Genomic DNA, 57,671 nt, shown 5'->3' on the forward strand with positions numbered 1-57,671 from the left:
TGCGCACGAACTTGTTGCGAAACAGGAACAGCCGCTCGCCATGCACCGTGTTGATGCGCCGTTCGATCTCGTACGGTTCGCCGCGATTGAAGAAGTTCGCGCTGACCTCGTTCGAGACCCCGCCGTTGTCGGACGACATGAACAGCGTCCAGACGCTGCGGCCGATGATGTCTTCTTCCCTGAGCCCGGTCAGCTCTTCGGCCAGGTGGTTGAAGCGCTGTATCCGGCCGTGCCGGTCGACGATCACGACGACCGAGTTCACTTCGGAGACCACCTGTTCGGCAAACGACAGACCGTGCAGCAACGCGCGCGCGACGGATTCGGTATCGGCATCGGCCGAGGCGGTGCCGCCCCAGCGATGACAATCGAGTTTCCTGCCGATCAGATGCAGGCGCAGCGGCGCGCCGTCCAGATGCACGTCGACGACCACGTGCGAGGTCACGCCGCTCAGAGCGCGGACCCGCGAGGCTTGAGAAGGCGTGAGGGGAATGGCGACGCCGCCGGGCGCGTGGCCGTGCGTGGGCGCGAGTTGCAGCGTGTCGCTGGCGGCCGCCAGGCGCCAGCAAGGGCTGCGCGTGCCGAACCGCGCGTGAAGCACCTGGTCGTGTAACTCGTCGCTCATGAAATCCCCGGAGTATGGCGGCGGTCCCTATCAAGGCGGGCGGCGGCCGGCAGTCTTCCTCATACTAAATCGAAACTGTCTCATTGTATCTAAGCGTGACAATTCCAGCGAAGAATCATTAACGTTTTGCTAACAATGTGCGCGGGATCATTTCACAGTAAAACGACGCTACGGTGACGCCGCTAGAAGCGGCGCGCCAGCAACGCGCGGGCGCGTTCGCGCTCGGGCGGATCGGCGTCGAGAGCCGCGTCGAACCAGAACTTCCCGGCCACCAGCGTGGCCGCCACCACGCCGTCGCGGTAGAGCACGCGATTTCCGGCGACGGCCGGCACCTTGTCGCCGACCAGCAGCGTGCCGGCGAGATTCAGCGGGTCCGTGCCTGCGACGCAAATAAGCGCACCGTCGTTCGGCTGCCGCCGCACTTCGCGCAGCAGTGGAATCGCCTCGGGCAGCGCGAACTGCTCGCCGGCGAGCCCGTTGACGAAACGCCCGCCGCGGATCACACCGCGCGCTTCCAGCCGCTGCAGCACGCGCAGCAGATCGCGCCACGGCGGCAGCCATTCGGCCTCACGTTCGAGCACGCGCCAGAACACGACGCCGTAGCGGCGCAGCAACGTCATCGCGACGTGTTCGAGCACCTCGGGCGGGAACTGGCGGCGCCGCTCGGGCGGATTTTCCGGCGTGGCGGCGGACGGGCGGCTCACGAGCGCCCACCGCCCCGCGTCGTCCATGCCGCCGATCAGCGCGCTCGCTCGCGCCCGCCGGCTGCCGGAAAACGCGTTGCGTTTGGCGACCGGCTTCAGCAACGCGCGCAAGCCCGCGAAGCTGTCGGAGTTCGCGAGGCCGGCCGCGACCAGCTCGCCGAGCGCGTTTTCCAGCTCGATGCGCAGCACACGCACCTCGGCCAGCAGTTCATCGAAGAACATTGCGCCGTGTTGTGCGAGCGTGTCGTGCACGCTTTGCGCGAGCGCCGACAACTCGAGCTGGCGCGCCGGATCGAGCAGCGCACGCCACGCGCGCAACTGGGCGCGCGGCAGCAGCACGATCGGCGTGCCGCGCACCGGACCGGCAGCGCCGCGCGCCCGCTCGGTCAGGCGGGTCCAGACGATCTTGCCGGCGCGGCATAGTTCATCGAGCGAACTGTTGGCGTAGGCGCGCACGCGCGCGGGCAGGATGTCTTCCTCCCACGCGCCCGCCGCGGCCTGGAAGCCTTCGAGCTGATCGAGCGCGGCGGCGAGCGCGTCGCGGCCTTCGGCGCGCGACGTCGGCGTCAGATGCTGCCATTCGAACAGGAAGCGCATGAAGTCGTGCCGCTCGACCGGCTCGATCTCGCGCCGCAGCCGCTTCACCGTATAGCGGTGGATGCGTGCGAGCAGGTGCCGCTCGCACCATTCCTCGTCGCTCGTGTGCGGCGTGAAGCGGCCGCGCAGCAGATAGCCTTCGATTTCCAGCCGGATCAGCGCCGGTTCGACCCGGTCGGCCGGCAAGCCTAGCGGGCGCGCGATCGCGTCGAGCGTCAGTGGACCGAAACCGGTCAGACGCGCGCGCAGCACGTCGACGAGCGCGTCGTCGGCGCTCCAGGTTTCGGTATAGCCCTTCGGCGCGTTTAACGGCGGAGCGTAGCGATCGCGCGGGATGCCGGGGTAGAGCGCTTCAAAGCAGGTGAGGCGTTCGACGGGCAGCCACAGTGCGCTGTCGTCGTGATGGCTGGCGGTGCCCGGGCTCGCTTTCGCGGCCAACGGCAAGCGCGTCGCCCGGCCAGCTTTCGCCAACGCGTCGAGCAGCGCCGGCCAGGCCTCGTGCGCTAGCGCTTCGGCTGCGGTGATGCACGCTAGGCCCGTCAGCGCTTCGTGCATTTCGTCGGCGGTGCGTGCCTGGGGCCAGGCTTCGTCGCGCACGCTGTCGAGCGCGGCGGTGTCGAGCGCGCCGAGATCGTCGGCGCTTTCAGGGTCCGTCCAGCGACGGTTCAGCACCGCCTGGGTGCGGCGCTCCTCGATCGGCGCGTCGTCCAGATACGCGTAGGGCTTAGCGGTCAGAATTTCGGCGGCGAGCGGCGACGGCGCCGGCAGATCGCGCGCGACGAGCCGCAGTTCGCCGTGCTCGATGCGGCGTAGCAGCGCGAGCCAGCGTTCGCTGTCCATCGCGTCGTGCAGGCAGTCGTCGATGGTTTGATTGACCAAAGGATGGCGCGGCACCTCGCGTTCGCCGACGACGTTCTCCAGACACGCGGCCTGCTCAGGAAACACGCTGGCGAGCAGATCCTCGCTGCGCATGCGCTGCAGTTGCGGCGCGGTTTTGCGGCCGCCCGTGTAGCGCGGCAGGCCGAGCGCGGTCGTCGCGTTCCAGCGCCAGCGCACGCCGAATAACGGCGCATCGAGCAGCGCCTGGATCAGCAGATGCTCGGCGCTGTTCGAATGCAGATAGCGCCAGACCTCGTCGAGCACGAACGAGTGGCTGCCGGTCAGCGACAGCACGATCGCGTCCTCGGTGGCCGCGGCTTGCAGCTCGAAGTTGAAGCTGCGGCAGAAGCGCTTGCGCAGCGCGAGCCCCCACGCGCGATTCACGCGGCTACCGAACGGCGAGTGGATTACGAGCTGGGTGCCGCCCGATTCGTCGAAAAAGCGCTCCATCACGAGCGTGCTCTGCGTCGGCAGCACGCTGAGCGCCGCGCGGGCGCGCGCCAGGTACTCGACGATCTGGCGCGCGGCGGGTTCGTCGAGCGCGAGGTTGTCGATTAGCCATGCGATGGCGTGGTCGAGAGGCGCGGCGGGGGAGCCGGGCTCGTCTGCGAGTTCCGTCGCGGCGATTCGCGCCGAGGCGAGCGCGCATGCCGCGGGCTCACGCTCCGTGAGCAAGCCCTCGACCTGCTCGCGCAGTCGCGCGACCGCGAACGACAGCTCATCGCTGCGCCCCGGCGCCTCGCCGAGCCAGAACGGAATGTTCGGCGGTTGCCCTTGTGCGTCCTCGACGCGGACCCGGCCGCTCTCGATGCGCAGAATCCGGTACGACGCGTTGCCGAGCTGGAACACATCGCCGGCGAGGCTTTCGACTGCGAAGTCCTCGTTGACGGTGCCGATGTTGATCGCCTGCGGTTCGAGCACGACCGCGTAATCGGCGTTCTCGGGGATCGTCCCGCCCGACGTTACGGCGACCAGCTTGCCGCCGCGCCGGCCGCGCAGCGTGCCGCTGACGGCGTCTCGATGCACATACGCGGCGCGCGGACCGTGGCGGCTCGTGTAGCCCTCGGCGAGCATGCGCAGCACCGCGTCGTACTGTTCGCGCGGCAGATCCGCGTACGGCGCGGCGCGCCGCAGCATGTCGAACAGCGCATCCTCGTTCCACTCGGCGCTCGACACTTCCGCGACGATCTGTTGCGCGAGCACGTCGAGCGGCGCACGGGGGATGCGCAGCGCGTCGAGCTCGCCACGCCGCACGCAATCGAGCAGCGCCGCGCATTCGAGCAGATCGTCGCGCGAGGCCGGAAACAGCCGCCCCTTCGGCATGCCGCCCACGTGGTGCCCCGAGCGGCCGACGCGTTGCAGGAACGGCGCGATCGCGCGCGGCGAACCCATCTGGCAGACCAGGTCGACGTCGCCGATATCGATGCCGAGTTCGAGCGACGCGGTCGCGATCAGCACGCGCAGCTCACCGCGTTTCAAGCGCTGTTCGGCGTCGAACCGATGCTCCTTCGCGAGACTGCCGTGATGCGCGGCGACCGCGTCCTTGCCGAGCCGCTCGGTCAGATGGCGCGCGGCGCGCTCGGCCATGCGGCGCGTGTTGACGAAGATCAGCGTCGTGCGATGTTGCGCGACCAGCTCGGCCAGCCGGTCGTAGACGCGCTCCCACACCTCGTTGGGCAGCACCGCTTCGAGCGGCACCGGCGGGATCTCGAGCGCGAGGTCGCGCGCGCGGACGTGGCCGACGTCGATCACCGCGCACTCGGCCGGCGCGTCGCTGTCGAGGCTTGCGCCGCCGACCAGAAACCGCGCGACCGCGCTGACCGGCTTTTGCGTCGCCGACAGCCCGATGCGCGGCAGCCGTTGCCCGCACAGCGCGTCGAGCCGTTCGAGGCTCAGCGCGAGATGACTGCCGCGCTTGCTGCCCGCGAGCGCATGGATTTCATCGACGATCACGGTGCGCACCGTCGCCAGCATGCGGCGTCCCGAGTCCGAGCCGAGCAGCACGTACAGCGATTCGGGCGTCGTCACGAGAATGTGCGGCGCGCGTTTTTTCAGCGCGTTGCGCTCCTGCTGTGTGGTATCGCCGGTGCGCACCGCCGTGCGGATCTCGAGCGGCGGCTGGCCGAGCGCAGCCAGGTCGGCGGCAATGCCTTGCAGCGGCAACTGCAAATTGACGCGGATGTCGTTGGAAAGCGCCTTCAGCGGCGACACGTAGACGACCAGCGTTTCGTCGGGCAGCGTGCCGCCGTTCGCCAGGCCTCGCGACACCAGGTCGTTCAGCGCGGACAGGAACGCGGTCAGCGTTTTGCCGGAGCCGGTTGGCGCGGCGACCAGCGTCGAGCGGCCGCTACGGATTTGCGGCCATGCGGCGGTCTGCGCGTCGGTTGGGGCGGCGAACGTTTTCAGGAACCAGCCGGCGACGGCTGGGTGAAAACCGTCGAGTGCCTGCTGTACCGGTGGCAGGGCCGGGGCGGCGGGCCGCGCCGCGTTCGCGGTGGCGCGGGCCTTGCAGGAAGCGGGCGCCGTGTCGAGTGCGGCGGTTGATCTGGCCGAAGTCATGCTCGTGTAAATGAGGGCGGCGCGGGGGTTATCCAAGAGTGGGTGGCAGCGGCGTTGCGGGCCAGTACGACCGGCACGGGCCGATGCGCATCACGCTCAGTCTCGCAGGTTTTTGCGGCTTGCGCGCGCTGGCAATTTTCTTCCGCGCGCGGTGTCTGGCGCCGCCAGGAAATGGATTGTGTCAGTGCGCCAATGCAGAAGAAATTCTATGTCTTATAGCGCAGCGGTTCGCCATTCGCGACGCTGCGCACGCAGCTCGGAGCCGGTCCGCTCGAATTGTTGAAGTTGCGCGGATTCCAGATGCCTGAGCGGATCTTTGTGGTGGGCAACGCGGGCGCCGCGCCGATGTTGCCGCCGTTGCCGCCAGATTTGCAGCCGTGAGGCCGTCTCACGCGTTTCCTACCAACCTCCACCAATTGCAGTACGCTTGACGATTCTCCCTGCACCCCACGATGGAGCGTCGACGATGCGATATAACCAGTTGGGCCGTACCGGTGTGTTTATTTCGGAGTTGTGTTTGGGCACGATGACCTTCGGCGGTGGCGAAGGCATCTGGCGGCAGATCGGCGATCTGCAGCAGAACGACGCGGAGCGGCTGGTCGGCCGGGCGCTCGACGCGGGCATCAATTTCATCGATACGGCCGACGTCTACGCGGGCGGCCTGTCCGAGCAGATCACCGGCCAGGCGCTGAAGAACCTCAAAGTGCCGCGCGACAAGGTCGTGATCGCGACCAAGGTGTTCGGCCAGACCGGCGAGTTCGCGAACGCGCGCGGCGCGTCGCGCTATCACATCCTCGACGGCATCAAGGCGAGCCTGAAGCGTCTGCAGCTCGATCACGTCGACCTCTATCAGATCCACGGTTTCGATCCGGCCACGCCGATCGAGGAAACCGTGCGCGCACTCGATACGCTCGTGCAGCACGGTCACGTGCGCTACGTCGGCGTGTCGAACTGGGCCGCCTGGCAGATCGTGAAGGCGCTCGGCATCGCGGAGCGGCTCGGCACCGCGCGCTTTGAATCGCTGCAAGCGTATTACACGCTCGCGGGCCGCGATCTCGAACGCGAGCTCGTGCCGATGCTGCAAAGCGAAGGTCTCGGCCTGATGGTATGGAGTCCGCTCGCGGGCGGTTTGTTGAGCGGCAAATACGGACGCGAGCAGCAGGCCGAGGCGGGCAGCCGTCGCACGAGCTTCGATTTTCCGCCGGTCGATCGCGAGCGCGCGTATGACTGCATCGACGTGATGCGCGAGATCGCCGCGACGAGGAACGTATCGGTCGCGCAGATCGCGCTGGCGTGGCTGCTGCATCAGCGTGTCGTCAGTACGGTGATCGTCGGCGCGAAGAAAATCGAGCAACTCGACGACAACATCGCCGCGACCAACGTCGCGCTGTCCACCGACGAGCTCGCGAAGCTCGCCGAGGTCAGCACGCTGCCAGCCGAGTATCCGGGCTGGATGCTGGAGCGGCAGGGCGAGCCGCGCCGGCAGCAGCTTGCCGAGGTTCGGCACGTCGCACAGCGATAGCGCGGCCGTGCATTGGCGAACGCCGTGGAGCCGCGAACCGCTTCGTTCTTGATCCGCGCGGCTAATCAGCGATGCTGTTCACCCCTGGATATGCGCGGCAACTGCGTCCAGCGTGCGCGCCGAGTACACCAGCGTCGCGCCGGCGTTGATCGCCATCGCGACGCCGAGCGCTTCGGCGATTTCTTCACGCGTCGCGCCGTGCTTCAGCGCCTCGGCCGTATGGACCGTGATACAGCCGTCACAGCGCAGGCTGACCGCGACCGCGAGCGCGATCAGCTCGCGCGTTTTCGCGCCGAGCAGGTCGCTCTTCTGACCGGCGTTCGACATTGCCTGATAGGCCTTCACGCTGTCCGGCGCGAGCTTCGACATTTCGCCGATTCGGCCAAACAGTTCCTTGCGGTAATCGATCCAGTTCAACATGGCAGGCTCCTCGGTCCGTTGCGCGTCGGCGGCTGCCGGCGTCGTGGGAAGCAGTATTGCGCCGCGTCGCAATATCCTGAATACTCATTCGACTCAACTTTTAGCGCGCTCGTCTCATGGACACGCTCAGTCGCCTGATCGACCTTGCCCGGCCGCAAGCGAGTCTCGATCTTCGCTGCCTGCTGTCAGGCGCATTCGATATCGATCACGCGCCGCTCGAAGCGGGCGTCGCGCCGTTTCATCTGGTGCTCGACGGCGCCTGCGTGATCGAGACCGCCGCCGGCGAGTCGCTCGACATGCAGGCCGGCGATTTCATGCTGTTTCCGCGTGGCGCCGCGCATCGCGTGCGCGACGTGACGCGCTCGGCGGGCGGCCTGCCGGTGACGCTCGGGCACGACGGCATGCTGCCCGTGCGGCGCAACGATGGCCACGAAACCACCGACACGTCCGCGCCCGCGCCCACCGGCACGGCGATACATGACGGCGTCGATCTGCTGTGCGGCCGCTTCGTCTATGTGCCCGGTTCATCGGCGCTGCTGCTCAACGCGCTGCCCGATCCGCTGCACGTGTCGCTTGGCGACCCCCAAACGCTCGATGCGTTGCAAACGGTGATCGCGCTGATGCGCGGCGAAGCGGAGCGGCGTCAGCCCGGCGCGCTCGCTATCGTGACCGCGTTGAGCCACGCGCTGTTCGCGATGGCACTGCGCGTACACGGCGAGCGCAACGCGAACAACGCCGGCATGCTCGCGTTGCTGACGGACGCACGCCTCGGCGCATCGATGCAGGCCATGCTCGACGCGCCCGAACGGGCATGGACGATCGCTGAACTCGGCGAGCGCGCGGCGATGTCGCGCGCGACATACGCGCGCCACTTCAACGAGCGCGCGGGCGTGACCGTGATGGATTTTTTGACGCAGATCCGCGTGGCGATCGCCAGCGATCTGCTATTGCGTACCCAGCGCAGCGCGGCGGACATCGGCGAGGCGGTCGGCTATCAGTCGGAAGCGGCGTTCGGCAAGGCGTTTGCGCAAAGCGTCGGCGTGACGCCGGGACGCTACCGGCGTCGCAAGCAAGCGGACGATGCTCTGGATGACTGACTCGAGACTCGACGCGTACGTGCGATTCTATTTGCGCGGCTTTCTCTTGCTGAACGCACGTCTTTCGAGCGACGCCATCAACCGTGCGACCAGCAGCGCGCAGACCGTGCCGAGCGTCACTTCGGCAAGCCGCAGCAAGGCCTTGTCCCATGCGGGGCCGACGCCCGGCGCCAGCAGCATGATCGTCGCGGTGATGCCGCCGAGGCGCGCCGCGCTGCCGACGTTGACCACCCAGCAGATCATGATCGCGGCCGCTACGGTCGCCGCGTAGGCGGCGAAATGGCCGCCGCCCGCGAGCGTGCCGATCAGGCCGCAGATGCCGCCGACCATCGCGCCGATGAACTGGTCGCGCGACAGCTTGCGGGTGTCGATATAGCTGTGCTGGCTCACCGCAATCGCGGTGATCGCGGCCCAGAACGCCTGCTCGGTATGCAGCGCGCGGCCGATGCCGAACGCGAGACTCGCGCCCGCAACCGCCTGCACGGCCATGAAGCCGCCCTCGATCAACCTGTCGCCGAGCGGCAGCGTCTTCAGGAAAGCGAACAGCGCATCGGCGGCGTGCGTGCGCGAGGTATGGCTTGAATCGTCGGACGGAGTCATCGGATAAAGGCGGCTCGGCGGAGCATGACGGTGCCGTATTCTAGCCGCTCCGCTCGACCGCTCCATCGCTATGGCTAGATCGTGCCGAACAGCGCGCGCGGCCGGTCGCGCAGCGTGTGCGCCAGAATCTGCAGGCCGCGCGTCAACTGCTCGCGCGACTCGGCGCAAGCGAGATTGATGCGCACGCCGTGCTCGACCGTCGAGCGATCGACCGCAAACGCGGATGCTGGCATCGTGTTGACGCCGCGCGCGAGCGCGTTCGCCGCGAAGTCGTCCGAGCGCCACGGCGACGGTATGCGCAACCACACGAACATGCATGCGGGGTCGCTCTTCAGATGCTCGGCAGGCAACAGTTCGCGCGCGATCTGCTGGCGCGCGCGCAGCTCGGTGCGCTGCGCGTCGAGGATCGTCCGCGCGGTGCCGTCCTCGATCCAGCGCGTGGCGATCAGCGTCGACAGCGGCGCGGGCATCCATGCGGTCGTGCGGACCGCTTCCGCGGCGAGGGCCGAGCCGTGCGGCGGCGTGCGCAGATAGCCAATACGCAAACCCGGCGCGAGGACCTTCGACGTCGACGTGATGTGGAAGGTCAGCTCCGGACACAGACTCGCAATCGTCGGCAGACGCGCTGGCAGCAGCGGGCCGTACACGTCGTCCTCGATGATCACGATGTGATGCCGACGCGCGATGTCGGCGAGCGCCGCGCGACGCGCGAGACTCATCGTCACGACGGTCGGGTTCTGCAGATTCGGCACCGTGAAAATCGCCTTCACACGCCTGTGGCGGCATACATCTTCGAGACGATCGGGCAGCAGCCCTTCGTCGTCGCTCGGAATGCCGACCAGTTCGAACTGGAACACCGGCGCGAGGGCTTTCAGGCCGTAATAGGTCAGCTGGTCCGACAGGATCACGCCTTCGTGACCCATCAGGCTGCTGAGCACCGCGTACAGGCCATGCTGCGCGCCGCTCGTGACGACCACGCTATCGGCACCGGGCGCGAAGCCAGGCGCGGCGATCCACTGCGCGCCCGCCGCGCGCGCCCACTCGGGGCCTTGCGGCGGCTGATATTCCTGGGTCTCCGGGTAGCGGGGATCGTGCGCGATCTGCGCCATCGTCCGCGCGAGCTGGGTAAGGAATTCGCCGGTGGCCGGCCGGTTCACGGTCAGGTCGATGACGGCGTTCGCGTTGGCGCTGCCGCTTGCCGATGCGTTGTCGCTTCGGGCATGCACGGCGGGCATGGCGCCGCCGGTGACGATCGAGCCGCGCCGCTTGCTTGCGACGATCAGTCCACGCGCCTGCAACTCCTTGTACGCACGCGACACGGTGGAGACATTCAGACCCAGATCCGCCGCAAGCTCGCGCTGTGGTGGCAGGCGGCTACCTGGCGGGTAAAGCCCGCTGCGGACTTTTTCCTCGAGGCTGCGCGTCACTTCGAGATAAGTCGGCTGACGTCCCTTTGTCTGGAGGATGTTTTCTTCTTTTGTGTGGTCAATTGCGCTCTTCATCCAGGTCCTATCTCCATCCAAAAAAATCGGTCGACCGCCGGCAGGTCAATACTAAACCCGTTTGCTGTCCGGCTGCCTGCTTCGAACCTGCTTCTGATGCACGATCTCGGCCTGCATGTGCTCGGGAAAGTACCTAAGTCCATACAAAGCCAAATTAATTGCACACAAAAAAACTTTGTGTGACTATTAAAGCATGGTTTGTGTGGCGTTGCATCAAAACGCGACGTGCAACAGTAGTACAGGAGGGACGGTCGTGACAGAGCAACAGAACACGCTCCTGCCGGACGATGCAAGCGGCGCAAGTTCGGGTCGGGCGGCCGCTTCGGCCGGCCGGCAAGTGCGATGAGCGACGTCGCCGTGGTGGGCGCGGGCTTCATCGGCCTGTCGAGCGCCTACTGGCTGATGCGCGACGGTCACCACGTCACGCTGTTCGACGCGCTCGGTCCGGGCGAGGCCACGTCGTACGGCAATGCAGGCACGTTCGCCAACTACGGGTGCATTCCGGTGAACAACCCGCAGGTGTTCCGCAATCTGCCGCGTTTCCTGTTTTCACCGACGAGTCCGCTGCGGATCCGCTGGCGCTATCTGCCGCAACTCGCGCCGTGGCTCGCGCGCTTTCTGCTCGCATCGATGCCGCGGCGCTACCTGCACAGCGCGCAGGCGCTTGCGAGCCTGCTGTCGCGCGCCTCCGACGGCTACGGTGAAATGCTCGCCAGCGACGACCTGGCTCGCTTCGTGCGGCCGCGCGAATGCCTGTATCTGTACTCGAGCGCGGCATCGTTCGAGGCGGCACAGCCGTCGCTCGCGTTGCGCCGCTCGCTTGGCGTGCGCTTCGAAAACGTCGACCGTGCCGGCATCGCCGCACTCGAGCCGAATCTCGCGCCGATTTTCGTGCACGGCACCTTGTTCAACGGCAGCTGGTTCCTCAGCGACCCGCGCGGCTTTTTGCAGGCGCTGCACACAGCGCTGCTCGCGCGCGGTCTGCGGCATGAGCGCATCGCGGTTCGCACACTCGCGCCGGGCCGCAACAGCGTGCGTATTGTCGACGACGCGGGTCGCGCCTATGACGCCGCGCAGGTGGTCGTCTGCGCGGGGGCGTTTTCGCGGCGCTTCGCGCGCCAATGCGGCGACCGCGTACCGCTCGATACGGAGCGCGGCTATCACGTGCGTTTCCCCGGCACGTCGTCGCTGATTTCACGGCCGTGCGGCTGGGCTGAGCGCGGCTTCTACATGGTGCCGATGGACGGCGGCATTCGCGCGGCGGGCACCGTCGAGCTCGGCGGCTATGGACCACAGCGCAATGCCGCGCTGCTCGATCTGATCACGCGCTCCGCGCGGCACGCGCTGCCGCAATTGCCGCAACCGGATAGCGACTGGCTCGGCTTCCGGCCGAGCCTGCCCGACGGACTGCCGGTCGTCGGGCCGTCGAGCGCGTCACCACGCGTCGTCTACGCGTTCGGTCATCAGCATCTGGGCGTCACGCTGGGCGGCGTGACGGGCAGCGTCGTCGCCGATCTGGTGGCGGGGCGCGTGCCGCCCGTCGATCTCACGCCTTTTAGCCCGCGTCGTTTTTAACCACCGCAACTGTTGCACGGAAGAGGACGGACATCATGAAACGCAGAAACCTGGTTGTCGCACTCGCCCTTGGGATGTTGTGCGCGCACGCGCCGTCGTACGGCGCCGAGCCGCAAATCGTCAAGATCGGCTTCGTCGGACCGCTGACCGGACCGGTCGCGCGGGTCGGCAAGGACCTGCAGAATGGCGCGCAGCTCGCGGTGGACGAAGCGAACGCGAAGCGTCCCACGATCGGCGGCAAACCCGTCAAATATGTGCTCGACGTGCAGGACGATCAGGCCGATCCGCGCATCGCGATCCAGGTCGCCCAGAAACTCGTCGACGACGGCGTGGTCGGCGTGATCGGCCATTACAACTCGGGCTGCAGCATTCCGGCCTCGGCCGTCTATCACACGGCGAACGTCGCGATGATCACGCCGGGCTCGACGAACCCGGCTCTGACCGCGCAGGGTTTCGCGAACGTGTTTCGCACGATGGGGCACGACGGCGTCGGCGGCGTGATCGCGGGCGAGTTCGCGGTGCAGCAACTGAAGGCGAAGCGCATCGGCATCATCGACGATCGCACCGCGTTCGGCCAGGGCCTCGCCGATGCGTTCGAAAAGGGTGCGAAGCAGGCGAACGGCAATATCGTCGATCGCGAGTTCACGAACGACAAGGCGGTCGATCTGCGCGCGATCCTGACTTCGTTGAAGCAGAAAAACGTCGATCTGGTTTTCTTCGGCGGTCTCGACGAGCAGGGGGCGATGCTGGTCAAGCAGATGCGCTCGCTCGGCATGCCCGCGCAACTGTTTGGCGCGGGTGCGCTGAAGAGCAACGCGTTCCTGCAGATTGCGGGCAACGCGGGCGAGGGGACGCGCGATCTCGAACCCGGCCCGGCACTCGACAAGCTGCCGGCGGCGCAGGAGTTCGGCAAGCGCTACAAGGCGCGCTTCAATCAGGACGTCGAACTCTATGCGCCGTTCGCCTACGACGCCGCGCTCGCGATGATTCAGGCGATTCAGGACGCGGACTCGCTCGATCGCGCGAAGATCGTCGCGGCTTTCCCTAAGGTCAACGTGACGGGCGTGACGGGGAAAATCGCGTTTGATCCGCACGGGGATTTGATCAAGCCGCCGTATACGCTGTTCGAGGTGCAGCAAGGGCAGTGGAAGAGTCAGCGGACCGTGGGCGGGAATGGCGTTTGAGATTGATTCACGCGGGCGCAGCTGTCGCGACGACGCTTCGCTTCGCAAGTCGGTGTCCACGATCGGCTCGGACAGCTACATGAACTCCACGACAGTTCGACCGTAGTCGGGGAACCCGACGGTCTGTCCTCGACGACCGCGATATTTTTGCCGCCGCCGACGCGCGGCCGGATGCTCTCCCCCAGATCGAATCACCGATATGGGGGGGGCTGACCAGGCGATATGCCCCCCCTTCGAAAGCGCCATCCCCACTCCCCACAGGGGGGGATTTGAAAAGCCACTGGCTCTATCTTTCTTCTCGAAATTCACAAGGCATATGGGGCCGACGCCGCTGGCCGCTCACGCCGACCCAAAGCCGTATGCGATTTTCATGTTGGCTTTTTCGTGCTGTTTGAACTGGGTGCTCGTATGAGTGGAATTCCAGATGCAAATGTCTTTCGCCGCATTTGTCGGGGGGGCCGGTTTTCCACTCGGGCGAAAGAAAAAGGTGATCAATGAATATCCTGTTGGTGGAAAACGATCCTGCGCAAGCTGATTCGGTTGAAAGGGAAATCAGGCTATCCGGGCATCGAATCAGCAAAGTGGAGCGGGGCAAGGACGCAATCAGCTTTCTTCAGGCTAACGAGGTCGATCTCGTGGTGCTCGATTGGGAATTGCCGGGCATGAGCGGCTTCGAGGTGCTGTACTGGATACGCCGCCATCTGGGCCGCGAACCCGCGGTGCTGTTCGTGACCAGCCGACTTCTGGAAGTCGACATCGTGCAGGCGCTAGACGCCGGTGCGGATGACTACGTCATCAAGCCGTTCCGAAACAAGGAGCTGGTGGCGAGAGTCGGCGCGCTGTTGCGTCGCGCACGGCGCAGCATAAAAGTCGAAAGCGCAATCGCCCTTGGACCGTATATCTTCGACGTCACGCAGCGCGGTGTTTTTCTGCACGGCGAATCAATCTTGCTGACCGAAAAGGAATTCGACGTCGCGGCGTATTTCTTCGCGAACGTGGGACGGGTCGTTTCCAAAAGGCTTCTGGCGAAACTTGCCTGGGGCCGCGAGCTGGACAGTACGTCGCGCACGATCGACACGCATATCTATCGGCTTAGACGCAAGCTGGCCCTGCGCCCGGACAACGGCGTGCGACTGACGACCGTCTATACGCACGGCTACCGGCTCGACGAGGTCGATGCCGGCAGTGTCGACGCGCAAGCGCCGGAGGAATCCGAGCGGGAAGATGCTGTCGCGGAGAACGACATGCCCGAGCAGGGCACGCAAAGCAATCTGCGTTAGCGATTCGACATGAAGCCATGCGCGACCTGAACCGGATTCCGGTCGTCGCGCCTCCTGCGCAGCGCTGCATTGAGTCGTCACGCGGTTCGGCGTATCTTGAAACCAAATTCACCAAGACCCTCCATGCCTGTCACGGATAGGTGTGAGAGGACCACTCATGAATACATCCACAGATAGTTTCGAGCGTGAATGGATCGTGTCGCTGATCCAGACCAAGATGATGCCGCCGCGCCTTCCCGCGGGTTGCGTGCAACGGCCTCTATTGATGCGGCGACTCGATGAACGACGCCCGCGTCACATCACAGTCGTCACCGCGCCCGCGGGTTTCGGCAAAACGACCTTGCTTGCCGCGTGGAGCGAAGCGCAAACCAGAAAGAAGCGTCCCATTGCGTGGCTCAGTCTCGATGGAGAAGACGACGATCCCCAGCAACTCGGCGCCTATCTGGTAGCGGCGCTTGCTCGCGCCTCGAAGGAGATCGCGTGGCAGGCGCAGCAACTGCTCGATAACGATGCACACACGCCGGTCAGAACAGTCATTTCAGTGCTGCTCAATGGCATCGCCGCATACGGCCGGGATGTTTTCCTCGTGCTCGACGACGTCGACCGTCTGAGCGCGAGACCCGTTCTCGCGATCGTGTCACGCCTGCTGCGCTACGCGCCCGACAATCTGCAAGTCCTGCTCGGCGCGCGCGGCGAACCGGCGCTGTCGCTGGGCGCGCTGCGCTCGCCCGACAAACTTTCGCGTGTGAATGTCGACGATCTTCGTTTTTCGCTCGACGATGCTCAGGCGTTTTTCGACCAAACGGGTAACGCGCTGCTCAACCGCAACAGCGTGGAGTTGTTGAACAGCGCGACCGAAGGATGGGTGGCCGGTTTGCAACTGGCTTCCCTCGGACTGAAACGGGTCGACGACGTGGCCGCGCTCGCCGGTCATCTAGCCGATACCCGATTCGGAATCGATCGCTACCTGAACGATACGGTTTTTGTGCATCTGCCACCGCATATGCTGACATTTCTGCTGTACACGTCGATTCTCGAACGGCTTACCGGGGCGCTGTGCGATGAAGTCATGGGCGGTGAAGGCGAGAGCGGAGAGAAACTGGACTGGCTCGAGCGGCATAACGTGTTCATCCGGCCGCTCGATGAAACGCAAAGCTGGTACCGCTATCACGCATTGTTGAGCGATGCGCTTCGCCGCCGTCTCGTGCGTCGGACGCCACGACAGGTCCCGTTGCTGCATCGCCGCGCAAGCCTCTGGTTCGCGCGGGCTCGCCTGTGGCCCGAAGCCGTGCGACATGCGCTGGCCGCGGGCGATCTCGCGCAGGCGGCGCAGTGGGCCGAAAACTGTGCGATGGAGATGCTCCAACGCGGGGACCCGTTCATGCTGCCGGGCTGGATTCGCAAACTTCCGCCGGATGTGATCGCGGGTCGACTGCGCTTGCGTCTGGCGAAAGCCTGGGCTCTCGCAATGTCGCTTGAAACCGCGCGTGCGTCGAAGGAGATCGGCGACATTGCCGACGAGTTCGAGCGGACGGCCGGTGATGACCGGTCGGTAGCCGACGAGGTCGCATCGGCGGAGATCAACGCGATCCGCGCGGTGATCGCTTGTGTGAACGACGACAGCGAGCATGCGCTCGAACTCGGGCGTGCTGTTGAGGCATCGACGGTGCCTGCGGACCCTTGGGTACGCCATTACGGGCAAAGCGCGGAAATTTTCGGTTTGATGTATCGAGGGCAGTTCGCCTATATATCCCGCGTCTGGAGAGCGCGAGTCGATCAGGTCGGACTCAGCCGGAAGCCGAACAGCGCGGATATGCTGCGCGACGCCGTGTATGGCATTGCCGCGCTGATACACGGCGAGCTTCCCGATGCGAGGCGCGTGATGGAGGTGGCGATACGGTACTCCGAAGATAAGCTAGGGGAGTGGTCGGCGGCCGCGGCGGCGGTAGCCGGTTGCCTTGCGTCGATTTACTACGAGGGTAACGAGCTGTCCAAGGCGCGGAAATTGATCGAGGGTCGCATGACCATCGCTCTCGAGACCGCGCCACTCGCTGCGTTGATGCGCTATCTGCTGACCGCGTCGCGCCTGCTGTGGCGCGATGGCAAGAAGGGGCCCGCGCTGGCCGTTCTCGAGGACGGTCGACAGGTCGCGATAAGCCGTCGATGGTTGCGTCTGAAGCTCGCGTGCGATGCGGAAACCGTCAGACAGCTCGTTGCGGACGGTAGGGTGGTCGAGGCGCGACAGCTCGCCGATGAACTGAGCGCGAGCGTACCGATGATGTGCGAAGGACGGCGGGGCTCGGCGATGGAAACGTGGGCAAGCTACTGTGTGCTGCAAGCCCGCGTCCTGCTCGCTGAAAATGCCGCCGAGGACGCCGTTGGTTTTCTTTCGCGCTCGCTCGAGAATCTGGTTGCACTGGGTTGGCGCTATGCCGAGGCCGTTGTTTCGTTGCTGCTTTCTGTCGCGCATGACCAGAATGGCGCTTCGGAACAGGCGTTCGCCGCGCTCGGAAATGCGCTGCGGATCGGCTGCGCGATGGGGCTGATCAATAGCTTCGTAGACGAGGGGCCGCCGATGCGCGCGTTGCTGGAAAGCTTTCGCCGCACGCCATCGGAAATCGCAACAGGGCACGCCACCTATATCGGCACACTGCTGTCCGCTTTCGACGACGCCGATAACCTGCGCTCCTCGTCGTCGGGCTATGCCGACATCAAGGTGACGCCGGGCACCCTGAGCGCGCGAGAGCTCGAAATACTGGGCTACGTTGCGCGCGGGCTGTCCAACAAGGAAATCGGACGATCATTGAATCTGGCGCCCGAGACGATCAAATGGCATCTGAAGAACATCTTCGAAAAATTGAACGTCAATTCGCGATTCGAGGCCGTGCAGAGTGCCTTCGGCATTCAGCCTGGAGCCGACTGAAGCGCCGCGCTGCGTGACTGCGCCGCCATCGCGTCACCTCACCGCGGCTCGCGTCCAAACGCTTCGCGCAGCTTGCGCTTGGCCCGTTCCAACGTATCACGCCGCTCCTTCGGCAGGTTGCGGCCCGCTCGATTGATGTAGAAATTGAGCATCGACATCGCGGATTGAAACGGCGTGCCCTTGCGTCGACTGCTCACCGTCGACGAGTGCTTCAACGATTGCGCGATGGACTCCGCGCTGCCAGTTTTGAAAATATCCTTCTGGATGTCCATCGCGTCGCTCGTTTCCATTACATGATGCGACCATCTCTTCCCGCCGGAGGCGCCATTCGACTTCGCGGTTTTCGCACGATGCGCGGCGTGCGCCTGCGCGTGGCGTTGACGCGGCGGCCGTCCCGACTTGCCACGCGACTCAGGGCGTTTCGATTTGCTGCTGCTCTTTCGCGGCGCCATGATGTGCTCTCCCGAAGCGGAACGTCGGACCGGTCACAGGTCGAAAATGGTCGGGTTGGCGCTCAGAGCTTCACGCCGCCGGCCTCGGGCGCGTCCGACGATCCCGGAGGAATTTGACCGGCGCCGAACTCCTCGCGTCTCGTATAGACGTCGCCGCCCCAGTACGGTTCGCTGCCGTAGTACTGATGCACGCTGGTGGCCCACGTCTGATCCGCCATCGACGGCCAGTGATCCTTATCGAATCCCGGGGCGTTCTTCACGCGCTCGGCCGTCATGTTCAGCACGAAGCATTTCTCCTCGGTGTCGAGCGTCAACGCACGCCAGGGAATCGCGAGCAGCTTGTCGCCGATGCCAAGAAAACCGCCGCTCGACAGCACCGCATACGCGATGCGGCCGGAACGCACATCGAGCATGATGTCTTTGATCTTGCCGATGTTCTCGCCGTCGCTGCTGAGGACCTTGTTGCCGTCGAGCGTAGCCGCGGCCATTACATCCGGGCCTGGGCCTTCCGCGGTTGCGGCGCCTTTGCCGACGATGTTCGCACCTTGCGTCTGGGTCTGGATGACCATGATGGGCTCCTTTGAGGGGTGTATGTACGAGCCATTTAGCAACGGCCGTTCCATCGAGTCGTGCGGCGCGCTCACGCCGTGGCGCACGGCGGACCCGCGCGACGAGGCTGCGCGCGCGTAAAGGATGCGAGCGCGTTTGAAATTATTTCGTCCCGGCTAACGCAAGCGCTGACGAAGAGAAGCGTGAAAGAAGCGTGAAGCGAACCGGCGACGCACCCCTCGCGCGGCATAGGCCTTGCTCGACTTTGAGTGACAGCAGCAGGGAACCGAAGGATCGCCCCCCGTCCTTTTTTACTTCAGGGAGAAACCGGATGAACAAGTATCCGAAGGCATGGCTAGCCGCGGCATGTGTGATCGCGTCGGGCGCGGCGTTCGCGCAGGCGGGCGGCGGCAACGGCAATAGCGGTGCCGGCGGCGGCAACGCGCATGGCGCCGCGACCGCCGCGCCGACGGCGGGCAACCAGCCCGCGTCGAATGCGATGGGCAGCACCGCGGGCTCGACGTCGTCGATGAAGCATCATCACAAGAAGTCGAAGGCGAACAAGCCGATGACCGATACGACGAACACGCCCGGCGCCGATGCCAGCAGCGATACGAAGGGACAGTGACGCTGGATCGATGCAGGCGCGGCCACGCACCGCTGCGGTTCGTAGCGCCCGGGCGATGCCGCGCTCTGCCTGTCGGGAGAACGATCGTGGGAAAGAAAATTCATTATCAGACGAACATCTGCGGCGGGGACTTCGCGCACGTTCGCGAGTGCTTCCGCAACTGGAAGTCCGAGACGCTCGTGTATCGTCGGCAGCAGCCGATGTTCGAAGGCAAACAGGAAGTTCGGCCCTTGTCGGAGCGTGTGTTCACCAACGGTGAAGTCGCACACAACACGCTCGCGCGCGTGTGTTCGCCGGGCGATGCCTATGCGCTGGCGGCCGAGATAAACGACGGCGAACGCGATGTCTGGCTCGTGATGGCTGCGTTCGAGGAAGATGCTTGAGCCATCATCGATTCACCACGGAGCCTGTCACTGAGTTGGCGGCTTTCTTGCGCACCACGCGCGATTTTTTCAGCAAACTCGTCAGTGAACCGTTGATGCTCTCGTCGACCGACAACTCTCGTGCCTTGCGGCCTTTCGGACCGGCTGCGCGCGCCAGTTTCGCCGCGCGTTTTTCCGCCTGCGCGAGCAAGACCGCGAGGGCCAGTTCATCTGCCTTCAGTCCACGGCGCGATTGGCGCGGTGCGAGGCTCTGCAATTCATCGGCTTCGAACGCGCTGATGATCGCCGGGTGGATATAGCAGCGCCGGCAGACGGCGGGCGTATTGCGCAGCAGCGCGGCCACGTCTTTGACGGTCGCGACGATATGACGGCGCGCTTCGGCCGCGCTGCTGCACATCAACCGGCGCAATGCCGCCAGCGCGTATACGCTGCCCGCCCACGTGCGATAGTCCTTCGCGGTGAAGTCCGCCCCGCTCACCCGACGCAGGTAGTCGTTGATATCGGTCGAGCCGACGGTGTGGCGCGTGCCGTCTTCGTCGAGGTACTGGAACAGGTCGTGACCCGGCAGCTCTGCGCAACGCCGCACGATCCGCTTGATGTGCGGATTGTCCACCGCCACGTCATGCTCGATGCCGCTCTTGCCGCGAAACTTGAAGCGCAATTGACCGGCCTCTATCTTCACGTGCTTCTTGCGCAGTGTCGTTAATCCGTATGACTGATTATCGCGCGCGTATTCGACGCTGCCGATGCGGATCAGCGTCGTGTCGAGCAACTGCACGATGGCCGCGACCACCTTGTCGAGCGGCATGCCCGGCAATTTCAGATCACGTGCGACGCGCGCGCGGATTTTCGGCAGCGCCCGGCCGAACTCGGCCATCCGTTCGTACTTGTCGGCGTCGCGCGTTTCACGCCAGCGCGGATGATAGCGGTACTGCTTGCGGCCACGCGCGTCGCGGCCGGTCGCCTGCAAATGACCTCGCTGATCGGGGCAGATCCAAACGTTTTCATAGGCCGGCGGAATCGCGAGCGAGTTGATGCGTTGAATCTCGTCCTCGTCGACGATGCGCTCGCCGTTCACGTCGAAATAGATGAAGCCTTTTCTGTCGCGCCTGCGTGTGTAGCCGGGCCTGGTGTCGTCCGCGTGACGCAGACCCGGCGGCATCGGTTGCGAGGCGGTGTCGCCGTTCGCGCTCGTCGGGTTGCGCGATGCGGTTGTGGCATGAGTCGCGGTAGCCATCGTTGCAGGTAGAAGTTTCAAGCGTGGTTGGGATCGGTTCGCCCGGTACGTGCGATGCGTGCCGTGTGATCGGCGGGAAGCAAGGGGGATGCCATTCGCCACGCCCAGCAGCGCCGAAGCGGAACGGTCCTTGCGAAAGAGCCGGTGTGATCAACCAGCCGGAAAAGGAGGTTTCATGAGCAGCACACTCGATCCCGATGAAGAGCCGCAGAAGACCGTCAAGCAGACGTCTGGCACGACGGGCGAACTGGGCCCGAGCGACTCGTCCGATAGCGGCAGCGATGTGGCGGGCGCAAAGCGTCACGTGTTCGATGTCGATACGGAACTCGACAATCACGCACTCGAAACCGGCGACACCGAACTCGGCAGCGATACCGATCGCTCGGGCACGGGCGAGCGCGCGTCGGCCGATGGCGATTCGACGTTGGAGTTCGACCGCGATATCGAAGCGGATCACGTCGTTGATCCGCGAGTGCCGCCGGGCGCGGAGCGCGCCGGCGAAGACGAAACCGACGTCTGACCGCGACGCTGTGCCGATCACGCGGCCCGCGCGACGCAGCGCGAACGCAGTGGCAATGCAACGCCAAGCCGGCGTAAACCATGGACACGGGCCTCCAGCGGGCACGTGTTTTGCGTAACAACGCTTTAGCGGAGGCGCCGCGCTATGCGCATGCTTAGCGCGCAAGTGCATCAGCGCGGCGCCGCACGAAGGAGAGGACGCATGACTGACGCATTGAGTGGTTGCAAGGTAGCAGTACTCGCGGTAGACGGTTTCGAGCAGGCAGAACTCGTGGATCCGAAACGCGCGCTCACCGAGGCGGGCGCGACGGTCCATGTGATTTCGGCGAAGCCGGGCAAGATCCAGGGCTTCAGGCACGTCGACAAGGGCGACACCGTCGACGTCGATGCGACTTTCGACAAGGCCAGTCCCGACGACTATGACGCGGTGGTGTTGCCGGGCGGTGTCGTGAACGGCGATGCGCTCCGGTTGCTGCCGCAGGCGCAGGCGTTCGTCAAAGCGGTCAACAACGCGAACAAGCCGATCGCGGTGATCTGCCACGGCACGTGGCTGCCGGTGTCGGCGGGGATCATCAAGGGGCGCACGGTGACCAGTTGGCCCAGCCTGCAGGACGATATCCGCAACGCGGGTGGCACCTGGGTCGATCAGGAAGTGGTCGAGGACGGCAATCTGATTTCGAGCCGCAAACCCGGCGACATTCCCGCGTTCAACAAGACGCTGATCGGGCAGCTGACGAAGCGCAAAGCGGCTTGAGCGAAGGCGGCGGTTGGCTTCGGCGCCCGCGCATCGGTGCTTCAACAGGGAGAAAATGCATGAAATTCCGGTATTCCCTACAAGTGTTGACTACCGCGCTGGCCGTATTGGGCATGGGCGCGGCATCGATCGACACGGCCCGCGCGCAGGCGAGCGATGCACCCGCGAGTGCGGCGCCGACCGGCGGCACGACACTGTCACCCGCCGATCAGCAGTTCGTGCTCGATGCGTCGAAGTCTGACGCCACCGAAATCGCCGCCAGCAAGGTCGCGCTGAAAAACTCCAACGATCCGCAGGTCAAGAAGTTCGCGCAACAGATGATCACGGACCACACGAAGCTGTCGCACGCAATGGCCGCGCTGGTCGCGAAGAAGGGCTTCAAGCCGACGCCGTCCGCGGATTCCGCGCTGGTCGGCAAACTGCAGACGTTGAAGGGCACCGAGTTCGATCAGGCCTACGTCGAGCAGGTCGGCGTGGAAGCGCATCAGCGCGCGGTGGATCTGTTCCAGCAGCAAAGCGGGAGCGGCACCGATTCGCAACTGAAGGCCGCGGCCGCGCAGGCGCTGCCGACCATCAAGCATCACCTCGAGATGGCGCAGCAACTCGCCGGCAAATTGAAGGGCTCGTCATGAACGCGATGCTGCCACGGCCTGCCTATGAGGACTCTCTGATGCAGATCACTTTTCCCGATGACGAACCGGCCTTCGACGGCGCCAATCTGACGGTGCGCTTTCTGGCGTGCGTCGATGGTGAGCCGGTGGTCTGCGCGATCACCGCCGAGGCTCTGGAAGATCATTTCGGCGCCGAGTCGGCACTCGAAGCGGCACTGATGGCGGCTTTCGACAAAGGCCGTCAGCGCATCCGCTCAGTCTGCGCCGAAGCACTCGACCAGAACAATGGAGAAGGCGTAGTGTTGCATAGCGGACTGTTCAGAGTGGAAGGCCTGGAACCGGATCGCGGCGCCGCGTAGCGCCGCCGCGTGCCGCGCTAAGCGGGCGCGCTGCTGCGACGCGCGCCACCCGGCGACCGTATGGTCCGCGAATGCCAATCAACGATAAGGACGCCGTATGTCACTCATCGTCGCAGCACGCTTCATGACTTTTCCGGCTGCGGAAAGCGCGGCGCAAAAGCTTTTCGATGCAGGTTTCGTGGAAGAGGGACGTCACGCTGTTTTTCGTCAATCCGCGCGGCCAGCATGCGCGTTTCCCGATCGGCGGTGACACCGATACCGACCCCGGCGCGCGAGAGGCGCCCAAAGGCGCGGGCATCGGCGTGACGATCGGCGCGGTGATCGGCGCGATCGTTGGCGTGGCGATCTTCGCGGCGTTTTCCGCACCGCTGCTGGTGTCGCTGATCGCGGCGGGCGCCGGCGCATATGTCGGCTCGCTGGTCGGCGCGATGTCGCGCACTCACGAGCGCGGCAATTCGGACTATCGCGTGCCGTATCACGAGGAGGCGCGCGATTCGGGTGTGCTCGTCGCCGTGCACGTGTCGCCCGACAATCAGCTCGACGCCGCACGCGTGCTGCGTGAAGCGGGCGGCGTGTCGATCGAGAAGGCGACCGGCCGCTGGCAGCAGGGACGCTGGGCCGATTTCGATCCGCGGAAAACGCCCGAGCCAATCAAGGAATTCGCGGACAAGCGCGCGTGATATAAGCCACGCGCCATACCAACATAAAAGCGGCCTAATGACGCCGGGCACGCGTGATGCGTGCATCCAAATGCAGCCCGCCGCGCGTTGGATCGACCCATCGCGACACAAACAAAAACCCCACGCGGCGGATTCCGCGAGGAACGAAACCCTTGGAGGTATTGAATGGCTACCAACGTTGTTTCCGTGTTGAATGACCTGGTCGAAACGTCGAAAGATGGCGAAAAGGGCTTTTTGAAGGCCGCCGAGGATGCGCACGACGAACAGCTGAAAACACTGTTCCGCGACAGTGCCGAAAACTGCTCGCGCGGCGCGCGTGAGTTGCAGGATGCCGTTCAGACACTGGGCGGCAAGCCCGAAAACCACGGCAGCATGACCGGTGCGCTGCATCGCGGCTGGGTCGACGTGAGATCGGCGGTGGCGGATCGCAGCGACCATGCGATTCTCGCCGAGTGCGAAAAAGGCGAAGACGTCGCGAAGAAACGCTATCACGACGCGCTCGAAAAGGATTTGCCAGCCGACGTGCGGGAGATCGTCGAGCGGCAGTACCATGGCCTTCTGCAGACGCATGATCGCGTGCGCGATCTGCGCGACCAGTACGCGGCGATGAAGCGTTGATCGACGCGTCGGTGCAATAGAAAGAGCCGGCGATGCCGGCTCTCTTTCGTTCCACTGAGCAAAATCGGCGCGAACCGCTTGCGCGGGTATCAGTCTGCCGCGACCTTCAGATGGTTCTTCACGCTGGTCACGCCCTTGACGTTCTGCACGACATCTTCGGCGGCGGATTTTTCGTCGGCCGAAGGCACCGAACCGGTGAGCCACACCACGCCCTTGTGGGTCTTCACGTGGATATGCGTCGATTTGACGTTCTTCGCGGCAAGCAGATCGGCCTTGACCTTGGTCGTGATGGTGCCGTCGTCGATATGCTGGCCCACGCTCTCCGACGCCGCGGGCGGGGCCGAAGCGCTGGTCTGCGCGTTCGCGTTCAGCGCGAACGCGGCGATGGCGATGCTGCCGGCGGTCTTCAGAAGCTGGATGGTTTTCATGGTTCTCTCCTTCAGGTGTTGATGAAAATGGCGGTCTTGTTGCCGGTGGCCGATCGCGGCCGATGCCGCTGATGACACACGTGGGGCGCCGCTACGGTACCGTCAGGGGCCCGTTTCTCGACACCGGAGGCCGTGCTCGCAGCGGCGCTTGATCGGCGCATTTTTGCGAAGGGCGGCATCCGTCCACACGCCACCGTTTCGCAAGCACCGTGCCCGCCTTCTCGGCGCCACCCCATGCTGCTCGCAAAGGCCGCGTCCACCGGGACTTTTCGACTGACGAATCGGGCCGCGGCGCGGCCATGTGCGAGGCGGCCTGAGATGTGAAGAAAGGGACGGGAAATTGCCTGCCGTTTGTAAAAACCGACATTCGCGGTCCCGGCAATTCGTGCGTCTGAATAAACAAAGCACAATCAAAACAGCGTGTTGCGCGAACTGGTACGGACGTTGCGTTGAAGAGCGAACTCTGCTCTTTGAGTCCTTGGTTACCAACGAACGGGATCTACTCCAATGCCTTCAATCGAACTACGTACAAGGCAGTCTCTGGCACTGACGCCTCGTCTTCAGCAGTCGGTGCGGCTCTTGCAGTTGTCGGCTCTCGAGTTCCAGCAGGAATTGCGCACGGCGCTCGATACCAATCCGTTCCTCGAATACGACGCATCCGAAGCGGAGGACGTCGCGCTCGCCGGCACGACGCCGGTTGAAGACGCCAGCGCGCCGCCCGCCGCCGATGGGCTTGCCGCCGCCGAGCCCGACGGATCGCCGGTGGAAAGCGCCGGTAGCGACACGCTCGAAAGCGCGGGCCAGGACGACATGCCCGCCGACTTCTCCGGCGACTATGGTTCGCGCAACTCGACGCGCGAGAACGGCGACTCGGACGGCAGCGACCCAGCCGATTGGGCTCGCTCTCAACCCACGCTGCGCGAGCAGCTGCACGACGCGTTGCGCCTGTACCGGCTCGATGACCGCGATCGCGCGGTGGCGCGCTTCATCATCGAGGCGCTCGATGACGACGGCTATCTGCGGCAATCGCTCGCCGACCTGGCCGATAGCGTCGATCTCGAACCCGAGCTGACCGAGGAAGAACTGCTGGTGGCGTTGCGCCTCGTGCAGTCGCTCGATCGTCCGGGGCTCGGCGCGCGTTCGCTGTCGGAATGCCTCGCCCTGCAGATCACGGCGCTACCCGCCAATACGCCGGGGCGCGACGTCGCGCGGCAGATCGCCGAGCATCATCTGGAACGTCTCGCGCGCCGCGAGCAGGCCGAGTTACAAAAGCAGATCGGCTGCAGCGCGGAGGAATTGCGCGTGGCCTGCGCGCTGGTGCGCAAGCTCGATCCGAAGCCGGGCAATTGCTACGGCCGCGCCGAGGATAACTATGTGGTGCCCGACGTGATCGTGCGTCAGGCGCGCAACAAGTGGGTCGTGTCGATCAATCCGGCGGTGCAGCCGCGGGCGCGAATCCATCGCATGTACGCGCAGCTTTTCGCGCAGTCGGCCGGCGCGAGCCGTTCGCCGCTCGCGCAGCAGTTGCAGGAGGCGCGTTGGCTGATCCGTAACGCGCAGCAGCGTTTCGATACGATTCAGCGGGTTGCCGAATGCATCGTCGCGCATCAGAAGGCCTTCTTCCTATATGGCGAGATCGCGCTGAAACCGATGGTGCTGCGCGACGTGGCCGACGAACTCGGCCTGCACGAATCGACGATCTCGCGCGCGACGGGCAACAAATATATGGCGACCCCGCGCGGCATCTTCGAGTTCAAGCATTTCTTCCCGCGCGAGCTCGGCACCGAAAGCGGCGGCACCTGCTCGGCCGCCGCAGTGCGCGCGCTGCTCAAGGAGATGATCGCCGCGGAGAACACGCACGACCCGCTGTCGGATGTGACGCTCGCGAGGATGCTGGCGGATCAGGGCGTGCTGGTCGCGCGGCGCACGGTGGCGAAATACCGGCATTTAATGAAGGTGCCGCCGGCGGAACTGCGCCGGCAGCTTTGACGCGCCGAAGTTTTAGCGGGGGTTTGAAACAAGGCAGTCGTTCGGACAGCAGTACATCGAGCAGTACATTGCGCATAGGGTCATGTGAGATTGTCATCTCGCATGACCCTTTTTCGTATCTGGACGTTTCGTCGGCGTGCCATTACATTGGCGGGTCGAATCGAAAGAGATCAGCGGAACGGTTCGGCACAACAGCACAACAACGGGTGAGCGCAATGAAGTATTCGAATCTGGTCGAGCGACTGCAAGGGCGGCGCACGTCGGCGTGGGAAATTCATCGCGTCGCGCAGCAGGCGGCCGCCAACGGTGAAGACGTGATCGTGCTGAGCGTCGGCGATCCCGAATTCTCGACGCCCGCGCCGATCGTCGAGCGCGCCATCGACGCGTTGCGCGCCGGCGACACGCACTATACGGCGATGGCCGGTCGCGAGCCGCTGCGCGCGGCGATCGCCGCGGAGCACGCGCGCACGACGGGCTGCGAGGTGAGCGCCGCCAACGTGGTGTTGACCGCCGGCGCGCAAAACGGCGTGTTCGCGGTGTCGCTGTGCCTGCTGGAAGCCGGCGACGAAGTGATCGTTCCCGAACCGATGTATCTGACCTACGAGGCCTGCGTGCGCGCAGCGGGCGCGACGCTCGTCGCGGTGCCGGTCGACCCGGTGCGTGCGTTTCACGTCGACTGCGACGCGCTCGAAGCGGCGATCACGCCGCGCACGAAAGCGATCTTCTTCGCGACGCCGTGCAATCCGACGGGCGTGGTGATGCGGCGCGCCGACCTCGAACGCATCGCGCGGCTCGCGTGTGAGAACGACCTGTGGGTGCTGTCCGACGAGGTCTATGCGGAACTCACGTTCGAGCGCGACCACGTGAGCATTGCGTCGCTGCCCGGCATGGCCGCGCGCACGGTCACGCTCGGCAGTCTGTCGAAGTCGCATGCGATGGCGGGCTGGCGCGTCGGCTGGGCAATCGGGCCTGCGGCGCTGATCGAGCACATGGCGCGGCTCGCGCTCGCGATGCTGTATGGCCTGCCGGGTTTCATCCAGCAGGCCGCGTTGACGGCTTTGGAGAACCGGGCGGACATCGTCGCCGATATTCGCGAGATCTACCGGCGTCGGCGCGACGTCGTATTCGAGCGCTTGCATCGCGTGCCGGGCTTGCGGTGCCTGTTGCCCGAAGCCGGCATGTTCGTGATGGTCGACGTCAGCGGGACCGGGCTCGATACGGTTGAGTTCACGTGGCAGCTGTTTCGTGCGCAAGGCGTGGCCGTGCTCGACGCGAGTGCGTTCGGGGAGACCGCGAAGGGATTCGTCAGGCTGGGGCTGGTGGTGGGCGAGGATCGGTTGATCGAGGCGTGCGACAGGATCGCGATGTTTGTGGAAGGGGTGAGGCGCTGACTCGACCGTCAATCGGCGATTCGCAATGCCCGAATGCTGAGTCGCGCGGGCAGCGCGCGTGCTCGCGGCGCGTCTTACTTCTTGTTGCGCACGAACTTCAAGCCGAAGCGCACCAGCCACGGCATCGTTTCGGGCCGCAACAACCGTGGGTCATAGCCGGCGAATCGCCGTTCGTTTTCCTGAAGACACAGTTGCATCAATTCGGGCACGCTGATATCGACATTCGTCACCGACTGCGCGCCGTTTACCGTGAAGTTGTTATCGTGCTCGTGAACGTTGCCGTCGGCATCCATCGCACGGGCGAGCCCGATACGCTCCCAAACGAGAAACGCCCACACGCCCGCCACCTTGATCTCGAAGCGGACGCGCTGCCACCATGAAAGCTGCGCGCGATGCCATGCGACCCAGTTCGCGAATAGCAGAATATGGCGGCACTCTTCCTGCATCACCGGCTCGAAAGTCTCGGTCAGTTCCGGCGGGAACAGGCCCGAACGCCGCGCTACTTCGAACAGGCCGAAGGCGAAGAAGCTGTCGATACATTCGCTATAGCCGGTCACGAGGTAAGCCCGTTCCGTGTCTTGCGGATAGACGTAGCGCGGCTCGCTCGCGAGCGCGATGCCATACGCGTGCACCATGCGCGACAGCACTTCCTTATGGCGGTTTTCTTCCCACGCGTTCAGCGCGAGCGCGTCGCGCAAGTCCGGGGTGTCGAGCGTCGCCGCATAGGCGGCCATGCGCAGGCGCGCCCTGCCTTCGGTCTGCACGGCGATGTCCCAGATCGGCAGCTCGACGATGCGCTTGAGCGTCGCGGCTTCGAGCGGCGGCCATGCGAGTACGGACGGGCGATACGGATTGAAGGTCTCGCGAAACATGCGGCACATTTCACGCCGATGCACGTCGGAGCCGGGCGGCAGCGGGCCGCTGACGGTGCTTGTCCAGTGGCGCATCGCGTGGTCGGCGGCGTCGAGGGTCGAGGGGTCCGGCTGTTCGTGCGGCAGTTGGGGCGCGCGAAAGCCGGGGATCAGCGCGGCAGCGTCGAATGCATCCAGTACCAGTTGGTCCATTGGGTATTCTCGACAAGGCGACGAAGGTTCTGTCGATTCTGCCATGACTGCGCAGGTGCACGCCACGACGAGGGAAAAGCGCTTCGTCATGTTGGGCGTGCGAGGATGCGGAAGGTTGACGCCGCGCAATCTTGCGTCAAGAATCGAGCGCCGGGTTTGCCGTCGAATCCGGCTAGCCGGATTCCAGCGTGTTTCGACTCCTCGTGGACAACTTCATGATGCTTCGTTGCTTCCCTTCGTTGCGCCGCTTGCTGACGGCGGGATTACCAGCCGCCGCGCTGACGATGACGCTTTCTGTCGTCAGCGCGGTGCCGTTCGGTGAACGGTGCATCGCAGCCGAGCAGTCCGATGCGTCGAGCGGCGCGCAAAGCACGGAAACGGGGGACAGCGCGGACGCCGCCGCATCCGCGCCCAACGCGCCAGGCCAGGGGCCAGAGGCGAACGCAGCGCCGGTCGGCGATGTGCGCGAGCCGCACGCGACGGCGGCGCGTCCGAATGGCGAGCCGCGCAAGCGGACGGCTTCGCGTGGCGATACGCAGGCTGCATCGGATGCACCGGCCTCGGCCGACGCGACAGCCAGGCCACGCAACGATAAGGCGTCGACGCCCGCGATCCCGGTGCCGCCTGAAACCACGAGCGTCACCACGCATTCGCTTCGCGTGGACGGCCGCAAGCTCGACTACACCGCGAGCGCCGGCAATCTGTTGCTGCACGACAAGACCGGCGCGGCCAACGCGAGCGTGTTCTATGTCGCTTACGCGGTGCCCACGAAAACGCCAGCGACGCGTCCAATCACCTTTCTGTTCAACGGCGGCCCAGGCGCCGGCAGCGTGTTTCTGATGATGGGCTCGGTCGGGCCGAAGCGGGTGCGCACCGCGAGCCCCGCGAGCACGCCGCCCGCGCCGTATTCGCTCGACGACAACCCCGACACCCTGCTCGACACCAGCGACCTCGTGTTCATCGACGCGGTCGGCGCCGGCCTGTCGAGACCGGTCGGGCATGGCGCGGGCAAGGACTTCTGGGGCGTCGATCAGGACGTCAGTGCGTTTGCGCAATTCATCGACCGTTATCTGACGGTGAATCAGCGCTGGAATTCGCCGAAGTACCTGCTTGGCGAATCGTATGGCACCGCGCGCGCCGCGATGCTCGCTTATCGGTTGGGGCAGAACAATATCGCGCTGAACGGCGTGATCCTGCTGTCGTCGGTACTCAATTCCGCGGCGTTCTCGCCGGGTACCGATTTCAAGAGCGAGAGTTATCTGCCGAGTTTCGCGGCGATCGCTTGGTATCACGACAAGGTCACGCCAAAGCCCGCGAGCCTGGCGGCCTTTCTCGACGAAGCGCGCGCGTTCGCTCGCGGACCCTATGCGCAGGCGCTCGAACAAGGCGACGCGCTGCCCGACGACCAGCGCGACGCAATCGCCGCGCGCGTCGCGTACTTCACCGGACTCGACGCGGGCTTCGTCAGGCGCAACCGACTGCGTCTTTATCCGTCGCGTTTTCGAAACGAGCTGCTGCGCAACGAGTCGCGCAGCGTGGGCCGCTACGATGCGCGTTTCGAAGGCCTGAATCACGACGATGCATCGGAGGACCCCGACTTCGATGCGTCGGTGAGCAGCGTATCGAATGCGTTCAATGCGGCGCTTCATCAGCACCTGGCGGAAGACCTGCACTACACGCCAACCGATCGTTACCTGGTGTTCAGCGACGACGCATTGAAGCAATGGGACTGGAAACATCGCGAATGGTGGGGCGAGCGGCTGCAGCTCCCCTACGCGGGCGGCGATCTGGCCGAAGCGATGCGGCAGAACCCGCAGTTGCGGGTGCTGTCGCTGAACGGCTACTTCGATCTGGCTACCCCGTTCTTCGCGACCGAATACGCGCTCGCTCATCTCGGCCTCGATCGGCCGCTGCGCGAGAACGTGCGCATCGCCTACTATCCGACCGGCCACATGGTCTATCTCGACGATGCCGCGCTGCACGCGATGAAGCGCGATCTGGTGAGTTTTTATACGTCGCAGCCGCGTTGAGATCGGCCAATCGGCGCATGCCGTGCAACGGTATAATTCCAGGCATCGTGGAGTCGCCGCGCGCTCCGTCAACCGGCTTCATCGTTTGCCGCTCATGCCATTCACACCGATTCCGTCCTTCGCGCGTAAGCGCATTTCCGACGTGGTGTCCGACCAGATCAAGCAACTGATCTCGGAGGGCACGTTGATGCCCGGCGACCGGCTGCCGGCCGAGCGCGATCTCGCGGCGCAGCTGGGCGTGTCGCGGCCGTCGCTGCGCGAGGCGCTGATCCGGCTGGAGGCGGACGGTTACATCGAAACGTCGGGGCGCGGGGGCTTCACGGTGGTCGACGTGACCGCGCCGATCATCTCGAAGCCGCTTGCCGAACTGCTGCTGCAAAATCCGCGTACCAGTGCCGACATTCTGGAGTTGCGCCAGGGGCTCGAAGCGATTTCAACCGTCTATGCCGCGCAGCGCGCCACCGCCACGGACCTGAAGAAAATCCGCGCCGCGTTCGAGGCGTTGAAAGCCGCGTCGTTGTCGCACGATCGCGCGAATCTCGCCGAACTCGATGCCGCATTCCATCTCGCGATCGCCGATTCCACGCACAACGTCGCGTTGGCGCATGTGATGCACGGCATTCATACGCTGATTCGGGAGGGCATGCGCCAGTATCATCGGTTGATCGATTACGACGACGCGATGGAAAAGCAGTTGATGAGCCAGCACCAGGCGATTTACGACGCCGTCGTCGCACGCGATGCGCCCAAAGCGCGCAAAGCGGCCGAGCGGCATCTGGCCTTCGTGCGCGAGATTTATCAGGACGATGCGACGAAGCCGTCGGCCGCCGTGATTTCCTGATTTCCCCGATTTCGAGGCCCGCGCTGTCCGAATTGACACCGCCAACGGACTTTTCTATAGTCTTGGTCAGACCAACATGACCAAGACGGCCAGACGGGCCACTTCGGTCGACCAACATCGTCACCGCCGCTTTTCCCCGAGAGCCTATGAAAGTCGCGCTGTTTATCCCGTGCTTTATCGACGCGTTCTATCCCGAGGTCGGTATCGCGACCCTCGAACTGCTCGAACGTTTCGGCATCGAGGTCGACTATCCGCAGCAGCAGACCTGCTGCGGCCAGCCGATGGCCAATAGCGGCGCGCATGCGGACGCCGCCGCGACCGAGCGACTGTTCGCGCGCAACTTCGCGGGCTATGACTACATCGTCGGGCCGTCCGCGAGCTGCATTCATCATGTGCGCGAGCATCTGAGTGCACTCGAGCAGACCGATGAAGTGAAGAAACTGCGCGCGAGCGCTTACGAACTGGTCGAGTTTCTGCACGACGTGATCGGCGCGCGCGAATTCCCGTGGGCCGAGTTTCCGCATCGCGTCGGTCTGCATACCAGTTGCAGCGCGCTGCGTCATCTGAAGCAAGCGTCCGTGTCGGAGATCGCCGGCAAGCCGTTTTCGAAGCCGCGCGCGTTGCTCGAAGGCGTGAAGGGCATCGAGTTCGTGAAGCCCGCGAGGCCCGACGAATGCTGCGGTTTTGGCGGCACGTTCTCGGTGACCGAAGAGGCGGTGTCGGTGCGCATGGGACAGGACAAGGTGCGCGACCATCTGAATGCGGGTGCCGAGTACATCGTCTCGGGCGACATGTCGTGTCTGATGCACCAGCAGGGTTGCGCCGAACGCATGAAGGCCGACACGCACTTCATCCATATTGCGCAGGTTCTCAATGGAGCGCGCTCATGAGCCGTGGCGATCACCGTGTCGATCACGCCAAAGCGGCGGGTTCTTTCATCGGCAAGACCGAACACGTCGCGTTCCACGACAAGCGTCTGTGGGACTTGCGCGAGAAGCGGGATGCGCAGGCGCACGGCATTGCCGAATGGGAAACGCTGCGCTCGCTGGCGTCGGGCATCAAGGAGCACACGCTGTCGGATCTGGCCGACTACCTCGAGCAGTTTGCGGCGGCGGCCGAGGCCAATGGCGTGGTCGTGCATTGGGCGGCAGACGCGCAAGAACACAACGCCACCGTTCACCAGCTGATGTCCGAGCGCGGCATGACGACGCTGGTGAAGAGCAAGTCGATGCTGACCGACGAATGCCGGATGCGCGAGTATCTCGAACCGCGCGGCATTACCGTGATGGAGACGGACCTCGGCGAGCGCATCCAGCAGCTCGATCATCAGGACCCGAGTCATATGGTCGTGCCGGCCGTGCACAAGCTGCGCGCGGACGTGGCCGAACTGTTCGGCCGCACCATCGGCACCGATCCGACGAATAGCGACATTCACTATCTCGCCGAAAGTCAGCGCATGAACACACGGCCGTATTTCGTGCGCGAGAAAACGGCTGGTATGACCGGCTGCAATTTCGCGGTGGCGGAAACCGGCACGGTCGTCGTCTGCACGAATGAAGGCAATGCGGATTTGTCCGCGAACGTGCCGCCGCTGCATATCGCTTCGATCGGAATCGAGAAGCTGATACCGAAGGTGTCGGATCTTGGCGTGTTCGTCCGCATGCTGTCGCGCAGCGCATTGGGTTCGCCGATCACACAGTACACGTCGCATTTCCGTGCGCCGCGGCCGGGCACCGAGATGCATTTCATCCTCGTCGATCATGGCCGCTCCGAACGGCTCGCGATGGCGGACTTCTGGTACTCGCTCAAGTGTATTCGCTGCGGCGCGTGCATGAATACATGTCCGGTCTATCGACGCAGCGGCGGCCTCTCTTATGGCGGCACCTATTCGGGGCCGATCGGCGCGATCATCAATCCGACTTTCGATCTGAAACGCTATAGCGCGTTGCCGTTCGCGTCGACACTCAATGGCAGGTGCACGAACGTGTGTCCCGTGAAGATCAATATTCACGAGCAGATCTATCAATGGCGCGCGGTGATCGCCGAGCAACACGAAGTGCCGTTCGTGAAACAGGAGGTGCTGAAGATGGCGGGGCGTCTGCTATCGAGTCCGACCTTGTATCGCGCGACGGTGTCGTCGATGGGCAGCGCGTTGCGGCGGCTGCCGAATTTCGTGCTGTACAACCCTCTGAATATCTGGGGCCGGCAGCGCGAATTGCCGGAAGCGCCGAAGATGACCTTTCACGCGTGGTACAAGAAGAATCGCGGAGGCAGCGATGACATCACGTGAGGCTTTTCTCGCCAAAGTGCGTGCCGCGCAGCCGGCTGCGCGGCCGCGTCCCGACGTGCCGTTGTTCGATGCGGTTGGCGGCGATCTGCGGGCGCGATTCACGGCGGCGTTGCAAACGATGGGTGGCACGTGCGTCGAAGCGCCGAGCGCGAGCGGCGTCAGCGATCTGATTCGCGAGCGTTTCAGCGCGGCGGCGTCGATCGCATCGGCGAGCCCGGAAGTGCCGGGCACGCGGGCGATCGGCGCGGATATCGAGCCCGCATCGCTGCAGGACGTGGACGTCGGCGTGGTGCGGGCACGCTTTGGCGTCGCCGAAACCGGCTCGGTGTGGTTCAGCGAGCGCGAATACGTGGTCAATGCATTGGGCTACCTCGTCCAGCATCTGGTCGTGCTGCTCGATCCGTCGCAATTGCTCGATGGACTGCAAGACGTCTATCGTCGCGACGATTTCCGCAGCGCGCGTTATGCGGCGCTGGTGACGGGACCGTCGGCCACCGCCGACATCGAGGGCGTACTGATTCGCGGCGCACAGGGCGTGCGTTCGCTGACGGTCGTGTGGCTCGGGGGCTGATGCGTGGCGGTTGTCGCGCCGGACTTTGCTATCATCACTGTATAAACATACAGGTTCTGCAAAAACGCCGTGGCAACCGATGCTCGCTCAGAGCGCCGCTCTGAGGTCCCTTATTACCTGCTGAATTTCGAGCGCGCGCTTGCGTGGCTGGCCGCGCGTTACGACGACCTGCTCGACGACGAAGAGCACGCTTTTCTGCAGACTTTCGCGACGTTGCCACAGGCATCGCGTGCGTTGCTGGTGCGCATGCTGATGCGCAAGGGCATGCTGTTCCGCGCGAGCCGCCTCGTTTATGACGAAATCGGCTGCCCATTGCGGGCGGTGCTGCCGATGGCGGCGCATCGCTGGATCGACACCGAACCGGCTTTGTCTGTCGACGATCTATTCGCGCTCAGCACGCGTGCGCAATTGCTGGACATGTTCGCCGAAGCGATCGCGCGGATTCCCGGCGCGAAGGCGTTGCGCAAAGCGGATCTGCTCGAAACGCTGCGCGCGTTTTACCAAACTGCCAGCGGCGACGCGCATGCGAGCCCATCGCGTCCGCTTTCGGCATGGCATGGCGCCACGACGGACCGCGTGCTGCGCGTCGCGATCGCGCCGTTGTGCGATCGCTTGCGCCTGATGTTCTTCGGCAATCTGCATCAGGACTGGTCGGAGTTCGTGCTCGCCGATCTTGGCGTGTTCCAGTACGAAAAGGTCGCGTTCGGGACTTCGTCGCGCGCGTTCCAGCAGCGCGCCGACGTGGACGTATATCTCGCGCTGCACGCGTGCCGCGAAGCGCTCGAATGGCTACCGGTCGACCACGACGTCTCCGTACTGCACGAACTGATCGCGACCGTCCGCTCGATCGACACCGCGAATGCGTGGCTCGAAATGCGTCGCGCAAAACTGCTGTTCCGGATCGGCCGGGATTGCGAGCGGCGTGCGCAGTGGGACTCCGCGCTCGCGGTATACGAAGCGTGCGCGTGGCCCGACGCGCGTCATCGACGCATGCGCGTGCTCGAGCGCAGCGAGCGCTACGGCGAAGCGCTCGCGCTGGCCTCGCAGGCCGATGTCGCGCCCGGGAGCGAGGAAGAGGCGCAGCGCGTCGCCCGAATGTTGCCGCGCTTGCGGCGCAAATGCGGCGTGCCGGTGCCGCGCGCGCCAGCGGCGCGGACTGTCGAGCGCGGCACGCTGGTGCTAGCGAAGCCTGATACGCCGGTGGCCGTCGAATACGTGGTGCGCGATCATTTGAGCAGCGACGCGGCGCCGGTGCATTACGTCGAGAACGCGCTGATCAATTCGCTGTTCGGCCTGCTGTGCTGGGAGCCGGTGTTCGCGGCGCTGCCCGGCGCGTTTTTTCATCCGTTCCAACGCGAACCGGCCGATCTGCACGCGCCGGATTTTCACGCGCGTCGCGCGACGCAGTTCGCCGCCTGCTTCGCGCAGCTCGATAGCGGCGCGTATCGAGAGACGATTCTGCGGCATCTGCGCGACAAGGCCGGCATGCAATCGCCGTTCGTGTTCTGGGGACTGCTGACGCCCGAACTCGTCGCGCTCGCGCTCGACTGTCTGCCCGCCGCGCATCTGAAGCTGTGGTTCGAACGCTGGCTGCGTGACATTCGCGGCAATCGTTCGGGCTTGCCCGACCTGATCCGGTTCTGGCCGGCCGAGCGTCGCTATGAATTGATCGAAGTGAAAGGCCCCGGCGATCGTCTGCAGGACAACCAGGTCCGTTGGCTCGCGTACTGCGTGCAGCACGGCATGCCGGTCCGCGTGGTCGATGTCCGATGGGCCGGGCAGGAGCCGCAGAGCGAAGCCGATGTCGCGACGCCAGCCGCCGCGGAGCGCGTTGCATGAGCTACGTCGTGGCCGTCCGCGCGATGTGCGAATTCACCGCGCGGCGCGGCGATCTCGATCTGCGCTTCACGCCCGCGCCGACTTCGCTCGAAGGCATCGCAGGCCATCAGATGGTTGCCGGCCGTCGCGCAAGCGGCTATGAAACCGAGCTTACGCTGACGGGCACCCATCGCAGCTTGACCGTGCGTGGCCGCGCGGACGGCTATGATCCCATCGCGAATCGGCTCGAAGAAGTGAAGACGTTTCGCGGCGATCTCGCGCGCATGCCCGCGAATCATCGCGTGCTGCATTGGGCGCAGGCGCTCGTGTATGGGCATCTGTTGTGCCGGGCGCGCGGGCTCGCCGAGTTGACGGTCGCGCTCGTGTACTTCGATGTCGGCAGTCAGAAGGAAACCGTGCTGACGCAGCAGCACAGCGCGCGCGAACTCGAAATCTTCTTTGTCGAGCAGTGCGAGCGGTTTCTCGATTGGGCTGTGCAGGAAGATGCGCATCGCGTCGCGCGCAATGCGGCGCTCGTCACGTTGCAGTTTCCGTATGGGCAGTTTCGCCGCGGGCAGCGCGAGCTCGCGGTGGCCGTGTATCGCGCGGCACGCGACGGCAAGCGGTTGATGGCGCAGGCGCCGACCGGCATCGGTAAGACGCTGGCGACGATTTTTCCATTGCTGAAGGCTTGCGGCGAGGACCGGCTCGATCGCGTGTTCTTTCTGACCGCGAAGACACCGGGCCGCGCGCTTGCGCTCGATGCGATCGACTCGCTGCACCACCGGGCACCGTTGCCGCTCAGAACGCTCGAACTCGTCGCGCGCGACAAAGCCTGCGAGCACCCGGACAAAGCCTGCAACGGCGAATCCTGTCCGCTCGCGCGCGGCTTTTACGATCGTCTCGATGCGGCGCGTGCCGCCGCGCTGGCAAGCCCGCGGCTCGATCGTGCGGCGGTGCGCGAGGCCGCGCTCGCGCACGACATCTGCCCGTACTACCTGGCGCAGGAGCTCGCGCGCTGGGCCGATGTGATCGTTGGCGATTACAACTACTACTACGACGCGAGCGCGATGCTGCATGCGCTCACGCAGATCAACCAGTGGCGCGTCGGCGTGCTGGTCGACGAAGCGCATAACCTGCTCGAACGCGCGCGCCGCATGTATACCGCGTCGCTCGATCAAAGTGCGTTCCGGCTCGCGCGCAACGGTGCGCCGGGGGCGTTGAAGAGGCCGCTCGAACGCTTGCAGCGCGAGTGGAACGCGGTGAAACGCGCGCAGACGGCCAGCTATCAGGTGTATGCGGAGGTGCCCGGCAAACTGCTGTCCGCCGCGCAGAACCTGATTGGCACGGTAACGGATCAGCTCGCCGACGCGCCGTTGTCGATCGACGAACACGCGCTGCGCGTTTTCTTCGACGCGATGCACTTCGTCGCGCTCGCCGAGCAGTTCGGCGAGCACTCGATGTTCGACGTGACATTGAGCGCCGACCGCTACGCGTCGCGCGACAAAACCAGCGCATCGCTGTGCGTACGCAACGTGATCCCCGCACCGTTCCTCGCGCCGCGCTATGCGGCCGCGCGGACCACGGTGATGTTCTCCGGCACGCTGAACCCGCAGCATTTCTATCGCGACACACTGGGGCTCGCCGACGACACGCAATGGCTCGACGTGGAAGGGCCGTTTCGCGCGGAACAATTGCAGGTGCACGTGGCCGCGCATGTATCGACGCGCTGGCGCGACCGCGAGCGCTCGCTCGCGCCGATCGTCGAGCTGATCGCGAAGCAGTACGACGCGCAGCCCGGCAATTACCTGGGTTTTCTGAGCAGCTTCGACTATCTGCAACGCGTGGTCGCGCTGCTGCGCGAGCGGCATCCCGGCTTGCCGGTGTGGGCGCAGCAGCCCGGCATGGACGAAGCCGCGCGCGATGCGTTTCTCGCTCGCTTCAGGACGATGAATCAGGGTATCGGCTTCGCGGTGCTCGGCGGCGCGTTTTCCGAGGGTGTCGATCTGACCGGCCAGCAGCTGATCGGCGCGTTCGTCGCGACACTCGGTCTGCCGCAGATCAACGACGTCAACGAGCAGATGCGCCGCGCGCTCGACGCGCGTTTCGGCAATGGCTACGACTACATGTACCTGTATCCGGGATTGCAGAAAGTCGTGCAGGCCGCGGGGCGCGTGATTCGCACCGAAGAGGACCGCGGCGTCGTGCATCTGATCGACGACCGCTTTCGCAGGCCGGAAGTGCGGCGCCTTTTGCCGCGCTGGTGGCAGGTTCGCTAGCGCTGCGCCGCGCGAGCGAACGCTCACGCGCGCGGCGCTCGGCGCATCACGCGTGCGGCGAGGCCGCGCCAGGATTGCCGGGCGTGCCGGGGCCGCCCGCTGGGCTCGAATCGACCGGAATCTGATCGTCGAGCGGCGCGTCACCCTTGTGCGGAGCATGGTCGTCCCGCGCGGCGTCGCCGTCCGGATGGTCACCGTGGCGTGCGCGAGGCATGGCTGTATCGACCCTGGCCTTGCTCGCCGGGTCCCACGTGAGCAGATGACGCTGCGGATTCGCGATCTCGATGCCGAGTTCGCTGAAGCGTTCGAGGATGCGCCGGTTGAATTCGCGTTGGACGCCCCAGCGCGACGTATCGCGGCATTGCATCTGGCCGGCCAGCGTGATCGCCGAACCGTCGACGGCATCGACGCCCCAGAACGAGAAGTCCGACAGGATGCCGCTGTTGAAGTTGTCGTCCGCGCGCAGCGATGCGCCGATGTCCTTCAGCGTGCCGATCGCGCGCTCGACGTCCTGGCCGAACACGATGTTCACGCGCACCGCCGCATTGCCAATGCCGCGATTCGTATTGTTCACGGTCGACACGGAGCTGAACGGCACCGTAAACAGCGAGCCGTCGCTGCCGCGCAGCCGCACGGTGCGAATCGACAGATATTCGACGGTGCCCGACACGCCCGCGAGCGTGACCCAGTCGCCGACCTGCATCGCGTTCTCCATCAGCAGGAAGATGCCGGTGATGAAGTCCTGCACGAGCTTCTGCGAGCCGAAGCCGAGCGCGACGCCGAAGATGCTCGCGCCCGCGAGCAGCGGGCCGATGTTCACGCCGAGCTGGCTCAGCCCGGTCAGCACGACGATGAGCGCGATGACGCAGAACAGCGCGCTGCGCAGCATCGGCATCAAGGTGCGCAGGCGCGCGGCGCGCACCAGATCGCCGCTGCTCGTCCAGTTATCGAGGCGACGTTCGGCCGACACGTTGACGACCTCCCACACCACTAGCGCGATGATCGCGGCGACGGCGATCGTCGCGAGCGCCGATGCGAGCCGGTGGCCGATCGTGCCGCTGCGGAACAGATCGATGACGTCGACGCCCCACGCCTGCAACAGCACCAGCGCGGTGACGCTGCCGATGATCCAGCCGATCACGCGCCGCAGTGCCGGATAGTATCGGTAGGCGTGCTCATGCACGAGCGAGCGTGACGCATCGTCCTGCACATGGAAGATGCGCGCGAGCGCGCCGAAGATCACGATCGACACGAGCCGTGCGCCGATCAGTATCGCGAGCGTCATGCCGCCGATATTCACGAGCGCGTGATAGCCGTTCCGTACGTCGAAGGCCCAGACGAACCATAGGCCCATCACGATGACCACGGTCACCACGGCCCACGCGTCCGCGAACGCGTTGCCGAACATCTCTAACGACTCGTGAGCGGCGAAGCGATTGCGGATCCGGTTGGCGACCGGTTTCGCGCAGCGCAGCACGAGGATCGAGATCATCACGTGACCGGCAAGCGCGATCACTTTCAGCATCGCGAGATGCGCGGCGTCGTTCATGCCAAGCGCCTGCGCGACTTCGGCGAACGCGAGGCCGGCACCGACCACGCTGACGATCCGCACGATCCAGCCGAGCACGAACGCGGCCCACGCATCGCCCATGCGCAGTAGCCGCAGACGCGGAGCGCTCGGCTGCAGGAAGAACGCGCCGACGATTACGACGCAGCGGCATGCCACATACACGTCGATTAGCGAATCGAGCGCGCGATCCTGCGGCGTGCCGTTGTCGGTGAAGATCGACATCAGCGCGCTCGCCGCGCCGACGAACACCGCGATCGGTACGAGCCGCACCAGCGTGATCAGCAACGCGCGCGGCAGACGTTGCAGCAGCGTCCAGTGGAGCGTCGCGTTGCGCTTGCCTTCAGCTTCGATTGCGCGGCCTTTCTCGGATGGTGTCGCGTACGACGCGGCCGGCCCAGTCGCGACGGCTTGCGCCTCCGCCTCCAGCACTGGCGGCACCGACAACGTCGCGGGCGGCGGCGCGTCGTCGTTGTCGTCCTGCAGCGCGGCTTCGCGGCGCGCGGCGATCGCCCGATAGATGCGCCGCAGCAGCCGCCGCGCCAGCCATTCGAGGACCAGAGCGGGGATCAGCGCCGCCAGCAGCGACCACAGCACCTTGAATAGCACCGCGCGCGCGTGCGGGTTCGCAAACTGCCAGTTCCACCATGCGCGCACGGACGCGACGTCGAGCAGCGCGATGATCGAGCCGCGCAGCGAAGTCGCGAACTGGCCCGCGTAATGCGCGCCCTCGCGCGCGAGCTGCGAGACGAGGCCATTGGATTTGAGCGCGGCCGGCACGAGCGAGGCTGCGCCGCTTGCGGCGGCCGGCGCAGACGCTTCGGCCGGCGCGGAAGCGGGCGGCGCGCTCAACGCGCCGGCCGCGGCGATCGCGTGCAGGGTATCGGCGACTTGCGCGCGACGTTTCGGATCGTTCAGGACGGCGAGCGCGTCGCGGGCCTGCTGAGGCGTCAGGGTGACGGCGGCGGGGGTGGCCTGGGCGGGCTGCGCCGCGGCGGCGAAGGCGGGCGCCGCGCCGGCGAGCAGAAAAATGAAAAAACAGAGACTCAGAAATTTTTGCATAGGGTGTAAAGCGGGATGAAGCCGGTGCGGACGATTGTGCCGGAACGTGGGGCCTGTTTCAGCGGGGCGGCCCGGGACCAGCACGGGCCGGCCGGCCGAAGTTCCTGCGGCGGAGGCCCGCGGGACGGGCGAAAGGGCCGCGAGGACGGCACCGGCCGGGCGTGGCGTTGACGTGACAGGATAGCCGATGCTGGCCGCGAGGCCTGTCGAAAGTAGCAGAAAGCTCGCCCGGCGGCCCGCTTCCCGGGTGGAAATGCCGGCTGCAACGCGCGACGTCCCGGACGACTGCGCCAGGTGCGGGCAGGGCGCGATCAGCCGGCGATGATCAATCGCCGTCATCGCGAGCTGCTAAGCGCCCACTACAAAGAAACGCTCAAATCCCCGCTGACGCCACTGACGGGGTCTGCCGCCCGGCTTCGTCGTCGACATCGGGGCCACCGCTCGCGCTGCGTCCGGCCGGCTCCTGATGCAGCCGGTTCGCGTGCATCAGCCGATACAGCGTTGCGCGCGAAATGCCGAGTTCGGCCGCCGCGTCGGACAGCTTGTAGCCGTGCCGCAGCAACGCGCTTTCGATCGCATTCTTTTCCGCTTTGCTGCGAATTTCCGCGAGCGTGACCGCCGGGCCATTATCGGCCTCGGGCAAGCCGAGGTCGCCCGCGGTGATGAAGCGGCCCTCGCTCATCACGACCGCGCGGCGCACGCAGTTGATCAGCTCGCGCACGTTGCCCGGCCATGGATAGTTCGACATCGCGACGATCGCGTCGCTCGACAGTCCGCGCAGTTTGCGCGCGCCGTCCTGCTTGTACATGCTGAGCGCGTAATTGGCGAGCAGCTTGATGTCGCCGCCGCGCTCGCGCAGTGGCGGCTCGACGAGGGGCAGCACGCACAGCCGGTGGTAGAGGTCGGAGCGGAAGCGTCCGTCTTCGACGGCGCGCTCCAGATCGACGTGGGTCGCCGAGATCACGCGCACGTCGACGCTGATTGGACCGTTGCCGCCGAGCCGCTCGATCGTGCCTTCCTGCAGAAAGCGCAGTAGCACCGCCTGGCATTCGTGCGGCATGTCGCCGATTTCGTCGAGAAACAGCGTGCCTTCATGCGCGCTCTCGATGCGACCGATCTTGCGTTGCAGCGCGCCGGTAAACGCGCCGCGCTCGTGGCCGAACAGTTCGGCTTGCAACAGGCTTGGCGGAATCGCCGCGCAATTGATCGCGACGAATGTGCGGTCCGCGCGCGGCGAGCGGTCGTGAATAGCACGGGCGGTCAGCTCCTTGCCGGTGCCCGATTCGCCCGCGATGAACACCGGCGCGTCGGTCACGCCACATTTGTCGATACGCCGGTAGAGCTGCTGCATCGGCTCGCATTGTCCGACCATGCCGTGGCGGCCGAGCGACGGCTCCGGCGCGACGCGCGGCTGACGCAGGCTCGACAGTCCGTGCGCGTGGCCGAGCGCGAACACGAGCCGCTCGTTGAGCCACGGCTGCGTGACGAAGTCGAAGCAGTAATCGAGGATGAAACGGCTGACCAGCTCGTTGCCGGCCTGGCCCGGCACGATCTGCGCGACCCAGTTGGTTTCGACGCGGCGCATGCACAGCGCGAACGCGGACAATTGCTGCGACGTGCAATTTTCGGGCAACTGAACGAGACCGACCTTGATGTCGCCACGTTCGATCATGCGTTCCGCCACGGCCGTGCTTTTTGCGTGCACGGCTTGCCATCCCGACGCGGCCAGAAACTCGACGAGTTTCTGGTCGGGCGCGTTCGCCACGTATAGAACCGTGCGTTCCATGTCGGCCGGCATGCAAGTCGTAGTCATGGTTCTCCCCCGTTCGATCCTCAGGACTGCTGTGCCACGTAGTGAATTCAGGCGGCAAGTTGCTGCACTCCGGCTGCGACGCATCGACGGCAGCAGCAGTCACGAACAAGGGACACGCTGCAAGCGCGGCGCAAACCGCAACGCGCTGCATGGCGGACCGATTCATGCAATGCCGGCGACCTGTCGTTCATTGCTGAAACTGCCTGGCGACTTTATCCCCGAATCGTGAAAACCACTTGCGACGTGGCTTGCCTCGTCGACCCGATACAAACGCTCTGATTGGCGTATTGCCTAAAGATAAGCGAAAGCGCCTGAAAGTGCCAGACAAAGAAACATGGACCATAAATGCGTGTTGGTTTCGGATTAGCACGAATCGCTAATCAAATAGCGGTCAAGCCCGCTTATGCGAGCCATCGCACATAGCGTAGCAATTGACTGGGCATTAAGGCGTGACAAAAACAGACGAGGCGCGTGCGGCCATGTTTCACATTTGCGACAGATTGGACGGCGCCTGTCGAATGCGCTTTGCCGCGCCGGGCGGGGCGCTTCTACGACCTGGGCGAGCGGCGAAGTCGCGTGCGGCCGGCACCGCGGCCTGCCTGCGGGCCGGCGAGACGGGCCGGAGCGCGCGTTTTGCGGCCAGCGCGCGGCGATTTGGCGTATCAGAAACGAATCAATCCGCGCCGCGCCAAAAATCGGGCAGGTTCGCGCCGCATCGAAAAGCGAACCGCTTTCGCGGTGGCGTGAAGCATTGGCGGGCTCCTTACCGATTGGAACGCGCGTTGGCATAACCGTTGCAATAAGGTCTGACAGAAAAATGTTTTGCCGCCAGGTCGACGGTACGGGAAAACCGGAATAAAAAAGACCGGCGGTAAACAGGTCACTCGCAGGCACGGTCGGGGAAGCGATCAGGTGTTTGCGGGAGCGCGGCGGGGCCTTATTAAATACGTCAGAAAAACCGGTGAGTGGCGGACCGGCATAGCAGCCATTCGAAACCGGACGACAAAAGGGCATCGACTTCGCCGTTTTTCCTTTTCGACTTTTTGTCCTAACGACGCGAAAAGGATGGCGATAACGACAGGCAACGCGCTGGCAACGTTCGCGAGCGACGCGCCGAAAAGGGAAGGGGCAGCGCCGGATCAGGACCGGCCGGCGCGATGAGGCGGGGAGAGAGGCCATAAGTCTCCACAGAGAGACGAATGTACGAGGCGAACCAGGAGCCGTGTCCGTGGGTTGGCATGGGCACGGCGACCTGGCCCAATGGCCGGGGGCGTTGTCCACAAAACGACGCGGCCAGGCGCAAATCCGATCGACATCGGGGGCTGTCATGAAACCACAATTGATTCGCAGGCCGGCCGCTTCGCACGGAACGGGGCTCACTGACCGGCAGTATGTTGCGGCGCCGCGCGCGCGTTTTTTCCTGCGGGCGGGCTCGTCGGTCGATCTGCTGACGCTGGTCGTTGCCGAGGCGCTTAAGCGCCGCGCGGATAACACCGTTTGCCGGCTCATGGTTTTCACGGAGGCGCGCCGAACAGACGCCTGGAACAAAAACCCGCGCATGACGCGCCAAGCGCCGCAGAGCTGCCATGATCGAGATCTTCCTGATTGCCGCCAGCATTGAGACCGCGCAACGCATCGTCTTGCGGCTAGAAGAGAGCGGCGTGCATTACCGGCTGCACACGGTGTACGGTTCGGCCCGGCAACTGCCGATGCACGCGCGCACGATCCGCGAGGCAGACCTGCTGATCGTCGACGACGCCAATCTGAACGTCCGCGGACTCGACGGCATCGAGGAAACGCTCACCTGCGCGCCGACGCTCCATTGCATGCTGGTGACGCCGACACCGTCCACCGCGCTGATCGGTGCGGCGCGGCGCGTCGGCGTGCGGTATGTGCTGTCGTGGCCGCTCGATCGTCAAGCCGTCGCCGACGCGCTCGCGCAGATCGAAGTGCAGCGCCGCGAGCCTGAGCGGCGCGGCGCGCGCGTGGTGGCGCTGGCGTCGAGCAAGGGCGGCAGCGGCACGACGCTGATCGCGGTCAACCTCGCGTGCGCGCTCGCCACGCAACGCGAGCGGCGCGTGCTGCTGATCGACCTGGGCCAGCAATTCGCCGACGCGAGCCTGCTGATGGCGAACCGGCCGCCGCCGATGACGCTCGCCGATCTGTGCTCGGACAACGGGCAACTCGACGCGGCCCTGTTCGACGCGTGCAAGATGCACGTGCGCCCGAACCTCGATCTGCTCGCTGGCGCCGGCGATCCATTGAAGGCCGCCGAACTGCTGCCCGCGCAACTCGAGCGGATTCTGACGCTGGTGCGCGAGCGCTACGATGCGGTACTGATCGACGTCGGCCCGACCCTGAATCCGTTGACGATCCGCGCGCTCGCGCATAGCGACGCCATCTGCATGGTGGTGCGGCAGAACCCGCTGTATCTGCATGGCGCGCGCCGCATGCTCGAGATTTTTCGCGAGCTGGGGCATCCGGCCGGCAAGGTGCGGGTCATCGTCAACCAGTACGACAAGAACGCGCAGATCAATCTGCCGATGCTCGAACGCACGCTCGGCGCGAAGGTCGCGCATCAATTGCCGCGCGACGACCAGCACGTCAACGACGCGCTGAGCCGGGGCGTGCCGCTCGTCACGTGTGCGCGTGAAAGCGGGTTCGCTCAAGGCATCGTGCTGCTCGCGAACATGCTGTGGCCGGCGGGTGCCGAGCGCCGCAGGAGCATGCTCGGCCGGCTGCGCGCGACGTGGCCGAATGTACCGCCGCAATTGAAGCCTGGGGTCTAGTCCGTCCGCTTGCCGGCAAGCGCCTGCGCATTCTGCGTGACCGGAGTAAGGTGAAGTTTCGGGGGGACCCCCGGCCTGCTTGACGGCGCAGAGTACCGACGTCAGAGGTTCGAAAGCGTCGGGCAAGCTCGCGCCGTCCGGTCACTCCAGCGAGAAATCACGTGAGCGCACCACCGTCCATGCAAAGCGCGCAAGGTTTCAGCGACCTCGCGTCGATCCTGGCCAATCCGATTCTGAACACGGATTCGTACAAGGCATCGCACTTTCTGCAATATCCACCCGACGCGTCGGCGATGTTCTCGTACATCGAATCGCGCGGCGGACGTTACGAGCGCACGCTGTTCTTCGGCTTGCAGATGCTGCTGAAAGAGTACCTGTGCCGGCCGATCACCGGCGCGATGATCGATCAGGCCCGCGCCTTCTTCGGCGCGCACGGCGAGCCGTTCAACGAAGCGGGCTGGCGCTACGTCGTGCAGCACTACGGCGGCTATCTGCCGGTGCGGATTCGCGCGGTGGCCGAAGGCTCGGTCGTGCCGACGCACAACGTGCTGGTCACCGTCGAATGCGACGACCCCTACGTGTTCTGGCTCGCGTCGTATCTGGAGACGATGCTGATGCGCGTGTGGTATCCGATCACGGTCGCGACACAAAGCTGGCATCTGCGCCAGACGATCCGCACGTATCTGCTGAAAAGCAGCGACGACCTCTCGCAGTTGCCGTTCAAGCTGCACGATTTCGGCGCGCGTGGCGTATCGAGCGCGGAGTCGGCGGCGATCGGCGGCGCGGCGCATCTCGTCAGCTTCATGGGCTCCGATACGGTGCTTGGCGTGCTCGCGGCCAATCACTACTACCACGACAACATGGCCGCGTTTTCGGTGCCGGCGGCCGAGCACAGCACGATCACGGCGTGGGGCCGTGAGCGCGAATTCGACGCGTATCGCAACATGATCGCGCGCTTCGGTCGGCCGGGCGCAATCGTTTCGGTGGTGTCCGATTCCTATGACCTGTTCGCCGCGCTGAACGCATGGGGCGGCGAGCTGAAGCAGGCTGTGCTCGATTCCGGCGGCACGCTCGTGATTCGCCCGGACTCCGGCGATCCGTGCACGATCGTGCTGTACACACTGCGCTCGCTGGAGGCGTCGTTCGGATCGAAGACGAACAGCAAGGGGCGGCGCGTGCTCGACCATGTGCGCGTGATTCAAGGCGACGAAACGAACCCGGATTCGATCGTGGCGATTCTCGCCGCGATGGACGAGGCCGGCTTCGCCGCCGACAACATCGTGTTCGGCATGGGCGGCGCGCTGCTGCAGCGGATCAATCGCGATACGCAGCGCTTCGCGATGAAGTGCTCGGCGATCCGGCTAGACGACACGTGGCACGATGTATCGAAGGATCCGGTCACGGATCACAGCAAGCGCTCGATGAAAGGCCGGCTCACGTTGCTGCGCCATCGCCGTACCGGCGAGTACCGGACGGTCAGGTTGCCGATCGTGTGGGACGAGCGCAGCGTGGCGGGCGAGTGGGACGAAGCGCTCGAGACGGTGTTCGACGCGGGCCGCTTGCTGGTGGATACGTCGCTGGCCGAGATTCGTGGCCGGGCTTATGCGGACGAGGTTTGATTCACTTGTCCTCGCGCCGGTCCCCATTCGCGTCGTTTTCCTATATCGTGTGCGCGATGCCCGCCGCCTGCCGCGCGCGGGCTGTTTTTCCGGAGCGCGTGCACGGCACGGCGCGCTCCCGCAATGCACGACACGACATCAATGAGCCATCCCAATACCGAGCTGATCGAACGTTTCTACACTGCCTTCCAGCAACGCGACGCCGAGACCATGGTCGCCTGTTATGCCGACGACGTCGTCTTCAGCGATCCCGCCTTCGGCGAGCTGGTCGGCGACGAAGTGCGCGACATGTGGCGCATGCTCGTCAAGCACGCGCAGGACTTCACGCTGAGCTTCAGCGACATCCAGGCGGACGACCACACCGGCCGCGCGCAGTGGGTGGCGCGCTACCGTTTCGTGCAGACCGGGCGCGACGTCGTGAACCGGATCGACGCGCGCTTCGTGTTCCGCGACGGGCTCATCGTCGAGCATCGCGACCGCTTCGATTTGTGGCTGTGGATGCGGCAGGCGATGGGCGTGCGCGGCACGCTGTTCGGCTGGTCGCCGTTCGTGCAGCGGATGCTCAGGCAGCAGGCACGCCGGGGTCTGCTGCACTACCGCGGGCAGTTGAAGCGCGACTAGGCGCAAGCGGGCGCCGCGCCCGTTCCGCTTGCTATGATCGAAGCCGGACGCGTGCCCGCACTGCTTGCCGGGCCGCCGCACAGGAAGCGCTATGCGAGTCGTCAATGCTGCCTGGCAAGAATGGCTGAGCATCAATGTCGCGCGTGGCTGCACGCCGGGCTCGCTGATCGACGCGATGGTACAGGCCGGCTTTGCCGACGACGACGCCCGCGTCGCCGTTCACCACGCGTTCGATCGGCGCCCGGCCGACCCCGCCACGACGGCCACTGTCGCCGATCCCGTCACCCAGCCGTATCGATACGACCCGATGCCGGTCGCGCGCGGCAACCTGATTTGCGCCGACGAGCGCGACGTGCGCGTGCTGCTGCGCTGTGAGCGCCCGCAGCTAGTCGTGTTCGCCGACCTGCTGTCGGCCGGCGAATGTACTGAGCTGATCGAGCGCTCGCGGCATCGACTGAAGCGCTCGACGACGGTCGATCCGCTTACCGGCAACGAGGACGTGATCCGCAATCGCACCAGTGAAGGCGTCTGGTATCGGCGCGGCGAGGACGAGTTGATCGCGCGGGTCGAGCGGCGCATCGCGAGCCTGACGAACTGGCCGCTCGAAAACGGCGAAGGCTTGCAGGTGCTGCATTACGACGTGAGCGGCGAGTACAGCCCGCATTTCGACTATTTCCCGCCCGATCAGCCGGGCGGCGCGGTGCACACCGCGCAGGGCGGCCAGCGTGTCGCGACGCTGATCATCTACCTGAACGACGTCGCCGACGGCGGCGAGACGGTGTTTCCGGCGGCGGGCCTGTCGGTCGCGGCGCGCGCGGGTGGCGCAGTGTATTTCCGCTACATGAACGGCCAGCGCCAGCTCGATCCGTTGACCCTGCACGGCGGTGCGCGTGTGCTGGCCGGCGACAAGTGGATCATGACCAGGTGGATGCGTGAGCGCGCGTACGGCTGAGGCGGCGTCGAAGCTCGACGCAACCACGCCCGCCGATTGCGCAGACGTGTTGCGGCCTATCTGGCTTGAGAAGCCAGAGCCCGCGAGCCGCAGCCGCCAGCGCATGCCTTCGCCGCCTGCTTCGGAAGGATGTGATCGACCATGCTAACCGGGTTCGCCGCCATATGGCCGTGTGCCCACGCCCATGCACGACGGCGGGCCGTCGGTGGCTGTTGACGGTCGTAAACGCGAAAAGGCGCGCGACAATGGCGGGACTTCTTTTTAACCCGTCCTGAGCAATTGCCTACTCACTCAGTAGCCGTTTTACTTCATCAAGGAAGGAAGCCGTCGTGTAGCCCCACAAAACTGGATCGAACTGGCGGCCAAACCGCTCTTTAAACTCTGAGTCCAGCGTCTCTGGATAGTCGGCTTCGAATGAATTGATGTCAGATATGAGCGCGTCAATGTCACTCCTTGACATTTTCTCGGTGTAGGAAGAAACGAGTTCTTCTACTGAGTTTCCGAACAGGTCAAAATCTTCGTGGAAACGAGAACGGATCAGCCCCGTCAGATCGCCATATTTCTCATTGTCGGCCATACGATAAGCCCTCACTCCAAGTACGATGTCACGATATAGTACGGCATCCCGTTGTATGTCTTATGTCGGAGGATGACTACGACCTTCTGGGCCTCAACTCTTTTTCCCGTACTCCGGACAATCGCAAAACCAACATTTTTCCCGACGTTCTTTGACAGGTCCAAATCTCGTACCGGCGCTTTTGCCCAGGCGCTTATCCTCAGCGCGTTTTCCCTCATCGCTTCCGATATTGCCCATTCGGCGGCGTTCAGATTGTAGAAGGTGGACACCGTCACCCGTTTTGGCTCGTCGATCAGACGCTGCCGTAATTGCGCCTCCGTCCGTCCAACATGCTTCAAGATCGTGTGGCCGCCAATTCCGCGAAGCGTCTTTGCTTCATGCATGTTCAGGTTGATCTTGCCCATCGAGATGCGCGCAGCCCGCACCGCCTTGATTGACCCGGCAAAGCCGAACGGCACGACCATGTCAAGTGACAGGCCGATATGGTTCGCCATGTCAGGACTAGCCTTCATCGCCTCGGCCAGCTTCGTCGTACCTTGCTGGGTCAGTGTGGCCGTATCCTGGCCCGTCCAGGCCTGACGCAAACCTGCCGCCGCCGTATCAGAGCCATGTATGCCGAACACAACGCACCCTGCCTTGCTTAGCATGGTCGGTTCCGGGATCACACACAACGCACTTGCGCCGACCATTTCCAGCACGCCACCGACGATTTGCAACCCGCCCCATAGCCGGTTGGAAAGCATTTCCGTCTGGCTGATTGACTGTCTTGCCAGCACCGCCGCCAGTTGCGGCGCACTGAGCACCACGCGCACGCCATCCGAATCCTGTTGATACGACATTCCGAACGCCTCCGTAGCTGTTGGGGCTCCCAAGCTAGCAGGCGACAACAGGCAGAGGAATGGGCGACGGATGAAAATTGGGGATCTGCTCTTTTCAGACGTGCTGTTGCGTTGCTCCTACTTCAGACGTGGGACGCGCTGCGGTGGCGGCGAATCTGTGTGGCTGATGCCGCGCGTAGCGTGCCGATACTGTCTGAGTAAGCGGCCAACGCGTAGACCATGTCGAGGTCGAGATCGTCATTGCGGTTCGAAATCGCCAGATCGCCTGCTTGCATCGCGCGTCCCCCTTGGTCGCGTAGCACGTACCACTTATCCCTTCGCCGTATTGTCGCCGCTGCGCGAACCTCCGCCGATGCTCTGCCCAGCATTGCGCGCGAGCCCCAGATAACCGGACACGGACAGCAGCGTCAGCACACCGGCGAACAGGAACGCGAGGCGGAAATCGTCGAGCGTGAACACGTGGCCGGTCGTCTCGCCGTTGAACAGCGCCGCGACGCGCAGCGACACCGCGCCGAACGCGATGCCGAGACCGATCGTCATCTGCGCGGCCGCGCTCCACAGCGTGCTCGCCGCGCTCATCTGCGGCTGCGGGATGTCGGCGTAGGCGAGCGTCGCGAGGGTCGAGAACTGCATCGAGCGCGCGACGCCGTACACGAACACGACGATCAGCACGAACACGAGCGGCACGTTCGGCGTCAGCAATCCGCACGCGATGATGAAAATGCCGGCCACCGCCACGTCGACGATCGACACCATCCGAAAGCCGTAGCGCTGCAGGATGCGCGTGGTCAGCGCCTTCATGCCGAGGTTGCCGAGCGCGCTCGCGAGCAGCAGCAGACCCGAGCGGAACGCCGACAGACCGAAGCCGACCTGGAACAGCAGCGGCATCAGATAGGGCACCGCGCCGATGCCGATGCGCGTGAACGAGCCGGTGATGACCGTCACCGAAAACGTTGGCACCTTCAGCGTCGACACGTCGACGAGCGGATACGGATGTCGCCTCGCATGCTGGAACGCGATCGCGCCGACCAGCAGACCGCCCGCCACGACCGCGATCGCGAGCCACGGATTGGCGGCCGGCTGGCTCGCGAGTTCCGCGCCGTACAGGATGGCGGTCAGCGCGACGCCGCTCAGCAGCAGGCCGGCGACGTCGAGCGGCTTGCGCTCGGTGCTGCGCAGGTTCGGCACGATGGCGAGCGCGACGGCGATCGCGGCGAGGCCGAACGGCACGTTCAGCAGGAAGATCCAGCGCCACGACGCGTAGGTCGTGATGAAGCCGCCGATCGGCGGGCCGACCACCGGCGCGGCGATGGCCGGCCATGTGATCGTCGAGATCGCCTGCATCATGCGGGCTTTGTCGGTGCTGCGGACCACGATCAGGCGGCCGACCGGCACCATCATCGCGCCGCCGATGCCTTGCAGCAGCCGCGCGGCCGTGAACTCGGGCACGTTCTGCGACAGCCCGCACAGTATCGACGCGACCGTAAACACGCCGATCGCGCTGACGAACACGGTACGCGCGCCGCAGCGGTCGGCGACCCAGCCGCTCGCCGGGATGAAGATCGCGAGCGCGAGCATGTACGCGGTCATGCCGAGGCTCAGGCTGTTCGGGCCGACGCCGAACGAACGCGCCATCTGCGGCAGCGCGGTGGCGATCACCGTGGTGTCGAGATACTCCATGAAGAAGGTGGCCGCGACGATATACGGCAGCCAGCCGACGTGCGCGTTGCGGGTGCCGGCGCTGTTCATCGCGCGATGTCCCGTGCCGCTCGCGTGCGCGCGGAAAGACCATTGACGGGCCGGCGCGGGGCGCGTGAAGAGTATGACTTCATGGTGCTTGCGACTACCTTTCGATTGCGTTGGGTGTTTCTGCGGGCGTCCGGCAGAGCGGGCCGGCGAGGCGGCCGCGTTCGCCAGCCCTGAATCCTAACGCAATAAAGGGTCCCATAACGCCGAGGCGCGCAGCGCGTCGCCGCGCCGCCCCCGTGCGTCAGTCCTTCGCTGCGTACTCCTTGTCCAACCGGTCATACAGCGGCTTGTTGACGAGCCGCTGCCGCTCGCTGAACGGCGCGACGATCGTCGCGTCCTCGTCGAGGCGGCCGTTGCTTCGCAGCGTGCCGAGCGCGCGCTGCATGCCGAGCACCGCGCCTTGCAGCGCGGCGTTCGCATACAGCACGATGCCGTAGCCGAGCTTCGCGAGCGCATCGCGCGACTGCACCGGCGTCTTGCCGCCGATCACGATGTTGATCAACTGCGGCACCTCGAACAGCCCCGGCAGACGCTCGATGTCGGCGAGCGATTCGGTCGCCTCGATAAACAGGATGTCGGCGCCCGCCTCGATGAAGCGATGACCCCGCTCGATCGCGTCCTCGATGCCATGGACCGCGGCCGCGTCGGTACGCGCCATGATCTGCAGGTTCGCGTCTTCGCGCGCATCGACGGCCGCGCGGATCTTGCCGACCATCTCGCTCGTCGCCACGACTTCCTTGCCCGAGAAGTGGCCGCATTTCTTCGGCATCACCTGGTCTTCGAACTGGATCATGTCGGCGCCGCTGCGCTCGAGCACGCGTACGGTCTGGCGCACGTTCAGCGCGTTGCCGAAGCCGGTGTCGGCATCGACGATCAGCGGAAGCGCGACCGCGTCGCGGATGCGCGCGGTGTGCTCGGCGACTTCGGCGAGGCCGATGAAACCGAGGTCGGGCAAGCCGAGCGACATGTTCGTGACGCCCGCGCCGGTGATGTAGACCGCCTCGAAGCCGGCGTCCTCGATCACGCGCGCGCTCATCGCGTTGAACGCGCCGGGCACGAGCAGGCCCTGACGCTGATTGACCGTGGCGCGGAACGCGGCGCGGCGGGTGGCGGAAGTGGTGGTCATGATGCAGGTCTCCAGAAGGAAAGTCGGTGGTGGAACGCGGCCGACATACCGCAGGAAGCGTGCCATTAAACGGCGGTTCTCAGTCGTGCCGCTGGAACAACGGTTTGCGCGAAATCGGCTGCGCCTCGACGTTCGTGGCACAATCGTGGAACGTTTCATGAAACGTTTCGCGGAACGTTTCACTCAGGAGAGCCGTGTGTCCACATTCACCCCGTTCGTCGCGAATCCGAGTCCCGCCGTCGATGCCGGCCGCCCCGGGGTCGCGCTCGTCAGTATCAGCCGACTGCAGTCGCTTTGCGAGGCGGTAGCGCCGCGCTATGCCGGCCGCGCGAAATTCTTCACGGTGCGGGAAGGATACGGCGCCGCCGTCGCCGCGCTGCAAGCATACGTGGACGCGGGTTCCGTCGACGTCGTACTGTCCGCCGGCTCGAACGGCGCATACCTGCGCGAGAACCTCAGCGTGCCGGTCGTGATGGTCAAGGTGAACGGCTTCGACGTGTTGAACGCGATCACGCGCGCCACCGCCACGTGGCCGCGGGCGCGCATCGGGCTCGTGCTGCATGAAGCAATCGCGCAAGAACTGGCCGACCTGGGCCCGCTGCTGAACGTCGATCTGAGGCAGCGCGCGTACCGGTCGATCGACGAAGTGCGGCTGGCGGTCGATGAACTCGCGGCGCAAGGGTGCCGCGTGGTCGTCGGCGCCGGCATGGCTTGCGATCTGGCGCAGCAGGCCGGCATCGAAAGCGTGTTCCTGTATTCGCTGGCCGCGGTCGAGGAAGCGTTCGAGCGCTCGGTCGAACTGGCGCGCGTGAGCCGGCAGAAGGAATCGAAGCGCGGACGCCTCAACACGATCGTCGCGCATCTGCGCGACGGCGTCGCCGCGTTCGACGAAGCCGGCCAGCTCGAAGCCGTCAACCCGGCGATGCTCGAACTGCTTGGTTCAGGCGCCAAGCACGAGGTCCCGAAGGGCGACGAGGACACCCCCGCGCGAGTCGCGCGCGCGCTCGCGCCGCTGTTGCGCGAAACGCGCGCCGCCGACCAGCCGGTCGACGAACGCATCGAGCAGATCGGCGGCCGCGCGTTGATCGTCAACTGCGTGCCGATCGTCGAGCAGGGCGCGCGCGCCGGTTTCGTCGTAACCGCGCAGGATGCGCTCGTCGCGCAGCGGATCGACCGTTCGCTGCGCACCAGCCAGCGGCCGAGGCATCTGGTCGCGCGGCATCGGCTCGACGATCTGATCGGCGCTTCGGTGGCGCTCGAGCGCGTGCGCCGGCTCGCGCGCGCCGGCGCCGCACACGACGCGACCGTGCTGCTGTGCGGCGAAAGCGGCACCGGCAAGGAACTGGTCGCGCAGGGCATTCACAACGCGAGCCGGCGGCGCGGCAATCCGTTCGTCGCGTTCAACTGTGCGGCGCTGCCCGAGGGGCTGATCGAAAGCGAGCTGTTCGGGCACGAGGAAGGGGCCTTCACGGGCGCGCGGCGCGGTGGCAAGCCGGGGCTGTTTGAAATTGCGCACACCGGCACGATCTTTCTCGATGAAATCGGCGAAATGCCGGCCGCGCTGCAAAGCCGGCTGTTGCGCGTGCTGCAGGAGCGCGAGGTGATGAAGCTCGGCGCGGGCCGCGCCACGCCCGTCGATGTGCGCGTGATCGCCGCGACGCACCGCGATCTGCATGCACTTGTCGAGCAGGGTGCGTTTCGCGCGGATCTGTATTTCCGATTAAATCTGCTTCAGATAAAATTGCCGCCGCTGCGCGAACGCCGCGCCGACATTGCGCCGCTGGCGCGGTATCTGCTGGAGCGCGGCGCGCTGCAGTACGGTTTGTCGGCGGGGGCGCTCGAGCAGGCGCTCACGCTTCTCGGCCCGCTTTTTGCGAACTACGCGTGGCCCGGCAACGTCCGCGAGCTGGAAAATCTGCTGGCGCGCGCGGCGATTTATATCGGTGACGTAACCCGGGAGATATCCGGGAACCTGGCCTGCGACGGATTGCCAGACTGGCAGGCGGTGTTTCCCGAATTCGCCCGGATCAGCCCGGCTCAGGTCGAGCGGCTCACGCAGGCGTCTCAGGGCTCGGTCCGTGACAGCACGGCGCCCCGCACCACCGTCAGCCGTGAGGACGCGCTGCACGCCCTCGAACAATCGGGCGGCAACCGCGCCGCTGCGAGCCGCGCGCTCGGCATCGGGCGGACCACACTGTGGCGGCTCCTGAAGGGCTGAAACGCCCCACGCGTAAACCCGATAGTCTGCACCGCCGAAACTAATAGGGTCAGTCTATCGAACTCATTAACACAATCCACTTTACCTATTAAGCGCAGTCTGACATACTGACCTCACTTTCCAACCCCCTCAGAGAGGATTCAGCAAATGCCGATCATCAACAGTCAAGTCAAACCGTTCAAAGCACAGGCTTTTCACAACGGCGATTTCCAGACCGTCACTGAAGAAAGCCTGAAGGGCAAGTGGTCGGTTTTCGTGTTCTACCCGGCCGACTTCACGTTCGTGTGCCCGACTGAACTCGGCGACCTGGCCGATCGTTATGAAGATTTCAAGAAGCTTGGCGTGGAAATCTACAGCGTGTCGACCGATACGCATTTCACGCACAAGGCTTGGCACGACACGTCGGACACGATCCGCAAGATCAAGTACCCGATGCTGGCTGACCCGACGCTCGCTATCTCGCGCAACTTCGACGTGCTGATCGAAGAAGAAGGTCTCGCGCTGCGCGGCACGTTCGTGATCAACCCGGAAGGCGAAATCAAGCTGTGCGAAATCCACGACAACGGCATCGGCCGTGACGCTGGCGAACTGCTGCGCAAGGTTCAGGCTGCTCAGTACATTGCGAAGCACCCGGGCGAAGTGTGCCCCGCCAAATGGACGCCGGGCGCGCAAACGCTGACCCCGTCGCTCGACCTGATCGGCAAGATCTAAGGTCTTCGCAGCTCACGCTGCACCCCGCAGTCTGCATCTGCCGGGAGCTTCCCGGCGCGTCACCGCGCGAATCGCCTGATACGGCGCTTCGCGCGTCCCCGGGCCCAACACGTCCTATCCGGATGCGTGCGGCGCCGGGACCTCCACACCCTTCGTCACGGAATCGCAACGCCATGCTTGACGCCAATCTCAAGACTCAACTCAGGTCGTACCTCGAAAAAGTTAGCAGGCCTATCGAGCTCGTCGCCTCTGTCGACGACAGCGCGCAGTCCCAGGAGCTGCTGGCGCTGCTGAACGACATCGCGACGTTGTCGGAGCGCGTCACGGTGATCGAGCGTCGCGGCGACAGCGAGCGCAAGCCGTCGTTTTCGATTGGCGAAGCGGGCAAGGACACCGGCATCCGTTTCGCCGGCATTCCGATGGGGCATGAATTCACGTCGCTCGTCCTCGCATTGCTGCAGGTGGGCGGCCACCCGGTCAAACTCGACGATGCGGTGATCGAACAGATCCGCAGCCTCGACGGCGACTATCGATTCGAAACGTACTTCTCGCTGTCGTGCCAGAACTGTCCGGAAGTCGTGCAGGCGCTGAACGTGATGGCGTTGATCAATCCGCGCATCCGTCACGTCGCGATCGACGGCGCGCTGTTCCAGAACGAAGTCGACGCGCGCCAGATCATGGCGGTACCGACGATGTTCCTGAACGGCGAAACCTTCGGCCAGGGCCGCAGCGGCGTCAAGGAAATTCTCGCGAAGCTCGACACCAACGCCGGTGCGCGCGCCGCGAAGGAACTGGAGAAGAAGCCGGTGTTCGACACGCTGATCGTCGGTGGCGGCCCAGCGGGCGCGGCGGCGGCCATTTACTCGGCGCGCAAGGGCATCGCGACCGGTGTCGTGGCCGAGCGTTTCGGCGGCCAGGTGCTCGATACGCTTGCGATCGAAAACTTCGTCTCCGTGACCGAAACTGAAGGACCGAAGTTCGCGACGGCGCTCGAACAGCACGTGAACGCCTATGACGTCGACATCATGGACGTGCAGCGCGCCGAAGCGCTGATTCCAGGGCGCATCAACGAA

The 57,671-nt window shown here is 65.0% G+C and carries 48 protein-coding genes and 1 pseudogene (2 of these 49 only partly in view); 31 read left to right on the plus strand and 18 right to left on the minus strand.

Annotated elements, in window-relative coordinates:
* The 3 genes from pdeR to F6X42_RS10395 form a co-directional block, all read right to left on the minus strand.
* Positions 1 to 622, minus strand: the start of a protein-coding gene (gene pdeR / locus F6X42_RS10385; RefSeq protein WP_187634125.1) for a cyclic di-GMP phosphodiesterase. 1,382 nt of this gene lie to the left of the window's left edge; the window shows 622 of its 2,004 coding nt (coding positions 1-622); the start codon lies at positions 620 to 622; its stop codon lies off the left edge, out of view.
* A 182-nt stretch (positions 623 to 804) separates the two neighbouring features.
* Positions 805 to 5,361: a DEAD/DEAH box helicase gene (locus F6X42_RS10390; RefSeq protein ID WP_187634126.1), complete on the minus strand. Its 4,557-nt coding sequence runs from the start codon at positions 5,359 to 5,361 to the stop codon at positions 805 to 807.
* 206 nt (positions 5,362 to 5,567) lie between these two features.
* A complete protein-coding gene (locus F6X42_RS10395) occupies positions 5,568 to 5,753 on the minus strand; it encodes a hypothetical protein (RefSeq protein ID WP_187634127.1) in 186 nt (61 codons plus the stop codon).
* Between the two features lie 74 nt (positions 5,754 to 5,827).
* On the opposite strand from F6X42_RS10395, the gene F6X42_RS10400 reads away from it, so the two are divergent.
* Positions 5,828 to 6,883, plus strand: coding sequence for an aldo/keto reductase (locus F6X42_RS10400; RefSeq protein WP_187634128.1), 1,056 nt, complete (start codon positions 5,828 to 5,830; stop codon positions 6,881 to 6,883).
* Between the two features lie 78 nt (positions 6,884 to 6,961).
* On the opposite strand, the gene F6X42_RS10405 is transcribed toward F6X42_RS10400, so the two are convergent.
* Positions 6,962 to 7,303, minus strand: coding sequence for a carboxymuconolactone decarboxylase family protein (locus tag F6X42_RS10405; RefSeq protein ID WP_187634129.1), 342 nt, complete (start codon positions 7,301 to 7,303; stop codon positions 6,962 to 6,964).
* Positions 7,304 to 7,419: 116 nt separating this feature from the next.
* Here F6X42_RS10405 and F6X42_RS10410 point away from each other — a divergent pair, with 116 nt between their 5' ends.
* A complete protein-coding gene (locus tag F6X42_RS10410; RefSeq protein WP_187634130.1) occupies positions 7,420 to 8,400 on the plus strand; it encodes a cupin domain-containing protein in 981 nt (326 codons plus the stop codon).
* A gap of 27 nt (positions 8,401 to 8,427) precedes the next feature.
* On the opposite strand, the gene F6X42_RS10415 is transcribed toward F6X42_RS10410, so the two are convergent.
* Both F6X42_RS10415 and F6X42_RS10420 read right to left on the minus strand, forming a co-directional pair.
* Positions 8,428 to 9,000, minus strand: coding sequence for an FUSC family protein (locus F6X42_RS10415; RefSeq protein WP_187634131.1), 573 nt, complete (start codon positions 8,998 to 9,000; stop codon positions 8,428 to 8,430).
* A gap of 74 nt (positions 9,001 to 9,074) precedes the next feature.
* Entirely contained in the window at positions 9,075 to 10,502 is a 1,428-nt protein-coding gene (locus tag F6X42_RS10420; protein ID WP_187634132.1) for an aminotransferase-like domain-containing protein, read from the minus strand.
* A 342-nt stretch (positions 10,503 to 10,844) separates the two neighbouring features.
* Here F6X42_RS10420 and F6X42_RS10425 point away from each other — a divergent pair, with 342 nt between their 5' ends.
* The 4 genes from F6X42_RS10425 (at position 10,845) to F6X42_RS10440 (ending at position 17,464) form a co-directional block, all read left to right on the plus strand.
* Positions 10,845 to 12,077, plus strand: coding sequence for an NAD(P)/FAD-dependent oxidoreductase (locus F6X42_RS10425; RefSeq protein WP_187634133.1), 1,233 nt, complete (start codon positions 10,845 to 10,847; stop codon positions 12,075 to 12,077).
* 35 nt (positions 12,078 to 12,112) lie between these two features.
* The gene (locus F6X42_RS10430) at positions 12,113 to 13,261 is read left to right on the plus strand and encodes a branched-chain amino acid ABC transporter substrate-binding protein (RefSeq protein WP_187634134.1); all 1,149 of its coding nucleotides are present in this window, start codon (positions 12,113 to 12,115) and stop codon (positions 13,259 to 13,261) included.
* Positions 13,262 to 13,755: 494 nt separating this feature from the next.
* Entirely contained in the window at positions 13,756 to 14,541 is a 786-nt protein-coding gene (locus tag F6X42_RS10435) for a response regulator transcription factor (protein WP_187634135.1), read from the plus strand.
* Positions 14,542 to 14,698: 157 nt separating this feature from the next.
* A complete protein-coding gene (locus F6X42_RS10440) occupies positions 14,699 to 17,464 on the plus strand; it encodes a winged helix-turn-helix domain-containing protein (protein WP_187634136.1) in 2,766 nt (921 codons plus the stop codon).
* A 38-nt stretch (positions 17,465 to 17,502) separates the two neighbouring features.
* On the opposite strand, the gene F6X42_RS10445 is transcribed toward F6X42_RS10440, so the two are convergent.
* Complete coding sequence (locus tag F6X42_RS10445; protein ID WP_187634137.1) at positions 17,503 to 17,916, minus strand: DUF3175 domain-containing protein; 414 nt, start codon at positions 17,914 to 17,916, stop codon at positions 17,503 to 17,505.
* 62 nt (positions 17,917 to 17,978) lie between these two features.
* A complete protein-coding gene (locus tag F6X42_RS10450) occupies positions 17,979 to 18,485 on the minus strand; it encodes a PRC-barrel domain-containing protein (RefSeq protein WP_187634138.1) in 507 nt (168 codons plus the stop codon).
* Positions 18,486 to 18,796: 311 nt separating this feature from the next.
* Here F6X42_RS10450 and F6X42_RS10455 point away from each other — a divergent pair, with 311 nt between their 5' ends.
* Both F6X42_RS10455 and F6X42_RS10460 read left to right on the plus strand, forming a co-directional pair.
* The gene (locus tag F6X42_RS10455; RefSeq protein ID WP_187634139.1) at positions 18,797 to 19,093 is read left to right on the plus strand and encodes a hypothetical protein; all 297 of its coding nucleotides are present in this window, start codon (positions 18,797 to 18,799) and stop codon (positions 19,091 to 19,093) included.
* 86 nt (positions 19,094 to 19,179) lie between these two features.
* Positions 19,180 to 19,476 (plus strand): hypothetical protein, encoded by a 297-nt coding sequence (locus tag F6X42_RS10460; RefSeq protein ID WP_187634140.1) that lies wholly within the window; start codon positions 19,180 to 19,182, stop codon positions 19,474 to 19,476.
* A gap of 4 nt (positions 19,477 to 19,480) precedes the next feature.
* Here the strand turns inward: F6X42_RS10460 and F6X42_RS10465 are convergent, their stop codons facing one another.
* On the minus strand, positions 19,481 to 20,713 hold the full coding sequence (locus tag F6X42_RS10465; protein ID WP_187634141.1) for a DNA topoisomerase IB: 1,233 nt from the start codon (positions 20,711 to 20,713) through the stop codon (positions 19,481 to 19,483).
* A gap of 175 nt (positions 20,714 to 20,888) precedes the next feature.
* Between F6X42_RS10465 and F6X42_RS10470 the strand changes: the two genes are divergently transcribed.
* From F6X42_RS10470 to F6X42_RS10495, 6 genes and pseudogenes are all read left to right on the plus strand, one after another.
* Positions 20,889 to 21,233 carry a chemotaxis protein gene (locus tag F6X42_RS10470; RefSeq protein ID WP_187634142.1) on the plus strand — a complete coding sequence of 115 codons (345 nt, stop codon included), beginning with the start codon at positions 20,889 to 20,891 and terminating at the stop codon, positions 21,231 to 21,233.
* Positions 21,234 to 21,434: 201 nt separating this feature from the next.
* Complete coding sequence (locus tag F6X42_RS10475) at positions 21,435 to 21,986, plus strand: type 1 glutamine amidotransferase domain-containing protein (RefSeq protein WP_187634143.1); 552 nt, start codon at positions 21,435 to 21,437, stop codon at positions 21,984 to 21,986.
* A 59-nt stretch (positions 21,987 to 22,045) separates the two neighbouring features.
* The gene (locus tag F6X42_RS10480) at positions 22,046 to 22,618 is read left to right on the plus strand and encodes a DUF4142 domain-containing protein (RefSeq protein WP_187634144.1); all 573 of its coding nucleotides are present in this window, start codon (positions 22,046 to 22,048) and stop codon (positions 22,616 to 22,618) included.
* The gene (locus tag F6X42_RS10485; protein WP_187634145.1) at positions 22,615 to 22,956 is read left to right on the plus strand and encodes a DUF1488 family protein; all 342 of its coding nucleotides are present in this window, start codon (positions 22,615 to 22,617) and stop codon (positions 22,954 to 22,956) included. Before F6X42_RS10480 ends, F6X42_RS10485 begins: the two co-directional genes overlap by 4 nt.
* Positions 22,957 to 23,053: 97 nt before the next feature.
* Positions 23,054 to 23,636, plus strand: a pseudogene (locus F6X42_RS10490) (hypothetical protein).
* Between the two features lie 165 nt (positions 23,637 to 23,801).
* The gene (locus F6X42_RS10495) at positions 23,802 to 24,254 is read left to right on the plus strand and encodes a PA2169 family four-helix-bundle protein (RefSeq protein ID WP_187634146.1); all 453 of its coding nucleotides are present in this window, start codon (positions 23,802 to 23,804) and stop codon (positions 24,252 to 24,254) included.
* A gap of 89 nt (positions 24,255 to 24,343) precedes the next feature.
* Here F6X42_RS10495 and F6X42_RS10500 read toward each other — a convergent pair whose 3' ends face one another.
* Positions 24,344 to 24,682, minus strand: coding sequence for a BON domain-containing protein (locus F6X42_RS10500; RefSeq protein ID WP_187634147.1), 339 nt, complete (start codon positions 24,680 to 24,682; stop codon positions 24,344 to 24,346).
* A gap of 507 nt (positions 24,683 to 25,189) precedes the next feature.
* Between F6X42_RS10500 and F6X42_RS10505 the strand changes: the two genes are divergently transcribed.
* Entirely contained in the window at positions 25,190 to 26,671 is a 1,482-nt protein-coding gene (locus F6X42_RS10505; RefSeq protein WP_187634148.1) for an RNA polymerase factor sigma-54, read from the plus strand.
* A 215-nt stretch (positions 26,672 to 26,886) separates the two neighbouring features.
* Entirely contained in the window at positions 26,887 to 28,062 is a 1,176-nt protein-coding gene (locus F6X42_RS10510; protein WP_187634149.1) for a pyridoxal phosphate-dependent aminotransferase, read from the plus strand.
* A gap of 74 nt (positions 28,063 to 28,136) precedes the next feature.
* Here F6X42_RS10510 and F6X42_RS10515 read toward each other — a convergent pair whose 3' ends face one another.
* Positions 28,137 to 29,126, minus strand: a complete 990-nt coding sequence (locus tag F6X42_RS10515; RefSeq protein ID WP_187634150.1) for a ferritin-like domain-containing protein — start codon at positions 29,124 to 29,126, stop codon at positions 28,137 to 28,139.
* Positions 29,127 to 29,341: 215 nt separating this feature from the next.
* On the opposite strand from F6X42_RS10515, the gene F6X42_RS10520 reads away from it, so the two are divergent.
* The 7 genes from F6X42_RS10520 (at position 29,342) to F6X42_RS10550 (ending at position 38,955) form a co-directional block, all read left to right on the plus strand.
* Complete coding sequence (locus tag F6X42_RS10520) at positions 29,342 to 31,156, plus strand: S10 family peptidase (RefSeq protein WP_187634271.1); 1,815 nt, start codon at positions 29,342 to 29,344, stop codon at positions 31,154 to 31,156.
* Positions 31,157 to 31,250: 94 nt separating this feature from the next.
* Positions 31,251 to 31,997 carry a FadR/GntR family transcriptional regulator gene (locus F6X42_RS10525; protein WP_187634151.1) on the plus strand — a complete coding sequence of 249 codons (747 nt, stop codon included), beginning with the start codon at positions 31,251 to 31,253 and terminating at the stop codon, positions 31,995 to 31,997.
* A 146-nt stretch (positions 31,998 to 32,143) separates the two neighbouring features.
* Complete coding sequence (locus F6X42_RS10530; RefSeq protein WP_187634152.1) at positions 32,144 to 32,887, plus strand: (Fe-S)-binding protein; 744 nt, start codon at positions 32,144 to 32,146, stop codon at positions 32,885 to 32,887.
* Entirely contained in the window at positions 32,884 to 34,287 is a 1,404-nt protein-coding gene (locus F6X42_RS10535) for a lactate utilization protein B (protein ID WP_187634153.1), read from the plus strand. The genes F6X42_RS10530 and F6X42_RS10535 overlap by 4 nt, the downstream gene beginning before the upstream one ends.
* Positions 34,274 to 34,858 (plus strand): LutC/YkgG family protein, encoded by a 585-nt coding sequence (locus F6X42_RS10540; protein ID WP_187634154.1) that lies wholly within the window; start codon positions 34,274 to 34,276, stop codon positions 34,856 to 34,858. The genes F6X42_RS10535 and F6X42_RS10540 overlap by 14 nt, the downstream gene beginning before the upstream one ends.
* Before the next feature lie 69 nt (positions 34,859 to 34,927).
* Positions 34,928 to 36,697: a VRR-NUC domain-containing protein gene (locus F6X42_RS10545; protein ID WP_187634155.1), complete on the plus strand. Its 1,770-nt coding sequence runs from the start codon at positions 34,928 to 34,930 to the stop codon at positions 36,695 to 36,697.
* Positions 36,694 to 38,955, plus strand: coding sequence for an ATP-dependent DNA helicase (locus tag F6X42_RS10550; RefSeq protein ID WP_187634156.1), 2,262 nt, complete (start codon positions 36,694 to 36,696; stop codon positions 38,953 to 38,955). Before F6X42_RS10545 ends, F6X42_RS10550 begins: the two co-directional genes overlap by 4 nt.
* 46 nt (positions 38,956 to 39,001) lie before the next feature.
* On the opposite strand, the gene F6X42_RS10555 is transcribed toward F6X42_RS10550, so the two are convergent.
* Positions 39,002 to 41,584, minus strand: coding sequence for a mechanosensitive ion channel domain-containing protein (locus F6X42_RS10555; RefSeq protein WP_187634157.1), 2,583 nt, complete (start codon positions 41,582 to 41,584; stop codon positions 39,002 to 39,004).
* A 373-nt stretch (positions 41,585 to 41,957) separates the two neighbouring features.
* On the minus strand, positions 41,958 to 43,397 hold the full coding sequence (locus F6X42_RS10560) for a sigma-54-dependent transcriptional regulator (protein ID WP_187634158.1): 1,440 nt from the start codon (positions 43,395 to 43,397) through the stop codon (positions 41,958 to 41,960).
* Between the two features lie 1,327 nt (positions 43,398 to 44,724).
* On the opposite strand from F6X42_RS10560, the gene F6X42_RS10565 reads away from it, so the two are divergent.
* The 5 genes from F6X42_RS10565 (at position 44,725) to F6X42_RS10585 (ending at position 49,378) form a co-directional block, all read left to right on the plus strand.
* On the plus strand, positions 44,725 to 45,018 hold the full coding sequence (locus tag F6X42_RS10565) for a hypothetical protein (RefSeq protein ID WP_187634279.1): 294 nt from the start codon (positions 44,725 to 44,727) through the stop codon (positions 45,016 to 45,018).
* A complete protein-coding gene (locus F6X42_RS10570) occupies positions 44,984 to 46,186 on the plus strand; it encodes a CpaE/TadZ family protein (RefSeq protein ID WP_187634159.1) in 1,203 nt (400 codons plus the stop codon). The genes F6X42_RS10565 and F6X42_RS10570 overlap by 35 nt, the downstream gene beginning before the upstream one ends.
* 179 nt (positions 46,187 to 46,365) lie before the next feature.
* Positions 46,366 to 47,805: a nicotinate phosphoribosyltransferase gene (locus tag F6X42_RS10575; RefSeq protein ID WP_187634272.1), complete on the plus strand. Its 1,440-nt coding sequence runs from the start codon at positions 46,366 to 46,368 to the stop codon at positions 47,803 to 47,805.
* A gap of 141 nt (positions 47,806 to 47,946) precedes the next feature.
* Positions 47,947 to 48,426 carry a nuclear transport factor 2 family protein gene (locus F6X42_RS10580; protein ID WP_187634160.1) on the plus strand — a complete coding sequence of 160 codons (480 nt, stop codon included), beginning with the start codon at positions 47,947 to 47,949 and terminating at the stop codon, positions 48,424 to 48,426.
* 91 nt (positions 48,427 to 48,517) lie between these two features.
* Positions 48,518 to 49,378, plus strand: coding sequence for a 2OG-Fe(II) oxygenase (locus F6X42_RS10585; RefSeq protein ID WP_187634161.1), 861 nt, complete (start codon positions 48,518 to 48,520; stop codon positions 49,376 to 49,378).
* Positions 49,379 to 49,661: 283 nt separating this feature from the next.
* On the opposite strand, the gene F6X42_RS10590 is transcribed toward F6X42_RS10585, so the two are convergent.
* The 5 genes from F6X42_RS10590 to F6X42_RS10610 form a co-directional block, all read right to left on the minus strand.
* Positions 49,662 to 49,955 carry a contact-dependent growth inhibition system immunity protein gene (locus F6X42_RS10590; protein WP_187634162.1) on the minus strand — a complete coding sequence of 98 codons (294 nt, stop codon included), beginning with the start codon at positions 49,953 to 49,955 and terminating at the stop codon, positions 49,662 to 49,664.
* Positions 49,956 to 49,966: 11 nt separating this feature from the next.
* The gene (locus F6X42_RS10595; protein ID WP_187634163.1) at positions 49,967 to 50,794 is read right to left on the minus strand and encodes an RNase A-like domain-containing protein; all 828 of its coding nucleotides are present in this window, start codon (positions 50,792 to 50,794) and stop codon (positions 49,967 to 49,969) included.
* Positions 50,795 to 50,916: 122 nt separating this feature from the next.
* On the minus strand, positions 50,917 to 51,069 hold the full coding sequence (locus F6X42_RS10600; protein ID WP_187634164.1) for a hypothetical protein: 153 nt from the start codon (positions 51,067 to 51,069) through the stop codon (positions 50,917 to 50,919).
* A 34-nt stretch (positions 51,070 to 51,103) separates the two neighbouring features.
* Positions 51,104 to 52,543: an MFS transporter gene (locus F6X42_RS10605; RefSeq protein WP_187634165.1), complete on the minus strand. Its 1,440-nt coding sequence runs from the start codon at positions 52,541 to 52,543 to the stop codon at positions 51,104 to 51,106.
* 241 nt (positions 52,544 to 52,784) lie between these two features.
* The gene (locus F6X42_RS10610) at positions 52,785 to 53,669 is read right to left on the minus strand and encodes an isocitrate lyase/PEP mutase family protein (protein WP_187634166.1); all 885 of its coding nucleotides are present in this window, start codon (positions 53,667 to 53,669) and stop codon (positions 52,785 to 52,787) included.
* A 196-nt stretch (positions 53,670 to 53,865) separates the two neighbouring features.
* On the opposite strand from F6X42_RS10610, the gene prpR reads away from it, so the two are divergent.
* The 3 genes from prpR to ahpF form a co-directional block, all read left to right on the plus strand.
* The gene (gene prpR, locus F6X42_RS10615; RefSeq protein WP_187634167.1) at positions 53,866 to 55,887 is read left to right on the plus strand and encodes a propionate catabolism operon regulatory protein PrpR; all 2,022 of its coding nucleotides are present in this window, start codon (positions 53,866 to 53,868) and stop codon (positions 55,885 to 55,887) included.
* 147 nt (positions 55,888 to 56,034) lie between these two features.
* Positions 56,035 to 56,598 carry an alkyl hydroperoxide reductase subunit C gene (gene ahpC, locus F6X42_RS10620; RefSeq protein WP_090809789.1) on the plus strand — a complete coding sequence of 188 codons (564 nt, stop codon included), beginning with the start codon at positions 56,035 to 56,037 and terminating at the stop codon, positions 56,596 to 56,598.
* 173 nt (positions 56,599 to 56,771) lie between these two features.
* Positions 56,772 to 57,671, plus strand: partial view of an alkyl hydroperoxide reductase subunit F gene (gene ahpF, locus F6X42_RS10625; protein ID WP_187634168.1) — the 5' portion only. Its footprint extends 699 nt past the window's final position; 900 of the gene's 1,599 nt are visible here — the first part of the coding sequence; the start codon lies at positions 56,772 to 56,774; its stop codon lies beyond the right edge, outside the window.

The organism is Paraburkholderia podalyriae (genome assembly GCF_014397785.1).
Lineage (GTDB): Bacteria > Pseudomonadota > Gammaproteobacteria > Burkholderiales > Burkholderiaceae > Paraburkholderia > Paraburkholderia podalyriae.

Bases quoted from the DNA above. Each gene is read 5' to 3' on its own strand.
- F6X42_RS10390 (WP_187634126.1), bottom strand. From the start codon at position 5,361: ATGACTTCGGCCAGATCAACCGCCGCACTCGACACGGCGCCCGCTTCC.
- F6X42_RS10400 (WP_187634128.1), top strand. From the start codon at position 5,828: ATGCGATATAACCAGTTGGGCCGTACCGGTGTGTTTATTTCGGAGTTG.
- F6X42_RS10405 (WP_187634129.1), bottom strand. From the start codon at position 7,303: ATGTTGAACTGGATCGATTACCGCAAGGAACTGTTTGGCCGAATCGGC.
- F6X42_RS10410 (WP_187634130.1), top strand. From the start codon at position 7,420: ATGGACACGCTCAGTCGCCTGATCGACCTTGCCCGGCCGCAAGCGAGT.
- F6X42_RS10415 (WP_187634131.1), bottom strand. From the start codon at position 9,000: ATGACTCCGTCCGACGATTCAAGCCATACCTCGCGCACGCACGCCGCC.
- F6X42_RS10420 (WP_187634132.1), bottom strand. From the start codon at position 10,502: ATGAAGAGCGCAATTGACCACACAAAAGAAGAAAACATCCTCCAGACA.
- F6X42_RS10425 (WP_187634133.1), top strand. From the start codon at position 10,845: ATGAGCGACGTCGCCGTGGTGGGCGCGGGCTTCATCGGCCTGTCGAGC.
- F6X42_RS10430 (WP_187634134.1), top strand. From the start codon at position 12,113: ATGAAACGCAGAAACCTGGTTGTCGCACTCGCCCTTGGGATGTTGTGC.
- F6X42_RS10435 (WP_187634135.1), top strand. From the start codon at position 13,756: ATGAATATCCTGTTGGTGGAAAACGATCCTGCGCAAGCTGATTCGGTT.
- F6X42_RS10440 (WP_187634136.1), top strand. From the start codon at position 14,699: ATGAATACATCCACAGATAGTTTCGAGCGTGAATGGATCGTGTCGCTG.
- F6X42_RS10445 (WP_187634137.1), bottom strand. From the start codon at position 17,916: ATGGCGCCGCGAAAGAGCAGCAGCAAATCGAAACGCCCTGAGTCGCGT.
- F6X42_RS10450 (WP_187634138.1), bottom strand. From the start codon at position 18,485: ATGGTCATCCAGACCCAGACGCAAGGTGCGAACATCGTCGGCAAAGGC.
- F6X42_RS10455 (WP_187634139.1), top strand. From the start codon at position 18,797: ATGAACAAGTATCCGAAGGCATGGCTAGCCGCGGCATGTGTGATCGCG.
- F6X42_RS10465 (WP_187634141.1), bottom strand. From the start codon at position 20,713: ATGGCTACCGCGACTCATGCCACAACCGCATCGCGCAACCCGACGAGC.
- F6X42_RS10470 (WP_187634142.1), top strand. From the start codon at position 20,889: ATGAGCAGCACACTCGATCCCGATGAAGAGCCGCAGAAGACCGTCAAG.
- F6X42_RS10475 (WP_187634143.1), top strand. From the start codon at position 21,435: ATGACTGACGCATTGAGTGGTTGCAAGGTAGCAGTACTCGCGGTAGAC.
- F6X42_RS10480 (WP_187634144.1), top strand. From the start codon at position 22,046: ATGAAATTCCGGTATTCCCTACAAGTGTTGACTACCGCGCTGGCCGTA.
- F6X42_RS10485 (WP_187634145.1), top strand. From the start codon at position 22,615: ATGAACGCGATGCTGCCACGGCCTGCCTATGAGGACTCTCTGATGCAG.
- F6X42_RS10495 (WP_187634146.1), top strand. From the start codon at position 23,802: ATGGCTACCAACGTTGTTTCCGTGTTGAATGACCTGGTCGAAACGTCG.
- F6X42_RS10500 (WP_187634147.1), bottom strand. From the start codon at position 24,682: ATGAAAACCATCCAGCTTCTGAAGACCGCCGGCAGCATCGCCATCGCC.
- F6X42_RS10505 (WP_187634148.1), top strand. From the start codon at position 25,190: ATGCCTTCAATCGAACTACGTACAAGGCAGTCTCTGGCACTGACGCCT.
- F6X42_RS10510 (WP_187634149.1), top strand. From the start codon at position 26,887: ATGAAGTATTCGAATCTGGTCGAGCGACTGCAAGGGCGGCGCACGTCG.
- F6X42_RS10515 (WP_187634150.1), bottom strand. From the start codon at position 29,126: ATGGACCAACTGGTACTGGATGCATTCGACGCTGCCGCGCTGATCCCC.
- F6X42_RS10520 (WP_187634271.1), top strand. From the start codon at position 29,342: ATGATGCTTCGTTGCTTCCCTTCGTTGCGCCGCTTGCTGACGGCGGGA.
- F6X42_RS10525 (WP_187634151.1), top strand. From the start codon at position 31,251: ATGCCATTCACACCGATTCCGTCCTTCGCGCGTAAGCGCATTTCCGAC.
- F6X42_RS10530 (WP_187634152.1), top strand. From the start codon at position 32,144: ATGAAAGTCGCGCTGTTTATCCCGTGCTTTATCGACGCGTTCTATCCC.
- F6X42_RS10535 (WP_187634153.1), top strand. From the start codon at position 32,884: ATGAGCCGTGGCGATCACCGTGTCGATCACGCCAAAGCGGCGGGTTCT.
- F6X42_RS10540 (WP_187634154.1), top strand. From the start codon at position 34,274: ATGACATCACGTGAGGCTTTTCTCGCCAAAGTGCGTGCCGCGCAGCCG.
- F6X42_RS10550 (WP_187634156.1), top strand. From the start codon at position 36,694: ATGAGCTACGTCGTGGCCGTCCGCGCGATGTGCGAATTCACCGCGCGG.
- F6X42_RS10555 (WP_187634157.1), bottom strand. From the start codon at position 41,584: ATGCAAAAATTTCTGAGTCTCTGTTTTTTCATTTTTCTGCTCGCCGGC.
- F6X42_RS10560 (WP_187634158.1), bottom strand. From the start codon at position 43,397: ATGACTACGACTTGCATGCCGGCCGACATGGAACGCACGGTTCTATAC.
- F6X42_RS10565 (WP_187634279.1), top strand. From the start codon at position 44,725: ATGAAACCACAATTGATTCGCAGGCCGGCCGCTTCGCACGGAACGGGG.
- F6X42_RS10570 (WP_187634159.1), top strand. From the start codon at position 44,984: ATGATCGAGATCTTCCTGATTGCCGCCAGCATTGAGACCGCGCAACGC.
- F6X42_RS10575 (WP_187634272.1), top strand. From the start codon at position 46,366: ATGCAAAGCGCGCAAGGTTTCAGCGACCTCGCGTCGATCCTGGCCAAT.
- F6X42_RS10580 (WP_187634160.1), top strand. From the start codon at position 47,947: ATGAGCCATCCCAATACCGAGCTGATCGAACGTTTCTACACTGCCTTC.
- F6X42_RS10585 (WP_187634161.1), top strand. From the start codon at position 48,518: ATGCGAGTCGTCAATGCTGCCTGGCAAGAATGGCTGAGCATCAATGTC.
- F6X42_RS10590 (WP_187634162.1), bottom strand. From the start codon at position 49,955: ATGGCCGACAATGAGAAATATGGCGATCTGACGGGGCTGATCCGTTCT.
- F6X42_RS10595 (WP_187634163.1), bottom strand. From the start codon at position 50,794: ATGTCGTATCAACAGGATTCGGATGGCGTGCGCGTGGTGCTCAGTGCG.
- F6X42_RS10600 (WP_187634164.1), bottom strand. From the start codon at position 51,069: ATGCAAGCAGGCGATCTGGCGATTTCGAACCGCAATGACGATCTCGAC.
- F6X42_RS10605 (WP_187634165.1), bottom strand. From the start codon at position 52,543: ATGAACAGCGCCGGCACCCGCAACGCGCACGTCGGCTGGCTGCCGTAT.
- F6X42_RS10610 (WP_187634166.1), bottom strand. From the start codon at position 53,669: ATGACCACCACTTCCGCCACCCGCCGCGCCGCGTTCCGCGCCACGGTC.
- ahpC (WP_090809789.1), top strand. From the start codon at position 56,035: ATGCCGATCATCAACAGTCAAGTCAAACCGTTCAAAGCACAGGCTTTT.